Raw genomic sequence first — 56,072 nt, 5'->3', positions numbered from 1 at the left:
TTCATGGCCGGCGTGTGACCCCCGCAGTCCGGCCTTCCCCCATGACGAGAAGGAGATCGCGCGCCATGGATGCTGTGACCCAGGTCCCCGCGCCGGTGAACGAGCCGGTCCACAGCTACGCCCCCGGCAGCCCCGAGCGGGCCCGCCTGGAGGCGAAGCTGAAGGAGCTGGGCGGCCAGGAGCCGATCCAGCTCACCATGACCATCAACGGCGAGCGCCGGATGGGCGGCGGCGAGGAGATCCACGTCGTCCAGCCGCACAACCACGCGGCCCGCCTCGGCACCCTGCGCAACGCCACCCAGGACGACGCCCGCGAGGCGATCGACACCGCGCTGGCCGCGGCCCCGGCCTGGCAGGCGCTCTCCTTCGACTCGCGCGCCGCGATCTTCCTCAAGGCCGCCGACCTGCTGGCCGGCCCCTGGCGCGAGACGCTGGCCGCCGCCACCATGCTCGGCCAGTCCAAGACCGCGCAGCAGGCCGAGATCGACACCCCCTGCGAGCTGGTCGACTTCCTGCGCTTCAACGTGCACTTCGCCCGCCAGATCATCGCCGAGCAGCCGATCTCCTCGGACGGCGTCTGGAACCGCAGCGACCACCGCGCGCTGGAGGGCTTCGTCTACGCGATCACCCCCTTCAACTTCACCGCCATCGCGCTCAACCTCCCGACCGCCCCGGCCCTGATGGGCAACGTGGTGATCTGGAAGCCGTCCCCCACCCAGCAGTTCGCCGCGCACCTGCTGATGCAGCTGCTGGAGGCGGCCGGCCTGCCCAAGGGCGTCATCAACATGGTGACCGGCGACGGCCTGGCGGTCTCCGAGGTCGCGCTGCACCACCGCGATCTGGCCGGCATCCACTTCACCGGCTCCACCGCGACCTTCCAGCACCTGTGGCGCGAGGTCGGCACCAACATCGCCAACTACCGCACCTACCCGCGGATCGTCGGCGAGACCGGCGGCAAGGACTTCCTGGTCGCCCACCCGTCGGCCGACAAGGCCGTGCTGAAGACCGCGATGACCCGCGGCGCCTTCGAGTACCAGGGCCAGAAGTGTTCGGCGCTCTCCCGCGCCTACGTCCCGGCCTCGATCTGGGCCGAGCTCAAGGACGAGTTCCGCGAGGAGGTCGACGGCCTGACCATGGGCGACGTCACCGACCTGTCGAACTTCATGTCGGCCGTCATCGACTCCCGCTCGTTCGCCAAGAACAAGGCCGCGATCGACCGCGCCCAGGCCGACCCCTCGGTCGAGGTGCTGGCCGGTGGCACCTACGACGACTCGGTCGGCTACTTCGTCCGCCCGACCGTGCTGGTCTGCCAGGACCCGGAGTCCGAGTACTTCCGGGACGAGTACTTCGGCCCGATCCTCGCCGTGCACGTCTACGAGGACGAGAAGTACGACGAGATGCTGACCCAGATGGAGTCGGTCTCCGCCTACGCCCTGACCGGCGCGGTCATCGCCCAGGACCGCGAGGCCGTCCAGCACGCGATGCTGAAGCTCCGTCAGGCGGCGGGCAACTTCTACATCAACGACAAGCCCACCGGCGCCGTGGTCGGCCAGCAGCCGTTCGGCGGCGGCCGGGCCTCCGGCACCAACGACAAGGCCGGCGCCAAGCAGAACCTGATGCGCTGGACCTCGACCCGGTCGGTCAAGGAGACCTTCGTCCCGCCGACCGACTACCGCTACCCCCACATGGGCTGACCGATCGTCACTCCCCCCTGAGGGCGGCGGCGGAACCCCACGCCGCCGCCCTCACCCCTCCCCACCTGCTGAACCGTCTCCAGGAGTTCACGATGCTCCGTTCCGCCCTCCTCGCCGCCTCCCGCTCCCCGCAGGTGCGCACCGTGGTCGAGAAGTTCCCGCCCACCCACGCGATAGTCGAGCGCTTCGTCGCCGGCGAGCGCCTCGACCAGGCCGTCACCGCCACCGACGAGCTGATCGCCACCGGCCGCAAGGTCACCCTGGACCACCTGGGCGAGGACACCAAGGACGCGGACCAGGCCGCCGGTACCGCCGAGGCGTACGAGCACCTGCTCGCCGCCCTCAAGGAGACCGGCCTGGCGGCCGACGCCGAGGTCTCCGTCAAGCTCTCCGCCGTCGGCCAGTTCCTCCCGGTGGACGGCGAGAAGATCGCCCTGGAGAACGCCCGCCGGATCTGCGAGGCCGCCGCCGCGGCCGGCACCACGGTGACCCTCGACATGGAGGACCACACCACCACCGACTCCACCCTGGCCATCGCCCGCGAGCTGCGCGCCGACTTCCCGTGGCTGGGCGTCGTCCTCCAGGCGTACCTGCGCCGCACCGAGGCCGACTGCCGCGACCTCTCCTCGGCCGGCTCCCGGGTCCGGATCTGCAAGGGCGCCTACAAGGAGCCCGAGTCGGTCGCCTTCCAGGGCAAGCACGAGGTCGACCTGGCCTACGTCCGGGCCCTCAAGGTCCTGATGGCGGGCGAGGGTTACCCGATGGTCGCCTCGCACGACCCGAACATGATCAAGATCGCCGGCCAGCTGGCCGAGTGGAACGGGCGCAAGCGGGACAGCTTCGAGTACCAGATGCTCTTCGGCATCCGCCCGGAGGAGCAGCTGCGGCTGGCCCAGGGCGGCAACACCATGCGGGTGTACCTGCCGTACGGCGAGGAGTGGTACGGCTATTTCATGCGCCGCCTCGCGGAGCGCCCGGCCAACCTCACCTTCTTCCTCCGCGCGATGGCGACCCGGGGCTGACGGGACGTCACGCTCAGAGGAACAGGCCGGTGTCCAGCTCGAAGCCGAACGGCTCGGGCAGGGCGAGCGGTTTCCCGAAGGAGGCGAGTCGCACCTCGGTGTACTCGTCTCCTTCGGGCTTGGCGAAGATGCTGACCCGCGACTCCTCGCGGTCGACCAGCAGGTACAGCGGGATCTTCGCCCGGGCGTAGCAGTGCCGCTTGGCGATCCGGTCCTGCATCGCCTTCGTCGAGGTGACCTCCGCGACCATCGCCACCCCGCCCGGGTCCATCCACGGCGGGGCGCCCCGGAACAGCCGCCGCTCCAGCGGCGCGAAGGTGGCGTCGGGGATGGCGTGGTCCTTGGGGCACCGACCACCGCTCGAGAGCCGTAGGCCCTTGTTGCCCGAGACCTGCATGCGCACGGTCGCGTGCTGCCCGACCTGGTCGATCAGCAGGCCGATGTAGTCCTCGTGGTCGCCGTCTGCGGGTGGAGTCACGACGATCTCTCCCTCGATGAGCTCAGCTCGGAAGCCCTCGGGGGTGGCCAGGTCCAGGAAGCCCGCGAGGAGGATGTCCGCCTCGGAGGGCCCGGCCTGCACCGGATGCTCTTGTGCCATGGCACTCATGATGCCCCCTTCCAGTGGGTGGTGGCCACGCTATGAGGTGCCGCGTGGCCACCGGAAGGAGAGCGGTTCGAGTCCCTACGATCGAGTGGTTTCGCTCAAGTCGAAATGTCCGATTCCCCGTCAGGGCAACAGCGCAGCCCGGTCAGAGCATGGCTCCGGCCGGCTTCACCATCGCCCGCGCCGTCTTGGCGTTGACGTACTCGCCGATCGCGGTCATCACCCACTCGCCGGAGTACTGGCGGACCAGCTTGCACATCACCACGCCGGTGCTCGGCTCCGACGTGGTGAGGTCGAAGCGGACCAGCTCCTGGCCGGAGCCGGCGTCCAGCAGGCGGCAGTAGGCGTTCTTGACGTCGGTGAACTTCTGGCCGGAGAAGGAGTTGACCACGAAGACCAGGCCGCAGACCTCGGAGGGCAGGCCGTCCAGGTGCACGGTGATGGCCTCGTCGTCGCCGGCCCCCTCGCCGGTCAGGTTGTCGCCGGAGTGGGCGATGGCGCCGTTGAAGATCGAGAGCTTCATGAACCAGGCCGTCTCGACCTTGTTCCGCTGGGCGTCGAAGGCGATGCAGGAGGCGTCCAGGTCGATGTTGCGCCCGCGTCCGGCGGGCTCCCAGCCGAGGCCCATCTTCACGGCGGAGAGGAAGGGCTTGCCGTTCTTCTCCAGCGAGACCGAGCCGCCCTTGGTGAGGCTGACCCGGCCCTTGTCCAGGGTGACCTTGGTGAGCGAGGCCGGGACGGCGGGCGGGGTGACCGGCCGGGGCGGGGCCGGGGCGGCGAAGCCGGCGGACTGCGGGGCTGCGGCCGGCGGCGGGGCGGGGGAGTCGTCCACCGAGACGCCGAAGTCGGTGGCGATGCCGGCCAGCCCGTCGGCGTAGCCCTGGCCGACCGCGCGGACCTTCCAGGCGCCGCCGCGCCGGTAGACCTCGACCACCACCAGGGCGGTCTCCCTGGTCAGCCGGGGCGGGGTGAAGGTGATCAGCACGGCGCCGGTGTCGGCGTCCCGGATGGTCGCGGTGGGCTCGGTGCCGGCGAAGGTGGCGCCCGCGTCGTCCAGGCTGGCCGTGACCACCACCTTCTCGATCCCGGCGGGCAGGGCCCCGGTGTCCACGGTGATCGCGTCGGGGGTGCCGCCGGAGGCCGGACGGTGCGTCACACCGGGGCCGTTCGGGGCGTTGAAGAAGACGAAGTCCGCGTCGGAGCGGACCTTGCCGGCCTCGGTGAGCAGCAGCCCCGAGACGTCCAGCGCCTTGGGGGCCGTCACCTCGACCGTCACCCGGGCCGAGGCGAGCGGCGCGTTGCCGCCCTGGGTCAGGACCGTCGTCACTGGCTGCTCCTTCTCCACGCGCATCCCTGATGCACACTCAACTCCGGCTACTGCGAAGGCCCAGCGTAGCCAAGCTCTCAGCTGAATCCACGAGTCGGCGCGGAAAGCCGCTTGTCCGGTGCCGATCGCTGGGAAAGCATGCAGGACATGCCAGCTCTACAACGTTCCGAGGCACGCACCCGTGCCCGTCTGCTCGCGGTCCACGGCTACACCCTCGACCTCGACCTGACCCGTGGTGAGACGCTCTTCGGCTGCACCACCACCATCCGCTTCGCCTGCGCCGAGCCCGGCGCCGCGACCTTCCTGGACCTGCGGCCGGAGACCCTGCACCGCGTGGTGCTCAACGGCACCGAGCTGGACCCGGCCGCGCTGGCCGACCACCGGCTGCCGCTGGCGGGCCTGCTGGCCGAGAACGAACTGGTGCTGGAGACCGAGCAGCGCTACTCCAGCACCGGCGAGGGCCTGCACCGCTACGTCGACCCGGCCGACGGCGCGGTCTACCTCTACGCCACCTGCGGCCCGGACCTCGCCCCGCTGGTCTTCCCCTGCTTCGACCAGCCCGACCTCAAGGGCGGCATCACGCTGGCCGCCACCGCGCCCGCCGACTGGACGGTGCTGGGCAACGGCACCGGCAAGCAGGTGGCCGAGGGCCGCTGGGAGTTCGAGCCGACCAAGCCGATCTCCACTTACCTGTTCACCGTGGTGGCCGGCCCGCTGCACTCGGTGCACTCCGAGCACGACGGCATCCCGCTCGGCCTGCACGGCCGCCGCTCCCTCGCGGCCGACCTGGACCGCGAGGCCGAGGAGCTGTTCGAGGTCACCCGGCAGTCCTTCGACCGGCTGCACGAGCTGTTCGACGAGCGCTACCCGTTCGGCGGCTACGACCAGGCCTTCGTCCCCGAGTTCAACTGGGGCGCGATGGAGAATCCGGGCTGCGTGGTCTTCGCCGAGCAGATGCTCTTCCACTCCGCCCCCACCGAGGCCGAGCGGACCTTCCGCGCCATGGTGGTGGCGCACGAGATGGCCCACATGTGGTTCGGTGACCTGGTCACCCTGCGCTGGTGGGACGACATCTGGCTGAACGAGTCCTTCGCCGAGTACCTGGGCTTCCGGGTGACCGACGAGGTGACCCGCTTCCGCAGTGCCTGGAGCGGCTTCGCGATCAAGCGCAAGGGCTGGGGCTACGACGCCGACCAGCGCTCCACCACCCACCCGATCGCCGCCGATGGCCTGGAGAGCGTCGCCGAGGCGATGGGCAACTTCGACGGCATCTCCTACGCCAAGGGCGCCGCCGCGCTGCGCCAGCTGGTCGCCTGGCTCGGCGACGAGGCGTTCTTCGCCGGCATCAACGAGCACTTCGCCCGGCACCGCTTCGGCAACGCCGAACTCGCCGAGTTCCTGGACGCGCTGGCCGCCACCAGCGGCCGGGACGTGCGCGGCTGGGCCGAGCGCTGGCTGCGCACCTCCGGCGTGGACACCCTGCGTCTGTCGGTCGCGTACGAGGGCGACACCATCGCCTCGGCCGAGCTGGTGCCGGACGGCAGCCGCCCGCACCTGGTCGGCCTCGGGGTCTTCGACCTGGACGCGGACGGCCGCCCGGTGCTCCGGGAGTCCTTCGGCGTCGAGCTGGAGCCCGGGACCCCGGCCGCGCTGCCGCAGCTGGCCGGGGCGGCCCGCCCCGCGCTGCTGCTGCCCAACCACGGTGACCTCTCCTGGGCCAAGATCCGGCTGGACGAGGACTCCTGGCGGACCGTCGCCGAGAAGCTCTCGCTGTTCGAGGACGAGCTGACCAGGGCGGTGCTCTGGGAGCACGCCCGGGACCTGGTCCGGGACGGCGAGCTGGCGCCCGACGCCTACCTCGACCTGGTCGCCGCGCACCTGCCCGCCGAGACGGTGGACACCATCGTGGAGGCGGTCTTCACCTTCGCCCGCACCAAGCTGCTCGCCTACCTCCCGCCGGCCGGGCGGTCCGCCGCCCAGGCCCGGCTGGCCGGTGCGGCGCAGGAGCTGCTGGCCCGTCAGGACACCGGTCAGGGCCTGCGGCTGGCCGCGCTGCGCGCGGCCGTCGACAACGCGACCGGCGAGGCGGCGGCGGCCGAGCTGCTGGAGTGGCTGGCGGCGGGCAGTGCGGCCGGCACCGAGCTGAGCGCCGAGCTGCGCTGGGCCGCCGTGGTGCGGCTGGCCGCGCTGGGCGTGATCGGCGAGGAGCGGATCGCGGCCGAGCTGGCCGCCGAGCCGAGCGCGACCGCCTCCGAGGGGGCGGCCCGGGCCCGGGCCGCGCTGCCCGGGGCGGAGGCCAAGGAGGCCGCCTGGGCGCTGCTGTTCGCCGAGGACTCCGGGCTGTCGAACGCGCTGCTCACCGCGACCGCCCAGGGCTTCTGGCAGTCCGGTGGCGAGGAGCTGCAACTGCCCTACGTGGAGCGGTACTTCGCGGAGATCCCGGCGGCCGGCGAACGGGGCGACATCGTCTCCCGGGCGCTCGGCTCGGCGCTCTTCCCGATGGGCTGGTCCACCCCGTCCACGGTCGCGCTGGCCGAGTCGGTGCTGGCCGGGGACGGGCTGGCGCTCGGCCTGCGCCGGACGCTGGCCGACCAGTTGGACGACCTGGCGCGGGCGGCCCGCATCCGGGGCTGACGCAGGATCGGCTGACGGCCGGCGACCGGGGCCCGGAGCGGATCATCCGCTCCGGGCCCCGGCCGTCGGTACGCCGACCGCGCTCCGTCAGCGGAAGGTGCCCCGGGCGGTGGTGGCCTCGGAGTGCCGGACGCTGAACGCGGAGGCGGACCAGGTCTCCTCGGCGGGGCGGCCGGCCGTCGGGCTCGCCGAGGGCGAGGGCTCCATCCCGTGCACGGCGAACAGGTAGCGGCCGGGGGCGACGTCCAGGCCGGGCGGCAGCGTGAAGCGGTAGATCACCGTGCCGCGCGCCTGGACCACCGTCACCACCGCTCCGGGCAGCGTGCTCCACGGCAGGGTGCCGGGCAGCGCCTCCGGCCGGGCCAGCTGGAACTCGACCTGGAGCGCGGTGAGCTCCTCACGGACCGTCAGCTCCAGGGTGTGCCGGGTGCCGGCCGACCCGAGCGGACCCCGCTCGGCCACCCCGGCCAGTGGCTCGGCCGCCGGCGGGCTGGTGCCGGGCGCCAACGGCGGAGGCCCGCTCGGCCCGGGCGTACCGGGCTTGGTCCCGCCGGGCGACGGCGACGGCGAGGCCGACGGTGCCGGGGTGAGCGACGGCGCCGGGGTGCCGGAGGCGGCCGGGGCCACGCCGACCGGGCTCGGGCCGGCCGTGCCGCCGAACGTGGCCGACGGCGCCGCGGCGGAGGGGACGTTCACGGGTGCCGGGCGGGTGGCCGGGGCGGACGGAGCGGTGGTGCGGGAGGCCGACGGGGTCGTCCGGGGCCGGGACTGGCCGAGGCCCACCGGGCGGGCCGTCAGCGGGTCGGCGGCGGGCGTGCCGAGCGCCCGGGGGCCGGGCACCACGGCGGACGGACCGGGCTGCGGCCGGTCGGTGCTCCCGGTGTCGGCCGGGACCTCGGCCTCCGGCTCGGTGTCGGGACTGGGCACCGGCGGGCTGGCACCGACGTTGGTCACGCCGGGCAGGCGGCCGACGCTCTGCTGCTCGCTGACCAGCCAGGTGGTGGCCACGCTGATGCCGACCACGGTGGACATCGCCATCGCCGCGCCGGAGAACCGGAAGCCCGGCAGCCGGAACCGCCCGCCGACCGGCTTCGGCCGACCGTGCCGGCCCTGCCGCGCCGGGCCGTCGTACCGGGTGGCGGTCGCCGCCCCGTCCTTCTCGCGGAGCACCGGCCCGCCCCCTTCCCGACCGTCCGAGTTCACCGTGTGACCGACCGTGCTGCCGCTGCGGTACGGCCGGACCGTGATCCGGGTGCGGGCAGAGTGTGCTGAGACTACCAGTGCGGACCTGACGGACCGCCAGACCCGTTCCGACAGTGGCGGATCGGGCCCGTGCCGCGCTGCTCCGTCGGCCGGGCGGCCACGTGGTTGCAACCTCTTTGCAACGGTTGCAAGGGCAGCGGCGCTGCCGCAGGCTGAGCGGAACCCCAGCCGCCTCGGAGAGATCGTCATGCCGCTCGACCCGCTGTCAGCCGCCTCGAACCCGCCGTTCGCCGCCACCCCCACGGGCGACGAGGCGGTCGGACCCGACGTCGTGCCGGGGCCGGTGGAGGAGGTCCTGACGCTGCGGATCGCGCTCGACGAGGACTCGGTGGGCGAGGTGCGCACCCGGTTCCGGTACGACCCGGAACGACCGTACGAGGTGCTGCTCACCTTCCACCTCGGCCGCTCCGACGAGGCGGACTGGGTGTTCTCCCGGGAGCTGCTTCGGGACGGCCTGAACGGGCTGAGCGGACAGGGCGACGTCAAGCTGTGGCCCGCGTACTGCCCCTGTCACGGCGCCACCCTGCACCTGGCCCTCGAATCGCCGCACGGGCAGGCGCTGTTGGAGGCGCCCAAGCCCCGGGTACAGGCCTGGCTGGAGCGGACCTACGCCTCGGTGTCCGCCGAGGCGGAGGCGCTCGCCGGGCCGACGGACAGCCAACTCGCCGCGCTGCTCGACGGGTTCTGAGCCAGCCCGGCCGACGAGCGCCCCTCGCCCGGCAGCCGGAGCGTGCCGCGCAGCAGTCCGGAGCGGAGCTCCCGCACGCCCGGTGCGGAGGAGGTCGGCAGCAGGTCGTACGGGTCGGACGGCCGGAGCACCGAGACCTCGGCCGACGGGGTCAGCCGGTACGGCCGGTGGTCCAGCAGGCCGCCCAGGTGGCGGCGGAGCCGGGAGACCTCGGCGCGCACCGTGACGGTCCGGGCCGGATCGCCGAACAGCGCCTCGGAGAGCCGGGCCGCGCTGAGCCCCTCCCGGTGCACGGCGAGCAGCAGCAGCAGTTCGGCATGGCGCGGGCTGAGCCCGTGCGACCAGCGGCCGACCGCGCCCGCCACGGTGAGCTCGGGCCGGGCCGCCCGGCGCAGGTCCAGGGTGATCAGCGAACCCTCCCCGGGACCGTCCGGCCCCGGGCTGCCGGACGGGCGGATCAGCCACCCGCCGGCCAGCGGCTCCACCGCGCACTCGCCCAGGGTGGGCAGCCAGACCCGGGGCGCCGACCCGAGCCCCTCGGCGGGCAGCCGCAGCCGGGGCACCGGGGGAAGGTCCACGGCGGCGGCCGTCCAGCCCTCGTTGTCCACCACCAGGGCCGGCTGGTCCACCCGGGCCAGCAGCGGGGCGGCCACGGTGCGCAGCCGGTGCAGCGCCTCCAGCTGACGGGCCCTCAACTCGGCCTCGGCCAGCCGGGCCCCGGTGGCGGCCAGCTGGAGCAGGTACGGGGCCATCGACCGGGCCGGCCCACTGAGGTTGACGGCGCCCAGCAGCCGGCCGGTGCGCGGGTCGTGCACCGGGGCCGCCACGCAGGTCCAGCCGTGGTGGCTGCGCAGGTAGTGCTCGGCGGAGTGCACCTGGACCGGGCGGCGGACCCGCAGGGCCAGGCCGATCCCGTTGGTGCCCACCTCGTCCTCGACCCAGCGGGCGCCGGTCTCGAAGCCGATCGAGTCAGCGGTGCGCAGCAGCGGGCGCTCGCCCTCGTGCCAGAGCACGTGGCCGTCGCCGTCGGCGATGGCCAGGATCAGCGGGGTGGTGCTGGTGGGCAGCAGCAGGGTGGCCCGGAGCACCGGGAGGATCTCCGACAGGTGGGTCTCCCGGCGGCGGTGCTCCAGCTCGGCGGGCCCGATCCGGCGGGCCTCGCGGCCCCGGTCGGGGTCCAGGCCGAGGCGGCGCAGCCGGTCCCAGGAGTCGCCGATCTCCGGTCTGGGGACGGTCTCCGGCACCTCGTGCACGGAGGCGGGGGCGGAGGCCATGACCCGGTCGTACTGCCGGGACAGGTCCAGCAGTTCGGGGGCTCGCCGGGGCTGCGGGACCGCTCGACGACTCTCCTGCAACCGGTGCCTCCCCCGTCGGGTCCACAGCGCGTACCGGAGACAGGTTAAGGCCGGGAGCCGGGACGCCGGAGGGGTTGGTCAATTCTTCGGCCCTTGTCGAGCGGTGGTGCCGGTGTCGCGTCCGGCGTCCGGCCCGGTGTCCGGCCCGGCATCGGGATCGGCATCGGGATCGGCACCGAGAGGTGCCGGGAGAGGCGCCGGGCCCGGTGTCCGCAGGGGAACCGGGAGACCGGGCGGAGAGGTGCGCGGGCCCGGGTCCGGCGCGGGGTGCGGGGGCGCACGCCCCCGTCCCCGGAGCGCCCTCCCGGGCCCCTTGTGTGCCTGCGGCCCGGGGGAGAGCATGTGACCCGGTCCCGGCGAACGCCCGGAGCCGGTTCGGTCCACGTGCAGCGCGGCGGAGGGGGAGACCCGTGACGTACCGGTTGGAGATGACCCAGGGGGACTGGCCGGCGGCGGAGTTCGCCAAGGGGGTCGAGGGGCTGCTGGCGGAGAGCATGGTGCTCACCCTGGCCACCGCCGGGCCCGAGCGCGGCCCGCACGCCAACCTCGCGTTCTTCGCCTACGACGAGGACCTGGTGCTCTACTTCGTCAGCGAGCGCTCCACCCGGCACAGCCTCCACCTGACCGAGGAGGCCCGGGCCGCCGCCACCGTCTTCCTGCCGCCGCCGGTCTTCGGCGAGCAACTGCGCGGCATCCAGTTCACCGGCCGGGCCGGCGAGGCGTGGGGCCGCCAGGCCGAGGCCGCCCTCGCCGCCTACCAGGGCCGCTACCCGTCCTTCGCCCAGGATCCGGAGCTCCGGGGACAGTACCTGAGCGGGGGCGGGGCGGCGGCCCTCTACCGGTTCCAGGTCGAGGAGTTGACGGCGGTCGACGAGCCGCGCTTCGGCCGCCGCAACTACCTCTCGGCCCGGGTCCTGCGGTGACCTGACGCCAGGTCAGGCAGGCGGCGGGGCCGGCGTACCGGTGCGCGAGGGTGGGCCGGGGGCAGGCCTGCGGAAGGGCAGTGACCCGGGGGCGCGAGGCACTGCGCGGAGCGGGAGGTGCCCGGCCGTCGACCGCTCCGACGTGGGTCGGTTGCACGTGCCGCGATCCCACGGGCGGAAGGGGCCGGCCGCGCAGTTCCTCGCGCCCCTGTGCCACTGCCTCGTTGCTGCCCTGGCCTGCCCTGTCTGCTCTGCCCTGCCCGGCTCAGCCGCCGGCGGGGTAGCGGATCGGCATCGCCCCGGTGAGGCTCGGCGGGACCACCGCGATGAGCAGGACGGAGAGGCCGTCGGGCCCGGCGTGCAGGGTGGCGCCGGCGTCGAGGGGGCAGACCGCCAGGGTGTGGCGGCGCAGCGGGAGGGTGGAGCCGTCGGGGCTGACGAGCCGTCCGCCGCCGCCGACCACGAACCAGATCTCCTCGGTGCCCTCCCGGCCCCGGGTGTCGATCCGGCTGCCGGGGGCCAGGTCGAGGTGGTCGACCGCTTCCGTCTCGCTGTGGAAGAAGCCGCGCCGGGCCAGCGAGCGCCCGGTGCTCCGGACGGTGTCGCCCCGCAGGGTCCGGGGTGCGTTCCCCGGTCGCGAGATGATCATGCCGCACCCCCGGTGCCGTCCCGGGCGTCGGGCACCGCGAGGCTGGCCGTGAAGAAGCGCAGCAGATGCCCGTCGGCCCGCAGCGTCACGGCGCTGCCCAGCGGCAACGTCACGGCGGTGCCGGGAGCCAGCTCCACTTCCGTGGTGCCGGCCAGGGCCCGGCCGGTGCCGGCCAGCACGTACAGGGTGTGCTCCCGGTCGTCGGAGCGGAACTCCTCCGAGCAGCCCGGCCCCAGGGTGACCAGCCGGGCCTCCCGGAGCGGGCCGCTGAGCAGCGTGGTGAGATCGGCGGAGCCGTCCGCCGCGAGGTCGATGATGCCGGCGGTGCGCATGAGCTGCCTTCCGAGGTGGACCGGATCGCCGGTGAGCGTGGCGGCGACCGGTGGGCTGATGACTTCGATGACGATCCAGTCCAGGTCGGTGGAGCCCGGGTTGTTCAGCCGGTGCCGGGTGCCGACCGGATTGGTGATCAGGGTGCCGGGGCCGACGGTGTGCAGCACGCCGTCCAGCAGCAGCTCGCCCTCGCCGGAGACCACGAAGTAGAGCTCCTCGGTCCGGCTGTGGTGGTGCACGCCGCACTCGGTGGCGGGTGGCAGGGTGGAGATCTCGATCGCCTCCCAGGTGCCGGACAGGCCGCGTCGGCGGGCCAGGCACTTCCAGCGCGCCACGTTCCTGCCGCCGTGCATCGCGTACACGTCGGCGGCTCCGCCGGGTGCGGCGACGATCAGCTCGTCGGAGTACCCGGTGGTCGGGGTGGTCCGGTTCGCCAGCATGCCTGTCCTCCTTCGGACCTCGGGGCGTTCGGTTCGGCGGGCGTTCGGTGCGGCGCCGGTCTCCATGCTGGGCGGCCCGTGGTCCCGGTCGCCTGGGGCCGGTGTCATCAGCCGGTCCCGTTCCCGGCCCGGGTCCGTCCCGCACTCCTGACAAGCACCTGCCGCTGTGCCACCATGGGCGCCGCGCGGACGACCTGACGGAGCGTCAGAGGATCAGCGCGGCACGGCGGCGGACTGACCGACCCGACGGACTGACGGAGTGCCCCACGATGACCTCCTGGACCCTGAGCCCGGACCGGGCGGACTCCTGGGCGGTGCTGGTGGCGGTCGGCCGCTACGACGACCTGCCGGACCTGCCGGAGGCGGTGGCCTCGATGGAGCTGACCGCCGATCACCTGGCCGGGCCGGACGGCTGCTTCGCCCCGGAGCGGGTGGTGCGGCTGGTCGATCCGCGAAGTGCGGACGAGGTGCTGGAGCGGATCGCCGAGGTGGCCGGCCGGGCCCGGTCCGCCCTGCTGCTGCACTACACCGGGCACGGGGTGACCGACGCGAACGGCCGCCTGCAGCTGGCGCTGCCCGGCACCCGGGACGATCCCGAGCGGCTGGCGGGCACCGCGCTCCCCGCCGGTGCGGCGCTGGCCGCCCTCGGCCGGACCGCCGCGCACCGGGTCGCGGTGCTGGACTGCCGCTCCGCCGGGCTCGCCCTGGACGAGCCGGCCGCCGCCGACCTGCACCTGCTGACCGCCGTGGACCGGGACGGCGAGCCGCTGCTCGGCGAGCAGCCGGGGCTGACCCGGTTCGCCGAGGAACTGCTGCGGCTGCTGCGCGAGGGCGTGCCGGACGGGCCCGCCGTCCTGCCGCTGGACCTGATCCACCACCACCTGACCATCGCCCTGGCCCGCCCGCCCCGCCGGGCCCGTCCCCCCGTCCCCGTCCCGGCTGGGGGCGCGGTGCCCGTGGAGTCCTCGACAGCGGCCCCGCTCCCGAGCGGGACCCGTGCCGCCGGCCAGAGCCGGAGTCCGGCCCTGGGCCCGGCCCACGCCCCGGTCGCGGCTCCGGACCGAGCCGCCGTGCCTGCGCCGGAAGCGGCCCTGAGGCCGCTCCCCGATCTGGACCTCGTCTCGGGCCCAGGCCTCGCCTCGGACTCGGGCCTCGACCTGGATCTTGCCTCGGACCCGGGCCTCGCCTTGGATCTCGCCTCGGACCCGGGCCTCGACCCGGATCTCGGGCCGATGCCGGTGCAGCGCGCCGTGGACGGCAGCGGTCACCTCGCGCTGGCCCGCAATCCGGCCCACGGCACCGGTCTCACGGTGGCCGGTCTGCGGGCCCGGGCCGACTTCGCCGCACGCCAGCTCGCCGTCCGGCACCGCCACCAGCCGTGGCACCAGCCGCAGGCCACCGCCCGGCTGGCCGCCGTGGCGGCCGACGCCGCCACCGTGCTCGGCCCGGCCGATCTGCTCACCCTCCACCTGCGCAACACCCACGCCCAGGCGGTCGGTAGCACCGAGGGCCGGGAGGCCGCCCTCGCCCTGCTCCGTCCGCTGGCCGCGCTGGCCGCCGCCATCCTGCCGGCCTGCTCCCCGGTGCTCGCGTCGGTGAAGGACTCCCTGGCCCGGTGGCAGGGCTGACGGGGGGTCAGGGCAGGATGGGTGGCGGGTACCGCCAGCCCCGTTAGCCCCGCCCCGTGCGTCCGAGAGGAACCCCGTGACCTTCCGCACCACCGCCCCGGCCGGTGTCTTCCCCAGCCCTCGCTACAGCCACGTGGTCAGCGCCACCGGTCGCCAGGTGTACGTGGCCGGCCAGGTCCCGTTGGACGAGCAGGGCCGGCTGGTGGGCGAGGGCGACGCGCTGGCCCAGGCCCGGCAGGTCTTCGCCAACATCGGCCGCTGCCTGGCCGCCGCCGGGGCGGGCTTCGCCGATCTGGTGAAGCTCACCGTCTTCGTCACCGACATCGCCCACCTGGCTGCCGTCCGCACGGCCTGGGACGAGCACCTGGACCCCGAGCACGCCCCGGCCTCCTCCGCCGTCCAGGTGGCCGCGCTGATCCGCCCCGAACTCCTGCTGGAGATCGAGGCGTTCGCCGTGGTCCCGGAGTAGCCGTCAGAGGCCGAGCCGCCGCCGCACCTCGGCCAGCGAGCCGCAGAGCACATCCGCCTGCCCGAGCTCCTCGGCCCGGTGCGTGCTGGTCAGCCCGATGACCCGGCAGCCGGCCGCCTTCCCGGCGGCCACCCCGGCCGGGGCGTCCTCGACCACCACGCAGTCGCCCGGGGCGAGGCCCAGCCGGGCGGCGGCCAGCAGGTACCCCTCGGGGTCGGGCTTGGCGCGTTCGACGTCGCTGCCGTAGACCTGGACGGTGGGCAGCGGCAGCCCGGCGGCGGCGAAACGGGGCCGGACCGCGACCGCGTCGCCGGAGGTGACGACCGCCCAGCTCCCGGCCGACAGTGCGGCCAGCAGCGGGGCGGCACCCGCCACGGCCGGGACGGCGTGGCCCTCCTCGGCCAACAGCCGGTCCAGCACCAGCCGTTCGGCCGCCGGGTCGAGGTGCCCGGCCGCGTCCCGGACGGTGTCCTCCGGCCGGCGGCCGAAGGTCAGCGCCCAGACCCGGGCCGGGTCCAGCCCGCGCAGCCCCGACCAGGCGTCCCAGACCCGGCGGTGCGCCTCGGTGGAGTCCAGCAGCACGCCGTCCACGTCGAACAGCACCGCCCGGTGGGGCGTCGTGCTCATCCGAGCTCGTACTCGAAGACGACGCGGTGGGTGCCGTCCTGATCGACGGTCAGCGAGCCGGCGCCGGTGATGCCGGCCAGCGCGCCGGTGCCGCTGCCGGGGACGATCACGAAGAACGGGGAGAGGCGGTCGCTGCCGGTGGTGGTGGCGGAGTGGACGAAGTTGAAGGTGCCCGCGCGGTCGTGCAGCGTGCCCTCGAACGACTCCAGCGCCACGTAGGTCCCGGTGCCCGTGCCGTGGTCGAAGGCGGAGGTGAAGAGCGTCGCGGACCGTCCGGCGGCCTCGCCCTCGAAGAGCTTCTCCATGGTGGCGACCCCGGCCGGTGCTCCCGTGGTGACCTCGAAGGCCGGGGTGATCTCGGCGGGGGTGAAGGACTTCACGGTGAACGTCGCGTCAGCTCTCATGGAGCGGATGCTAGCCAGCCCCACCGACAGGACCCTCGGACCCCGGGGCCGTCGCCGACGTGTCGAGGCGACCGGGGCGCTCACCGGTCTCCGAGGCTCTCCGCTTCGGCGGTGTAGAGCAGGGCGGGGTCGAAGCCCATGCCGGTGAAGTGGCCGGCGAGTTCGAGGGAGAGCACGCCGTGCAGGCGGGTCCAGAAGCCGAGGGCGCGGCGGAGTGCCGACGGCGCGGCCGGGTGCTCCCCGGCCCAGGCCCGGTGCTCGGTCAGGTGGTCGGTCAGGTGCTCGGTCAGGGGTGGGTCGAGCGGTGAGGGCGGCGTGCCGGGCGCCTGTCCGGCGGCGCAGGCGTCGAGCAGGACCGCCATGATCTCGGAGGCGATCCTGGTGGTCTCCTCGGGGGCGTGGTAGCCGGGCACGGGGGTGCCGTAGACCAGGAAGTACCGCTGGGGGTCGGCCAGGGCCCAGCCGCGCAGGGTCCGGGCGAGGCCCGCGAGGTCGGCGCCGGCCCCGGCGGCCTCCCGGAAGGCGTCGGCCAGGCTGCGGTAGGCGTCCTTGACCAGCTCGCCGATCAGTTCGTCCCGGTTGGCGAAGTACCGGTAGAGGGCCGGTCCGCTCATGCCCATCTGCTTGGCGATGGCGTTGAGGGACAGCGCGGGTGCCCCGGCGGCGCCGATCTGCGTCCAGGCGTGCCGCTTGATCTCCTCCTGCACCTGGGCGCGGTACCGCTCCCGCGGGGTTCTGGTCTCCACTGCGCTGCTCCCACCGGTTGCGGATCATCAGGTTGGTTAGAGGTTATCACCATCGCTCTTGACTCTCACTCGGCCGGTGCGTTACAACTTCTAACGAACACGACAGCATCTACGAAAGGCCGTGGGGATCATGGGAAGCGCGCAGCTCGTCGAGGTCGTCCTGCCGGGCGTGGTGGCACCGGAGGGTCTGGAGATCCGCCGGGGGGAGGTCCCGGCGGCCGGCCCGGGGCAGATCGTGATCGCCATGGAGGCGACCGGCGTGTCGTTCGCCGAGCAGCAGATGCGCCGGGGGCGGTACTACGACCAGCCGCCGTTCCCGTTCGTGCCCGGATACGACCTGGTCGGGCGGGTCCTGACGACCGGTCAGGGCGTGGATCCGGCCCTGGCCGGCCGGCGGGTGGCCGCGCTGGTGAAGGTGGGCGGGTGGGCCAGCCACGTGGTGGTCGACGCCAGGGACGCGGTGCAGGTCCCGGACGGGCTCACGGCGGCGGAGGCGGAGACCGCGGTGGTCAACGGGATCACCGCCTGGCAGATGCTGCACCGCAAGGCCCGGGTGCGCGCCGGGCAGACCGTCCTGGTGCACGGTGCGAGCGGCGGCGTGGGCTCCGTCCTGGTCCAGCTGGCCCGGGCGGCGGGTGTGCGGGTGATCGGCACCGCCTCCGCCCGGCACCACGACGCGCTGCGGGAGTTGGGCGTCGTCCCGGTCGACTACCGCGCCGGTGACGTGCCCGCCCGGGTCCGGGAGCTGGCGCCGGGCGGCGTGGACGCCGTCTTCGACCACCTCGGCGGTCGGAGCGTCACCGACTCCTGGCGCCTGCTCGCTCCCGGCGGGACCCTGGTCGCCTACGGAAGCGCCTCCACCCGTGACGACTCCGGCTCCAAGCAGTGGCCCGTCCTGAAGATCCTCGCCCGGGTCTGGCTGTGGAACGGCCTGCCCAACCGGCGCCGCGCCCACTTCTACAACATCTGGGCCGGCCGGGCCCTGGCCACCGACCGCTTCCGCGCCCGGCTGCGGGCCGACCTCACCGAGGTCTTCGCCGCCGTCCGCCGTGGCGACGTCACCGCCCGGATCGCCGCGACCCTGCCGCTCGACCGGGCCGCCGAGGCGTTGCGCCTGGCCGAGTCCGGCACCGTCACCGGCAAGATCGTCCTCACTCCCTGAGGCACCCGCCCGCCCGGCTACTCCGACCCGCCCGGCCACTCCGACCCGTCGGGCCAGCCGCCGCGTGCGGCCACGTCCAGCACCAGGGCCCCGATGTTCCAGGCGTCGTCCTCTCCCCGGTGGTGCCGGCCCTCCAGTGGGAGCCCGGCTAGCTCCAGGGCCTGCGCCATCCCGGGCCGCTTGCGCAGCCCGTACGCCTCGGTGAAGGCCGCCTTGGCGTTCACGTGCCGCTGCCCGAACGGGTACCGCACCCCGGCGGCCCGGCACTGGCGGGTGAACTGGTGCCGGTCGTAGTCGCCCCAACTCGCCCACACCCGCCGCCCGCTGAGGTGCTCGGCGGCCAACAGGCGGCAGGCTTCGGCGAATCCGACTCCGCGGTCCACCTCCGCCTGGGTCAGGCCGGTCAGTTCGGTGCAGAAGGCGCTCACCGTGGAGCGGGCCGGCCGGACCAGGACGCGGTGCCGCTCGGTCCGCCGCCCGGCGGCCAGGTCCACCACCGTCAGCCCGATCTCGATGATCTCGCTCACCGCGCCGGGCGGCGGCTGCCCGTCCCAGCAGGTCGCCTCGACGTCCACCACGTTCAACCACTGCGCGGGATCGCTCATCCGGCGAGCCTAGGTGTCCGGTCCAGGGCGGAAAACTCCTTTTCGACCGCCTGCGGTCGCCTAGGATCGCACCCTTGCACGAACTACGCGCGGGAGGGCGGTCGGTCGTGGTGCGCAGGGTCGTGACGGTGGATCAGTTAGCCGGGGTGGCGGCGGCGGTGTTCGGCCCGCACGGCCGGCTGATCGGTGTCTCGCGGTTGCGCGGCGGTAGCAAGAAGGGTGTCTACCGCCTGCACCGCGAGGACGGCGGCACCGCGATCGCGTACCTCTGGGATGACGCGGAGAGCTACTGGCCCGCCGCAGCCGTCGAGGAGGACCACGCGGACCCGTTCTCGCACGCCTCCGGGATCGACCTCTTCCTGGCCGCCCACCACCGGCTGACCGCCCTCGACGTCCGGGTGCCGCGCCTGCTGCTGGCCGACCGCTCCCGGACCCTGCACCCGGCGGAGCTGGTGGTGGTCGAGGACGTCCCCGGCGAGCACCTCGGCGCGCTGCTCGACCGGGACCCGGCGGCGGCCCGGCCGGTGCTGGCCCGGCTCGCCGGGACGCTAGCCCTGATGCGCCGTCAGAGCGCGCCCGCCTTCGGCAAGGTGGCCCTGGTCGACGGCGGCGGCAGCTCGCGCGGCACCTCCTGCGAGCGGACGGTGCTCGACCGCGCCCTCGCGGACCTGGCCGAGGCCGCCACCCGCGACGAGCGGATGGCCGCCGTCCGCGACCGGGTGGCGGCCCGGCTGCACGACCTGGCCGGCCGGGTCCGCCCGCGCGCCGAGCACGTGCTGGTGCACGGCGAACTCGGCCCGGACCACGTGCTGGTGGACGGCCGGGGCGAGCCGGTCCTGATCGACATCGAGGGCCTGATGTACTTCGACGCCGAGTGGGAGCACGTCTTCCTCCGCCTGCGCTTCGACGAGCACTACCACCACCTCCGGGTGGACGGCCTCGACCAACGGCGCCTGGCCCTCTACGCCTTGGCGATGAGCCTGTCCCTGGTGGCCGGCCCGCTCCGCCTGCTGGACGGCGACTTCCCGGACCGCGCCTTCATGCTCGGCATCGTCGAGCACAACCTGTCCGAGGTGCTGGCCGCGCTGGGGTGAGGGGGACAACCCCACCGTGGGCGGGGTGGCAGGCCGGTGGCCCGGTCCACCGGCCTGCACCGTGGTCCGGTGGCTCCTGGACGGCAAGGCTGGGCACGAACCGATTCCCGGACAGAAGGAACGTTCCGTGCCGAACCCGCAGCCCGTCCGTCGTACCGTCCGCACCGCCACCGTCGGCGTCCTGACCGCCCTCGCCTGCGCCACCGCCGCCGTCGGCAGTGCCTGGGCCATCGTCAACGGCGCCGAATCCGACGCCGGTCACTCCTTCATGGCGACCATCCCGGAGTCCGCCCCGGCGCACGGTCTGCTGGACGGCAACTGCGGGGCGTCGCTGATCGACCGTCAGTGGGTGCTGACGGCGGCCCACTGCCTGGCGGTCGAGGGAGTCGTCCCGGACGGCACCGTCCGGATCGGCAGCGAGCGCCGGAAGGACGGCGGCACGGTCCGGACGATCGACCGCAGCTTCGTCCACCCCGGCTACCGCAACGGCGAGAACCGGGCCGCCAACCAGGACGACCTGGCGCTGATCCGGTTGGACCGGCCGGTCGCCGAACGGCCCGTCAGGATCGCTGACCGGCCGGGCCCGGCCGGCACCCCGACCCTGCTGCTGGGCTTCGGCACCACCGTGTTCGGTGAGTGGCGCTTCCCCGAGCGGCTCCAGGAGTTGGAGACCCGGATCGGCACGGAGGCCGAGTGCGCCCCGGGGTACGCGGGGCCGACCAGGCTCTGCACCGTCTCCGTCAAGCCCGCGGCGATGGCCTGCGCGGGCGACTCCGGTGGCCCGCAGCTCCAGCGGGGCCGCGAGGGGGAGTGGGAGCTGGTCGGCGTCACCTCCGGCCCCGGTGCCCCCGGCGTCCCCTGCGAGGACGGTCCCGGTCTCTACACCAGTGCCCCCGCGTACGCGTCCTGGATCCGCGCCACCTTGGCGGAGCACCCCGCGCCCGCCGCCCCGGCCGAGGGCCGCGCCGCCACCCTCGCGGCCGGCGCCGCCGTCCTGCTGGCCGCCGCCGGCGGTACCGCCCTGGTGCTCCGCCGCCGGAAATCCGGTGCCCCGGCCTGAGGCGGGTCCGTAGGATCACGGCGCATCCGCCTCCACCCGCAGCACGAGGGACGCCCCGCATGCCCATCGAGTTCGACCTGCCCGTCGGCGACGACCCGGAGGCCGCCGCACTGGCGGCGACGCTCACCGAGATCGGGAACGAGCGGTTCCTCCGGGCCGTGGCGGGGGCGCCGGTGGAGTTCCACCACCGCAGCACCGAGGGGCAGGTGGAGTTCTCCGGCCGGGTGCGCGACGAGTACCGGCAGCGGACCTCCAGCCTGCTCTTGCGGGCCGCACACCTCTGCTTCACGGCGCACCTGCCGCTGAGCCTGTCCCCGGACGTGCTCTGGTACGCGCTGGTGCACGAGGTGGCCACCCACGTGCGGCTGCACGCGGACCGGTACCCGGCGGTGTTCGGGCCGGCCCCGGCTGCGCCCGGGGAGCGGTCGCTGATCGAGGTCCGGGACGACTTCGCGCCGGAGGACTGGGAGCGGTCGATCGGGCTGGTGGAGGCGCCGCTGCGGGAGGTGCTCGGGGCGGAGGTGGTGGAGCTGTTCCGCCCGGAGTTCTCCACCACCACCCGGGCGGACGCGGCGGCGGTGCTGGTGGCGCTGATGGACGTGGTGAGCCCGTTCCACCGGTTCCGCTGGATCACGCTCTGCGGCATCCCGCGCATCCGGCTGACGGGCACCGCCGCCGACTGGCGCCTGCTGGCCGACCGGGCCGGGGAGTTGGGCGAGCGCTTCGACGGGCTCCGGGAGTGGACGGCGGCGCTCGGCCCGGTACTGGAGGAGATCGCGGGCACGGCGGCGGGGCAGCCGGTGGACCGGGAGTTCTGGTCCTCCTTCTACAAGTGGCACGCCGGCTCCGGCGGAGACCGGGTGACGGGGTGGGTGAACGCCTTCTTCGCCCACCGCTACACCGACGAAGGGCCCTCTCCCAAGCAGGAGTTCGGCCCCGGCGGCACGCTCGACGAGCTGTTCCCCGCGCACGTCTCCCGGGTGCCGTTCGAGTGGCAGACCCCCGCCGGGACCTTCCCGATGGTCTTCCTCGGCGGCGTGCTGGGCATCGAGCGGGACGGCGAGTGGATCGTGCCCCGGCTCGGCCAGGCGGTGGCCCGGGTGCTGCCCGACGACGAGCCGGGGAACGAACTCCTGCCGGAGGGCTGGACGCTGACGGACCTGCGGCGGCTCTCCGGGGACGACCGGCCGTCGCTGTTCGAGCCGACCGGGACGGTCGACCTGGCGGGCGCTCCGGTCCGGGCCCGGTTGGTGGTCGACGTCGACGAGGTCTACCTGGTGCAGACCGAGGACGGGCTCTGGTACAAGGGCGGGCCGGGCGCGCGGGAGGGTGACGTCGAGTGCTGGTCGCCCGGGTTCGAGGACCCCGGGGCCGCGTTCAGGTACTGAGCCGCGACCCCGGGGCCGGGCGACGGTGCGTCAGAACCGCAGCGCCCAGCCGTTGAACTGGCCTTCGAGGTACTCCCACTGGTCGGTGACCCGCAGGGTCCAGACGCCGTTGGCGGTCTCCGCGGAGGCGTCGGCGCCGAGCACGGCCTTGAAGGTGTTGCCCTGGACGCCGAAGTCTCCGTCGTAGAGGCGGTAGGGGGTGCCGTCGGGGGCGATCAGGTCGATCAGCAGGTCGCTCATGAACTGGTGGGTGAGGTCGACCTCCACGTCCAGCTGGGCCGGGGCCTTCCCGGGCACGCCGGTGACGGTGACGGTGGAGTTCAGCACGCCGGGGTCCGGGATCGGCCGGGCGGTGGTGTTCGCGAAGCGCGGGTGCGGGCCGGTCGGTCGGGGCGGGCCGAGGTAGAGCAGGCGGTCGGGCGAGCCCTCCAGGTCGCTCAGCGACTCGGTGGTCGCGGTGGAGGTCAGTGCGGTGGCCACCTGGGCCGGGGTCGCCGTGCGGTGGTCGGCCAGGTAGAGCGCCGCGGCGCCGGCCGCGTGCGGGGCGGCCATCGAGGTGCCGGAGAGCGTCATCTCGGCCTCGTCCCAGCCGTTGGAGGCGGAGACGATGTCGCTGCCCGGCGCGAAGACGTCCACCAGCGGCCCGTAGTTGGAGTACCAGGCCTTGCTGTCGTCCGGCTCGCTGGCCCCGACGGTGATCCCGGTGGCCACCCGGGCCGGGGAGTGGGTGTCGGCGTCGGAGCCCTGGTTCCCCGCCGCGAGGGTGTAGGTCAGGCCGGAGGCGATGGAGGCCCGGACGGCGGCGTCCAGGGTCTCGTCGGCGTCCCCGCCGAGGCTCATGTTCACCACGGCGGGCTTGACCGCGTTCCTGGTCACCCAGTCCACGCCCGCGATCACCTGCTCGTAGGTCCCGGAGCCGTCGTCGTCCAGCACCCGGACCGACACCACGGACGCCTGCTTGGCCACCCCGTAGGTGGTGCCGACGGCCGTGGCCGCGACGTGCGTGCCGTGGCCGTTGCCGTCGTCGGCGCTGGTGTCCCCGTCGATCACGTCGTAGCCGTACCGGGCCCGGCCGCCGAAGTCCTGGTGCTCGATCATCACGCCGCTGTCGATCACGTAGACCGTCACCCCGCGCCCGCCGGAGTCCGGGGAGACGTAGCGGCCGTCGAGCGGCCGGCGGTGCCGGTCGATCCGGTCCAGGCCCCAGGACGGCGGGTCGGTCTGGGTGGCGTCCGGCCTGACCCGCCGGTCCTGCGCCACGCTCGCCACCACCGGGTCGGCCGCCAGGCGGCGGGCCTGACGGTCGGTGAGCCGGGCGGAGAAGCCGTGCAGCGCGGAGTCGAAGCCGCGGCGCAGCTGACCGCCGTAGCGGTTGGTCAGCGAGGCCCCCGAAGTCGCCTTGAACGCGCTGTCCTTGAGCACCACCAGGTAGCTGCCCGGTACCGCGTCCGCCGCCCCCGCGTGCCGGACGACGCCCTCCCGCTCGGCCGCCAGGGCGGGCGAACCCCCGGCTGCCACCGCCCCCGCCAGCAGCAGCGCGGCCACCGCGCACCGGCCCGTCCTGATCCGTCCGTTCATCCGAACCCCCTCGTCCGGCGCCGGGGACCGATGCCCCCGGCATCCCGAACCAGAGCGTGATGGACAGTCAGATGACTTGCAAGAGAGGGGAGTTGAAATACCCCCACGAGGGTAGGTGTCGATTGTGGTGCTGCCCGGGATCGCGCGACCGGGGAGTCGGGCGCGGCAGGACGGCGGGCGGAGCGGACGGTCAGACGAGGTTGCGGTAGCCGTTCCAGCCGGGGCCGTAGGTGCCGATGTGCTGCATGCCGCCGCCGGCGTTCTGCCAGCGCACGAGTTCGCCGTTGGTGGTGTTCACGGCGACCAGGTCGCCGTAGCCGTCACCGTTGAAGTCACCACCCGTCAGGTCGCGGTAGCCGCCCCAGCCGGGGCCGTAGGTGCCGATGTGCTGCATGCCGCCGCCGGCGTTCTGCCAGCGCACGAGTTCGCCGTTGGTGGTGTTCACGGCGACCAGGTCGCCGTAGCCGTCACCGTTGAAGTCACCACCCGTCAGGCTGCCGTAGCCGCCCCAGCCAGGCCCGAAGTCACCGTCGAAGTTCATCCAGGAGCCGGTGTTCACCCAGCGCACCAGTCGGCCGTCCGAGCTGATGGCGACCAGGTCGCTGCGGCCGTCGCGGTTGTAGTCGACGGCCGTCAGGTCGCGGTAGCCGCCCCAGCCGGGGCCGTAGGTGCCGATGTGCTGCATGCCGCCGCCGGCGTTCTGCCAGCGCACCAGTTCGCCGTTGGTGGTGTTCACGGCGACCAGGTCGCTGTAGCCGTCGCCGTTGAAGTCACCACCCGTCAGGTCGCGGTAGCCGCCCCAGCCGGGGCCGTAGGTGCCGATGTGCTGCATGCCGCCGCCGGCGTTCTGCCAGCGCACCAGTTCGCCGTTGGTGGTGTTCACGGCCACCAGGTCGCCGTAGCCGTCACCGTTGAAGTCGTTCGTAGGGGCCCGCCGGGTGCCCGGGGTGTCGGGGTACCAGTGCGCGGGGCGGGGGTTGGCGGTGAACCAGCTGGTCTGGCGGTTGGCGGCGGCCCAGGAGAAGGCGAAGTGCACGTGGTTGCGGTGGCAGCCGCCGGCGCTCCCGTCGCAGGTGTAGGTCTTCCAACTCTTGTCGGAGTCGTAGAGGTTGATGACCCGTTCGTTCCAGATGACGTAGGCGATGCCCAGGCGGCGGGCCATCGCGTGGGCGTTGCCGTCGGCGTCGGTGGCGAGCATCCAGTCCAGCACCTTCTGCACCCGGGCGGCCTCGGCCGGGACGGAGGCGTTGTTCATCCAGTCGAGCGCCCGGCCCTCCATGTGCTCGTAGCCGCTGCACGCGACGATCCCGCCGTTGGAGCCGCCCATCCGGGATATCAGCACGTCCTTGAACTCGACCACGCCGGGCTTGGCGTAGGCGGAGTCGGTGCAGTTCCGGGCCGCGACGTACGGCTGGTAGCCGTCGATGGCCGGCTCCGCCCCGGCCGGCGCCAGGGCCAGCGTCGAGGTGGTGGCCAATGCCACTGCCAGGGTGGCGAATCGGGCGATGATTCTGTTGCGCATCGGAGTCTCCTGAGGCTCGTTGAGGTGCCTGGTGGGGAACGACACCCACTCTGGCTCCGCCCGGTGCCCGGGACTACCTGCGTCCTCCCAGGTTGTCACGCGACCCGAAGCCCGACTAAGGATGCGGCTGCCGGCCCTGTCGTCCGCCCCGAAGCCCGGGCACCGGGACTACGCGCGAAGGGCGCCGGAGCGGTCCGACCGCTCCGGCGCCCTTCCCCGCAGGAGGGTCCGTCAGTGACTGCCCCGCAGGTTGAGTGCGACCACGCCGACGATGATCAGGGCCAGGCCGAGCCACTGGGCCTTGCCCAGGTGCTCGCCGAAGGCGACCACGCCGATGCCCGCCACGGCGGCGGTGCCGGCGCCGGACCAGACGGCGTAGGCGACCGAGACCGGGATGTGCTTGAGTGCCTTGCCGAGCAGGGCGAAGGAGAGCACGTAGCCGATCCCCACGCCCAGGCTGGGCCACAACCGGCTGAAGCCCTCGGTGAGTTTGAGGCAGCTGGTGGCCGCGACCTCGCTGACGATGGCCAGGGCCAGCAGGAGGTACGGCATCTCAGCGGGCGCCGGTGGCGGTGAGCGAGGCCAGCAGCGGCAGGTCCGCGTGCACCAGGCTGTCCAGCACGGTGACCCGCTCGCGGGCCTCGATCGGCACTGCCGAGGGGACGGCCAGCACCGCGCAGCCCGCCGCGTGGGCGGAGGCCACGCCGGTCGGGGTGTCCTCGACGGCGACGCAGGCGGCCGGGGCCAGGCCGAGGCGGGCGGCGGCGGCCAGGTACGGGTCCGGGGCGGGCTTGGTGCGCGGGGTGTCCTCGGCGGCCAGCACGGTGCGGAACCACTCGGTGCCCAGGGTGGCCAGCACCAGGTCGATCACCCGGCGCGGCGAGGCCGAGACCAGGGCCATCGGGACCTCGGCGGCCCGCAGCCGGCCGAGCAGGGCGAGCGCGCCGGGGCGGGGCACCACCTCGGCGGCCACCCGGGAGGCGAACGCCTCGTCCAGCCGGGCCGTCAGTTCGGCCTCGGTGCTCCGCCCGGGCGCGGTGCGGTGCAGGTGGGCGGCGGTGTGCTCGACGGCCTGGCCGAGCACCTCCGGCAGGTCGGCCTCGGTGAGGGTGAGCCCGACCTCGGCGGCGCACTCGACGGCGGCGTGCCACCAGAGTTCCTCGGTGTCGACCAGGGTGCCGTCCATGTCGAACAGCACGGCGGCGGGTACGGGACTCCCCTCGGGGGACGGTGGATCGGCAGGGGTGGATGCAGGCATGGCGGTACCTTCGGCAGGACGGATCAGGCGGTGCGGCGGTCGACCAGCACCGGGCGGTCGGGCAGCGTGACGTCGGCACTGCCGCCGATCGGGAGGGCCGAGGCGGCCTCCGTGGGCAGGTCGGCCTTGATCTCGGTGCCGTCGGACAACCGTACGGTGATCCGGGTCGCACTGCCGAGGAAGGACGCACCCACCACGACGGCCGCGCCGGTCTTCGAGGCGGTCAGGCCGACGTTCTCCGGCCGGACCAGGACGTCGAGTTCGCCGTCGGCGGGCAGCTCGCCGTCGACCGGGAAGGTCCGGCCGAGCAGCTCCACGGAGGAGCCCGAGCGGGTGCACGGGATGCGGCTCATGGTGCCGACGAACTCGGCGACGAAGGCGGTGGCCGGACGGGCGTACAGCTCGGCGGGCGCCGCGCACTGCTCCAGCTTCCCGGCCCGCAGCACGGCGACCCGGTCGGCCATCGAGAGCGCCTCCTCCTGGTCGTGCGTGACGAACAGCGTGGTGATGCCCAACTCCTGCTGCAGGCGCCGGATCTCGTCCCGGAGGTTGAGCCGGACCTTGGCGTCCAGCGCGGAGAGCGGCTCGTCCAGCAGCAGCACCCGCGGCTGCAGGGCCAGCGCCCGGGCCAGCGCGATGCGCTGCTGCTGGCCGCCGGAGAGCTGGTGCGGGTAGCGGCCGGCGTGCTGCGGCAGGCCGACCAGCTCCAGCAACTCCTGGGCGCGGTTGCGGCGTTCGGCCTTGCCGGTGCCGCGCATCCGCAGGCCGAAGGCGACGTTGTCGGCCGCCGTCAGGTGCGGGAAGAGGCTGTAGGACTGGAACACCATGCCGGCGTCCCGGCGGTGGGCCGGCACCTCGGTGATGTCCTGGCCGTCCACCAGCACCTGGCCCGAGTCGTGGGTCTCGAAGCCGGCCAGGATGCGCAGCGCGGTGGTCTTGCCGCAGCCCGAGGGGCCGAGCAGGGCGAGCAGCTCGCCCGGGTTGATGGTGAGGTCCAGGCCGTCCAGCGCCGTGGTGGGGCCGAAGGCCCGGCGCAGGCCGCGGAACTCGACGGTGGCGCCGGTGGTGACGGCGTCGGTCGTGATGGTGGCGGTGCTCATGGGGGTGGTCTCCAACGTGGTGTCAGGAGGCGGCGGCGGTCTTGGCCCGGCGCTCGCGGCCCGCCGAGGCGAGCAGGAGCAGCAGGACCCAGGTGATCAGCAGGCTCAGGACCGAGACCGCGACCGACATCTGGCCCTGGCTGTTGCCGACGGTGTAGATCCACACCGCGAAGGGCTGGTAGCCGAGGATGGACGAGGCGGTGAACTCGCCCAGCACCAGGGCCAGGGTGAGGAAGGAGGCGTTCAGCAGCGCCCCGCGCAGGTTCGGCAGCACGACCGTGACCACGGCGCGCGGCCAGCTCGCCCCGCAGTTGCGGGCCGCCTCGACCAGGGTGCGCACGTCCACCGCGCGCAGGCCGGCGTCGAGTGCGCGGTAGGCCAGCGGCAGCGACATCAGCACGTACGCGATGACCAGCACCAGCGGGAAGTCCGGGTCCTGGATGAAGACGAAGGTCTGGAAGAACGGCGTCTCCATCAGGTAGTCCGGGCCCCAGCGCAGCACGCCGATCAGACCGGCGGTCAGCGCGACCGGCGGCACCACCAGCGGGAGGGTGCAGACCACTTCGAGCACCGGCCGCAGCTTCGGCGAGCCCAGCCGGACCGCGATCAGCGCGGGCACCAGCAGGAGCAGCAGCACCACCACGGTGACGGCGGCCAGCTCCAGGGTGAGCACCAGGCTCTTGGTGAAGCCCGGGGCGCTCAACAGGCCGGTGTAGGCGGCGAAGTCGATGCCGTGGTTGGTGTCGACGGAGAACCAGACCGAGGCGGCCATCGGCACCAGGAAGTACACGCCGGCCAGCAGCAGCACCAGGCCGCGCCAGACCCGCAGACGGCCCAGTACGTTCTTCGGGGTCAGCTGAGCCACTTCGCACTCCGACGCTGGAGGGGCAGGTAGACGGCCATCACCAGGACGGCGACCAGGATCATGTCCAGGCTGAGCGCCAGCGCCAGGTTGCCCTGGCCGACCAGCACGTTCCCGGACAGCGCGTCCGCGATCGAGCGGCTGATCAGCGGCACGGTGGCGCCGACCATCGCGGCGGCGGTGGCGTACGCGGCGAAGGCGCTGCCGAAGAGCAGCACGAAGCCGCCCAGCAGCGAGGGGAACAGGATCGGCAGCGCGACGTGCCGCCAGTACTGGTACGAGGTGGCGCGGTTGTTCTGCGCGGCCTCCCGCCACTGCACCCGCAGGCCGTCCAGCGCCGGGGTGATGGTGAGCACCATCAGCGGCACCAGGAAGTACAGGTACACGATGGTCAGACCGGTGAACGAGTAGAGCGACCAGCCGTGTTCGGTCAGGTCGAACAGCTCGGTGAGCTCGCCCGCGTTGCCCAGGGTGGCGACGAAGGCGAAGGCCAGCGGCAGGCCGCCGAAGTTGGCCAGCACGCCGGAGGCGGTGAGCACCGCCTCGCGCAGCATCCGGAACCGGGAGGTGACGATCGCCTGGGCGATCGGCAGGCCGATCAGGGTGCCCAGCAGGGCGGTCAGCGCGGAGAGCTTGAGGCTGCTCCACAGGGCGGTCCAGTAGGCGCCCTGGACCGAGTCGGTGAGGTTGGCGGTGGTGAACGCCCCCGCACCGGTCTCGGCGTCGCTGGAGGTGGTGAAGGCGCCGCTGACGATCGCCACGGCCGGCAGGCCGAAGGAGACCAGGAAGAACAGCAGCAGTGGCACGGTGGCCAGCCAGCTGCCGCCGAACCGGCGGAAGCGGGCAACACGCTTGCGGGGGGCGGGGGTTGTGGCGGTGAGGACCCCCACGCCGCCACCGGTCTCGGTGGCGGCGGGGGTCGGCACCGGGGTGGGAGCCGTGGTCATGTCGGTGATCAGCCCGCGATCGCCTTGGTCCAGTTCTCGGTCAGCACCTTCTTGGCCGCCGTGATCTGGTCCTGGGTCGGGAAGGTGGTGAAGGGCTTCTCGACGACCGGCAGCTTGGCAGCGGCGGCGGTGTCGAGGGTGCCGTCCTTCTTCATGGCCTCGAACGCGGCCGGGGTGGCGTAGCCGCCCATGAAGAGGTTCTGGCCCTCCACGCTGAACAGGTACTCCTGCCACAGGCGGGCGGCGGCCGGGTGCGGCGCCCACTTGTTGACGCCCTGGTTGTAGTACTGGGCGTAGGAGCCGTCGACCGGGATGGAGACCTGCCAGTCGATGCCCTTCGGCTTGAACTGGTCGGTGTAGCCCGCGTTCAGGTACGACCAGTCGATCGAGATCGGGGTCTCGCCCTTCTCGATGGTGGCCGGGGTGGACTCGACCGGGTTGAAGTTGCCGGCCTGCTTCAGCTTGCCGAAGAAGTCGATGCCGGGCTGGATGTTGTCCAGCGAACCGCCGTTGGCCAGCGCGGCGGCGTAGAGCCCGCCGAAGGCCGAACCGGACTTGGTCGGGTTGCCGTTCAGCGCGACCTTGCCCTTGTACTCCGGCTTCAGCAGGTCGGCGAAGGTCTTCGGGCAGACCTCGACCTTCTTGGCGTCGCAGCCGATCGAGACGTAGCCGCCGTAGTCGTTCACCGCGGCGCCGTTGGCGTCCTTCATGGTGGCCGGGATCTTCTCGAAGCCGGCCGTCTTGTACGGGGCGAGCAGGCCGTCCTTGACCGCCTGGAGCGCGAAGGCGCTGCCCAGGTCGACCACGTCGGGGGCGCGGTCCTGGCCCTTGCGGGAGGTGATCGCGTTGATCTCGTCCTGGCTGGAGCCGTCCGGGTTCTCCTCCTCGATCTCGATGCCGTACTTGGCCTTGAAACCGTCGAGGATCTTGCCGTAGTTCGCCCAGTCCCGGGGGAGCGTGATGACGTGCAGCTTCCCCTCCTTCTTGGCGGCGGCGACCAGGGCGTCCATGCCGCCGAAGTCGGCCGCCGAGGTGGCGTCCTTGGCCTCCTTGGTGGCACCGCCCTTGGCAGCGGTGTCACCGGACTTGGCGGACGAGCCGGCCGAGCCGCAGGCGGTCAGGGAGAGCGCGGCGGCGGTGAGCACGGCCGCGAGGGCGGCGGCACGGTTGCGGTGCACGATCACGGGTGGATCTCCTGAGGAAGGGGAGTTCACGAGGGGAAGGAGGGGGCGGAGCTGACGCTGCGCCAAGTTGGCCAGCCAACTTGGCTGCCGGGGTAAGTACGCCCGAGTACGGTGACGGGAAGGTGAACGGATGGCCCAGTACAGGGGGCGGCTGCGGGAACGGTCGCGACCGCCCGATGCGGGGTGATCCACAGCGGCTACAGTCGGCTACGTCCGGACGCGGTCAAGCGGTCCAGGACCCAACGCGGGGAAGGACTTTGAGGCACGTGGCACTCGACCAGGACAGCACCGCCGGCTCGCTCTACCGCAAGGTGGCCGCCGACCTGCGGGAGGCGATCACCTCCGGCTCGTACGGCGACGCCGGCCGGCTGCCCGCCGAGGGCGCCCTGGCCGAGCAGTACGGCGTCTCGCGCGGCACCGTCCGGCAGGCCCTCGCCGTGCTGCGCGCCGACGGCCTGGTCACCTCCCGCCGGGGCACCCGCCGGGTGGTGCTCGGCACCGCCCGGGTGCAGAGCTTCTCCGAACTCCTCTCCTTCACCCACTGGGCCCGCTCGATGGGGGAGGAGCCCGGCGGCCGGCTGGAGTCCTTCACCCGGCGGCCCGCCGACGCGGCGGAGCGCGAGCAGCTCCGGTTGGAGCCCGGCTCCGAGGTGTACGTGACGCTCCGGCTGCGCACCCTCTCCGGCACGCCGGTGATGGTCGAGCGGACGGTCTACCCGCCCCGGGTCGGCGAGTTGGTCGCCCAGCTGCCGCCGGACGTGGTCTCCCACACCGAGCCGCTGCGCGAGCACGGCATCCTCTTCACCGACGCCGACCACACCATCGACGTGGTCGCCGCCAACGCGGACGACGCCCGGCTGCTCGGCTGCCGCCGGGGCTCGCCGCTGCTCCGCGAGAAGCGCCGCACCACCGACCCGACCGGCACCCCGGTGGAGTGGTCCCAGGACCGCTACCTGCCGGGCACGGTGGCCTTCAGCATCCACAACTCGCTGGCCTCGTCGGCGCTCTCCCGGCACACCCGGCAGAACGACTGAGCGGCGCCGGCCCGGCGCGCGAGGTCCGGTGGGGCATGCGCCCGGGGGTGCGGCAGCACGTGCCACCGGCTGACGGCGGCTCAGGTGCCGGTGGGCCGTCGGCTGTCCTCGCACCCACGCGCGGAGCCGCACCTCGGCAGAGCCCCGCGTCCCCGGGTGCTCGCCCCGGCGCCCGCTCCTGCGGTGGGTCCGACCCTGGCCCGGTGCGGGCCCGAGCGGTTGCCCGCAGTTCGTCCGCCGGCCGCCCTCCGTGTGGTCTGATGGCCCGGTGATCGACGAACGCTCTCTCGATGCCCTGCTCCCCCTGGTCGAGGAGGCGGTCCGGGAGGCCGCCGCCACCGAGATCATGCCCCGCTTCCGGCACCTCGCCCCCGAGGAGGTGGACGAGAAGAAGGGTCCGTACGACCTGGTCACCGCCGCCGACCGGAAGGCCGAGGAGTACCTGACCGGGGCACTGACCGCGATCCTGCCCGGCTCGGCGGTGGTCGGCGAGGAGGGCGTGCACGCCGATCCGTCGCGGTACGCCGCGCTGGCCGGCGACGCCCCGGTGTGGATCGTCGACCCGGTGGACGGCACCCGCCCGTTCGTCCACGGGCAGACCGGCTTCTGCACCCTGGTGGCGCTGGCCCATCGGGGCGAGATCCTCGCCTCCTGGACCTACGCCCCCGCGCTGGAGCAGCTCGCCACCGCCGTGCGCGGCGGCGGCGCCTGGCAGGACGGCGAGCGGCTGCGCACCCGGACCGCCTCGCCGGACGGGGAGTTGGAGGTCTCCTCCTCGCACCACGAGTACACCAGCCCGGAGCGCCGCCGGGCGCTGCTCGGGCTGCGGGTGCCCGGGGTGCGGCTCCGGGGGTCGGCCGGGTCCGCGGGGCTGGAGTACCTGGCGCTGGCCCGGGGCGAGTTCGACGCCACCGCCTACGACTGGGAGAACGCCTGGGACCATGCGGCCGGGCTCCTGCTGGTCACCGAGGCGGGCGGCGCCCAGACCACCGTGACCGGCGAACCGTTCCGCCTGGCGGGCGGGAACGCGCTGCCGTTCACGGCAGCCCGGGACGCGGCCACCGCCGAGCGGATCCGCCGCCTGCTCGCCGGGGGCTGACGGCAGCCGGCCGGCCGGGGAGCAGGCCGGCTCGCTCCGGCCTCCCCGGCGGTCTTCCCGGTCCGACCGGCCGCCTCCGTCTCCCCGGCCCGCTCCGGCCGCCCGGGGCCTGACGGCCACCTGCCTCCCGGCCCGGGAGCGTCCCGGCCTGCTCCGGTTCCGCCGGTCCGCCCTGGGGCCCCGGGCTCCTCTCCGTCCGCTCGGGCCCCCGGCTCCCCTTGACGCCGGGTCAGCCCATCAGTCGGGCCAGCAGCGGTCGGAAGTGCTCGAACGGCGGGGTGGCGGCGTCGGCGTGCTTGGCCTCCTCGTCCCAGCGCCGCACCGTCACGGCGTCCACCGCACCCGGTCGGGCGGCGAACGCGGCGGCCTGCTCCTCCGTCATCGGCCCGCCCTGCACCTGGAGGGTGAACTCCGAGGCGGCGGAGAGCCGTTCGCGGTAGCCGGGCTCGGCGGTGCAGAGGTAGCGCTTGGCGGCCACGTGCAGCCGGACCGGCTCGGTGACCTCGGGGCCGAACCACTGGGCCAGCCAGTCGGCGCCGGTGGAGCTGTGGCGGTTGTCCTTCCCGGCCATCAGCTCCAGCCCGGTGCCGTCGAAGTGGCCCACGTCGTGCAGCAGGGCGGCGGCCACCAGGTGGTCGGGGGCGCCGGCCGCTTCGGCCAACGCGCCCGCCTGGAGCATGTGTTCGGCCATGGTGACCTCCTCACCCAGGTACTCGGCGGCGCCCTCGCCGCCGAACAGCTCGGCGATCCGGTCCAGCGCGGCCTCCTGCCGGTGCAGCACCGCCAGCGTGGAGGCGAGCGAGTCCAGATCGGCGTAGCAGCCCTGGAGGTGGCGGGCGCCGTCCGCTTCGAAGGCCGTCCGGGCGTGCAGCAGGCGGGTGTTGTCGAAGATCAGGCAGTCGCCCGGGCCGAGCCGGAAGTCCAGCTGGAGCTCCGGCCGCAGGGTGATCGCGGCGAACCGGCGGTAGGCGGTGTAGAAGGCGTCCAGCTCCGGGGCGGAGAGCCCGCGCAGGGTGGAGATCGAGCGGTTGTTGAACCGCACCTCGCGGACCCGGCCCAGCGGGTCGGTGCCGATCAGCGGACGGTCGGCCCGCAGCTCGGTGCGGCGGTCGCGGAAGACGAACGGCACCGGGGTGCGGGTGAGCACCGCGAAGTCCGCCGGGTGCTCCGCGCGCAGCAGTGCCGCCGCCCGGAAGCCGTCCACCAGGCCGGAGTCGCCACCCTCGGCCTCGTTCCGCAGGCAGTGCAGCAGTTGCAGGGTGGGGACCGGGTCGCGGTAGGGGTTGTCGGTGTGCGGGGTGATGGCCGCGTTGGTGAAGGCCAGGTTGTTCGGGTCCGGCTCGACCCGGACGTCGAACAGCTCGCCGTAGTTGGTCTCCCGGACGTAGCCGAAGCTGCGGGCCACCTCCAGCACCTGGCGCTCCACCACCGGCACCCCGCGCAGCAGAGCGAAGCCGAACCGCCGGACCGCGCCCAGGACGGCCGCCCGCTCGGCCGGTTCGGCCAGGTAGGCGGCCCAGTCGGCCTCCGGCGGGCCGGCCGCGAAGTCGGCGGCGGCCCAGAGCGGCTTGCCGAGCTCGCTCCGCCCGTCGTCCTCCGCCCCGTCCGGCACGCCGGCCGCCTCCGCGAAGCCGGCCGGGTAGTGCGAGAGGTGGCCGTCCGACCACTCGACCTCCCGCCGTCCGTGCTCCTCCTCGGACTCCCGGCGGATCGTCAGCTCCTCGGGCAGCTCGCCGATCTGGAACAGCTTCTGGCCGGTGCGCGGATCGCGGCAGTCGGCGCAGGGGCAGTTGTCGCGGAGCCAGTACAGGGACGTTTCCATCTCACCCTCCGGGTCAAGTTGTACAGACAACTCTGGCCGCGTTCGGTGATCTCCGGGCGTCCGGCAGCTGGCCGTCCGGCGAACGGCGCCGGACGTGCCGGGGCCCCCGCCCGCGTGGCACGGACGGGGGCCCCGGACGGTGTGTCAGGCGCGGTAGGAGGCCCAGGCGTTGGACATCCGGGTGACCTGGCCCGGGGTGAACTGGGTCATGCAGGAGTCGTAGGTGTAGTCCATGAAGTTCTTGATCGGGTCCAGGCCCGGCTTGCTCGCGCAGGAGTCCCGGCCGGTCGGGCACTCGTACGCCGCGCTGGCCTCGGCCGGGGTGTCGCTGACCGAGTCGCCCGCGCCGTTACAGCCGCCCTGGAAGGTGTGGTAGAGCCCGAGCCAGTGGCCGACCTCGTGGGTCGCGGTGTCGCCCTCGTTGTAGTTGGTGGCCGAGCCGCCCGGCAGTGAGGCGTCCAGCATCACCACGCCGTCGTCCTTCGGGTTCGAGCTGTAGGAGCTCGGGAAGGTGGCCCAGCCCAGCAGGCTCTGACCGAGCTTGGCGGTGTAGATGTTCAGCGCGTTGGCGCCGCCCTTGCGCAGCGAGGTCTTCATCGACTTCTCGGCCGACGAGCCCGGGGTGATCCCGTTGTACCAGGCGGACTTGTCGGTGTAGTCGGTGGCGACCAGCTGGAACTTGAACGGGGTCGCGGTGTTGCCGCTGCCCTGGCCGCCGTAGGCCGCGTTCAGCACCGCGATCTGGTTGTTGATCGCCGTCGCGCTGAGCTTGCCGGTGGTCCCGGCGTGCACCACGTGGAAGTAGACCGGGATGGTGGTGGCGGCCAGCGAGCTGCTGCCCGCCAGCAGGTTCTGCCCGTTGGCACTGCTCTGCAGGTGGGAGACCCGGGCCGCCAGGTCGGCGTCCATCGCCTTGACCTGGGCCGCCGACAGCGCGTTCGGCTCGTCGACGTGGCCGGCCGCCCCCTTGGGCAGCCGCGCCGAGGCGCTCCCGCCGTCCGGGGACGTACACGCGGCGGCCTCCGGGGCGGCGGCCAGGGCCCCGAACGAACCGGGCGCGGCGAACTGACCGGCGGTCAGCAGCCCAGCCAGCGCGGCGACGCCGAGCACCCGGCTGGAGGCGTGGGAGAGGGAACGGACCGGAAGACGCATCTGCTGCTCCTGGTGACCTGTGGGGGTACGGCGGTGAGGGGCTGCCGTGCAGGAGAGGCTACGCAGACTCGACGTGAACGTGTCAGACCTCTTCCGGCCGTAAATGTTCCTGACAGGTCATCAGTTTTCCGTGGATCTTCCCAGCTCGCGAGCGGACCGCCGCCGTTCGTAACCCGACGGCAATCCGCCACCCTGTCCGAAAACCGTCGGTCAGGCCTGCCGGGCCGCCAGGAGTTCGACGGCTCCCAGGTGGAGATCGGGCCGGACGCCCGAGTGCAGGCCGGCCGGGCAGACGGTGACCAGCCGGGCCTGCGGGCCGTCCGGGGACTCGGCGTCCGGGGTCCGCCGGCCGGTGATCACCGGACTGCTGTTCTCGTCCCGCGGCTCCGGCCGGCCCGATCCGTGCGAACGCGTCGCCCCAGGCGGACGGCGGTGCGGCGAAGAGGGCGCCGGCCTCCGGCAGCCGGACCCGTGGCGTGGCCGGATCGGTGGTCGGGAGCCATGGGGGCGACCTCGGGGTTCAGGCAACACGCATCGGCGTACCGTACGTCCATGCGTGTTGCCTTGAATGCCCTCGTGGTGACGGTCAGTCAGCGATCGCCTCGGTCCAGGCCTTCTCGGCGGCCTCCAGGACGCCGTCGCCGCCCGGGGCCGCCTCGGCCAGGGCGGTGAGGACGTCGAGCACCGTCTCCAGGGAGGCGTGCGGGCCGTAGTGGTTGACCCGGAGCATGGTGGTGGCGAGGGCGCCGCCGCCGGACTGGACGGGGAGGGTGCGGCCGAGGGCGGTGGCCAGGGTGGTGGCGTCCTGGGTGGGCTGGGTGAGCAGGGTGGTGGCGACCGGGGCGGCGGCGCGGGCGTCGGTGACGTAGGGGAGCAGGGTGCCGAGGGCCAGCACGCCGGCCCGGAGGGCTGCGGCGGCGGCGCGGTGGCGGGCGATGGTGGCGGTCAGGGTGTCGGCCTCGATCCGGTCCAGGCACGCCTCCAGCGCGAGCATCTCCAACTGGGCCGGTGCGTGCGGGAGTACGGAGCGCCCGGCGTCCGTCCAGCGCTCCTTCCAGTCCAGCAGCGAGAGGTAGGAGCGGCGCGGCGCGGCCGGGTTGGCGGTGATCCGCTCCCAGGCCCGGTCGCTGACCGAGACGGCGGAGACCCCGGCCGGACCGCCCATCGCCTTCTGGCCGCCGATCACGCAGAGGTCGACGCCCCAGGCGTCGGTCTCCAGCGGTTCGGCCGCCACCGAGGCGACGGCGTCCAGCATCAGCAGCGCGCCGTGCTCGCGGACCACGTCGGCGATCTCGGCCACCGGGTTGGTGTTCCCGGTGGCCGCCTCGGCGTGCACCAGCGAGACGAAGTCGATCTCCGGGTGGGCTGCCAGCGCCTCGCCGACCTGCGCGGCCGACACCGCTCCGGTGAACGGCACCGCCAGGTCGACCACCTCGGCGCCGCAGCTGCGCAGCCAGCCGCCGAAGGTCTGCCCGTACGGACCGGTGACCACGTTCAGCGCGGTGGAGCCGGGCCGCACCGCGCTGCGGATCGCCGCCTCCAGCGGGAGCAGCGCCTCGCCCTGCGTCACGATCACGTCGGCCCGGGTGTGCAGCAGTGCCGCCACCCGGTCCTCGATCGCGGCGAACCGGGCGGCGCCGAGCGGCGGGAGGTCGAGGAAGGGGCTGACGGGGCGGTCGGAGCTCACGGGCCGGCCTTTCGGTGGAGGGCGCTTCGTGGACAGTCTGCCCCCTTCGTTCCCTCGGCAGCCCGGGTGCCCGTCGGTAGAGTGCGGTCATGAGCGATGGCGCGGTGCTGCACGTCAAGGGGCGGGTGCTGGTCGGCCCGGAGGACGTCCGGGACGAACTCTGGGTGGTGGACGGCCGGGTGACGTACCGCCGGCCCGCCGGCGAGACCCGCACCGTGCGCGGCTGGGTGCTCCCCGGCCTGGTGGACGCGCACTGCCACGTCGGCCTGGACGCGCACGGCGCGGTGGACGCGGAGACCAGCGAGCGCCAGGCGGTCACCGACCGGGACGCCGGCACCCTGCTGATCCGGGACGCCGGGTCGGCCGCCGACACCCGGTGGATCGACGACCGGGAGGATCTGCCGAGGATCATCCGGGCCGGCCGGCATATCGCCCGGACGAAGCGTTACATCCGCAACTACGCGCACGAGGTCGAGCCGGGTGACCTGGCCGCCTACGTCCGGGCCGAGGCCCGGCGCGGGGACGGCTGGGTCAAGCTGGTCGGCGACTGGATCGACCGCGAGCGCGGCGACCTGGCCGCCTGCTGGCCGGGGGACGCACTGCGGGAGGCGATCGCGGCGGCGCACCAGGAGGGCGCCCGGGTCACCGCGCACTGCTTCGCGGCCGAGTCGCTGCCGGACCTGCTGGCGGCCGGGATCGACTGCGTCGAGCACGCCACCGGCCTGACCGAGGAGTTGATCCCGGTCTTCGCCGAACGCGGCGTGGCGATCGTGCCGACGCTGGTGAACATCGCCACCTTCCCCAAGCTGGCGGCCGGCGGCGAGAGCAAGTTCCCCGCCTGGTCGGCGCACATGCGCCGGCTGCACGAGCGCCGCTACGACACGGTCGGCGCCGCACACGACGCGGGCGTCCCGATCTACGTCGGCACCGACGCGGGCGGCTCGATCCCGCACGGCCTGGTGGCCGACGAGGTGGCCGAGCTGACCAGGGCCGGGCTGACGCCGGTCGAGGCGCTCTCCGCCACCACCTGGGGCGCCCGCGCGTGGCTCGGCCGTCCCGGTCTGACCGAGGGGGCGCCGGCCGACCTGGTGGTCTACGACGCCGATCCCCGGGCGGACGTCCGGGTGCTGGCGGACCCTCAGCTGGTGGTGCTGCGCGGGCGGATCGTGCGCCGATGACCGTCCGCCCGTACGGATAGGCTGGGCCGTATGGGTGCACGTCCGTTGAACGAGATCGTCGAACCTGGCTGGGCCAGGGCGTTGGAGCCGGTGGCCGGCCGGGTGGCCGAGATGGGGGGATTCCTGCGCGGCGAGCTGGCCGCCGGGCGGACCTACCTGCCGGCCGGGCCGGACGTGCTGCGGGCGTTCCAACAGCCCTTCGACGCCGTCCGGGTGCTGATCGTCGGTCAGGACCCGTACCCCACGCCGGGCCACGCGGTGGGGCTGAGCTTCTCGGTGGCGCCGCACGTGCGGCCGATCCCGGGCAGCCTGATCAACATCTACCAGGAGTACGGCCGCGACCTGGGCTTCCCGCCGCCGGCCAACGGCGACCTGACCCCGTGGACCCAGCAGGGCGTGCTGCTGCTCAACCGCGCGCTCACCACCGCTCCCGGCAAGCCCGCCGCGCACCGGGGCAAGGGGTGGGAGGAGGTCACCGAGCAGGCCATCCGTGCGCTGGTCGCCCGGGGCGGCCCGCTGGTCGCCATCCTCTGGGGCCGCGACGCCCGCAACCTCCGCCCGCTGCTGGGCACCGTCCCCGCCGTCGAGTCGGCCCACCCCAGCCCGATGTCCGCCGACCGCGGCTTCTTCGGCTCCCGCCCGTTCAGCCGGGCCAATCAGATGCTCGCCGAGCAGGGCGCTGCCCCGGTCGACTGGCGCCTCCCGTAGGAGCACCGCGGGCGCATTCCGGGTAGACAACCCGATCGAGTGAACTGACCGACAGTGTTACTGATGTGACGGATTGTTCGGACCAGACTGGGCGGCTCGTCCAGTCCGGCCAACTCCACAGGGGTCCTGTTCGTCATGCCCGTGCACAGCACCGTTCTCCGCGCCGCCGCCGCCACCGCCCTCGTCGTCGCCCTGGCGACACCCGCCCGCGCCGCCGAGCCGTCCGTCGGCAAGGCCTCCGCCGTCACGGCCGAACTCGACCTGGACGTGAGCGTGTTGGGCCGCACGGCCGCCGTGCCGGTGGACATCTCGCTGAACAAGGTGCAGGCCCCGGCCAGCAAGGACGGGTCGGTGCTCACCACCACCGTCGCGGGGGTGGACCAGGGGCGGCCGGTCGAACTGGTCCGGGCCGAGGTCGGCCGCTCCACCACCCGGGCGGATGCGGACGGCGCCTCCGCCCGGGTGCAGCTGACCAAGGCCGACCTGGGGGCGCCCGGCCTGGTCGGGGCGCCGCTGCTGGTGGTCGAGGCGCTCACCGCCGAGGTCACCTGCCCGGTCGACGGGCCGCCCACCGCGAAGGTGGACTCCCCGGCGAAGCTGACGGTGCTGGGCAAGCCGGTCACCCTCTCGGTGAGCGGCCCGACCCGGGTGAACCTGGACGGCGTCGGCACGGTGGAGGTCGGCTTCTCCAAGCGCACCACCACGACCAGCACCGCCGCGGCCTCCGCGCTGGAGGTGCAACTGGACCTCAATCCGCTCCAGTTGAACGTCGCCAAGGTCACCGGGAAGATCACCGTCGCCTCGGTCAGCTGCGAGAAGCCCGCCCCGCGCCCGTCCGCGAGCCCGACCCCGGTGGCCTCGCCGACCCCCGCTGCCTCGCCGAGCCCCGAACCGAGCAAGGCGAACCGTGCCGTCCCCGCCGTGGCCAATCCGACCCCGAGCCCGAGCAAGGCAGCCGCCGAGCAGCTCGCCTCCACCGGCAGCAGTGGCACCGGCGTCCTGCTCGGTGCGGCCGGCGCCCTGCTGGTGGTCGGCCTCGGCGCCCTGCGGCTGACCCGGCGCCGGAGGGCCCACGCCAGGAAGCGCTGAATGCGCCCTTCTGACGGATTCGACCCCTCTGAGCGGCCCACATTCCGGACCTGACACTCTCGGACGGTGCCGGTGCCGCTGCGGACGGTTGGTTCACATGGGCGTTACATAGGAGGAACAACCGGGAAACGGCGGCTTGCGACGCTACGCGGGCACCCACCACCCAAGCAGTGAGGTTCACCGCAATGGCGATCAAGGCCGAGTACATCTGGATCGACGGCACCAAGCCGACCGCGAAGCTCCGTTCCAAGACTCGCGTCCTGCCGAACGCGGACAAGATCCCCACCTGGGGCTTCGACGGTTCCTCGACCAACCAGGCCGAGGGTCACGCCTCGGACCGCGTGCTCGACCCGGTGAAGGTCGTCAAGGACCCGATCCGCGGCGGTGACAACATCCTGGTGCTCTGCGAGGTGCTGGAGACCAACGGCACCGCCCACGAGTCCAACACCCGCGCCGCGCTGCGCGAGGCCGCCGAGAAGTACGCGGCCCAGGAGTCCATCTTCGGCATCGAGCAGGAGTACACCTTCTTCAAGGGCTCCCGCCCGCTCGGCTTCCCGGAGGGCGGCTTCCCGGCCCCGCAGGGCGGCTACTACTGCGGCGTCGGCGCCGAGGAGGTCTTCGGCCGCGAGATCGTCGAGCTGCACCTCGACCGCTGCCTGGACGCCGGCCTGGCGATCTGCGGCATCAACGCCGAGGTCATGCCCGGCCAGTGGGAGTTCCAGATCGGCCCCGTCGACGCGCTGACCGTCTCGGACGACATGTGGATCGCCCGCTACCTGCTCTACCGCACCGCCGAGGAGTTCGGCATCGACGCCACCCTGGACGCCAAGCCGGCCCGTGGTGACTGGAACGGCGCGGGTGCCCACACCAACTTCTCCACCAAGGCGATGCGCGAGGGCTACGACGCCATCATCACCGCCTGCGAGTCGCTCGGCGCCTCCCAGGAGATCGTCCTGGAGCACGTGAACCAGTACGGCGACGACATCCAGTCCCGCCTGACCGGCAAGCACGAGACCGCCCCGTGGAACGTGTACTCCTACGGCGTCTCCGACCGTGGCGCCTCGGTCCGCATCCCGTGGCAGGTCGAGGTCGACCAGAAGGGCTACATCGAGGACCGTCGCCCGAACGCGAACGTCGACCCGTACGTGGTGACCCGCCTCCTGATCAACACCTGCTGCGCCGCCCTGGAGAAGGCCGGCCAGGTCTGATCCGGTCGCGCCGCCCCGCGGTGCACGGCTGACGAAACGTCACCGCAGGCCCGCCCGCCCCGTGAGGGGAGGGCGGGCCTGCGGCCGTTCCTGCCATCCTTGCGGGCATGGACGACTTCACCCCCGACCAGCTCGCGCGCGGCCGGGCGCTGCGCCGGGCCCAACTGCCCTGGGCGCTCGGCTCCCGCGCGGTCGGCCTGCTGCTCCCGCTCGCCCTCGGCCTGACCCCGGCCGGGGCCGGGCTGGTCTCCTGGGCCGGCGGGCTGTTCGGCGGCTCGCGGACGGCCGAGGTGCTGGCCGGAGTGGCCGTGCTGGTGCTGCTCGGGCAACTGGCCGGGCTGCCGTTCGGGGCCCGGCTGCGGGAGATCCGGCGCGGATACGGGCTGGTCACCCAGGGCTGGGGCGGCTGGGCGGTGGACCAGCTGCGCGGACTGGCCCTCAGCCTGCTGCTCGGACTGCCGCTCGGTTACGGGCTGTACGTGCTCACCGACCGCTCCCCGGACGGCTGGTGGCTGCCCGCGGCCGGGCTGGCGGCGGTCCTGGTGGTGCTGCTGTCGTTCCTCTTCCCGCTGGTGGTGGAGCCGTTGTTCAATCGGTTCACGCCGCTGTCGGAGGGTGAACTCCGCACCGCGCTCCTGGACTTGGCCCGGCGGGACGGCATCCGGGTGCGCGAGGTGCTGGTCGCCGACGCCTCCCGGCGGACCACCGCGCTGAACGCCTACGTCTCCGGCTTCGGCGCCACCCGGCGGATCGTCTGCTACGACACCCTGCTCACCACCGCCGACCCGCGCGAGACCGAGCTGGTGGTCGCCCACGAGCTCGGCCATGTGAAGCACCGGGACGTGCTCACCGGCACCGTGCTGGGCGCCCTCGGCACCGCGCTGGCGGTCGCCGTGCTCGGCCTGCTGGCCTGTTGGCCGCCGCTGCTCTCGGCGGCCGGGGCCTCCTCGGCGGCCGACCCGCGCTCGCTCTTCCTGCTGGCCGCCCTGGGCGCCCTGCTCTCCACGGCGGCCGGGCCGGTGCAGTGCGCCGCCAGTCGCCGGATCGAGCGCAGGGCCGACCGGCACGCGCTCGAACTCACCGGCGACCCGGAGCAGTTCATCGCCATGCAGCGCCGCCTCGCGGTGACCAACGTGGCCGACGTGGACCCGCCGCGCTGGGTGGTGCTGCTGTTCGCCACCCACCCCACCACCGCCGCCCGGATTGCCGCCGCCCGGTCCTGGGCGGCGGCGTAGGGGCGCTCTCCCCGTCCGGGGCGGTCCCCTGCCCTGGACAGGGCGGGCCGGGCCGGGCCGGGCGAAGGACAGGCCGGGGCGGCGGAGAAGGTGCGCGAGCCGGGCGGTCGCCGCCGGAGCGTGCCGTCGCCCGGCCCGGTCGAGCCGCCGGCGTCCATCGACGACGCCCACCCGCGCGGTGGAGGCCCGTGGTGGTCGCCGCCGGTCCCCGACCGAGGGGAGCGTCCGCCGGGGACGCCCCGGGTCAGCGCAGGTCCACCGAGCGGATCGGGGTGGCGTTCAGCAGCGAGGCCAACTGGCCGTCGCCCTCAGAGATGGCGTGCGCGGTGCAGTTGGCCAAGGCCCGGCCGCCCGGCAGGTCCTGGGCCAGGAATCCGGCCATCGCCAGGCCCTGCTGGGTGCCCAGCTTGCCGACCTCCTCGCAGGAGGTGTCCAGCGCGGTCTGCAGCGCCTCCCCGCCGTGCGGACCGGCGGCCTCCGCGGCGGTGGGGGCGAAGGCCAGCGCGGCCAGGGTGGCGGCGGTCACAGCGGTCGCGGCCTTACGGATCATCAGAGGTACCTCTCGGGAACGGATCGCGGTCGCCCCCGATCATCCTGCCCGCCGACCCCCGGTACCCCCGAAGTCCGGTCCTCCGGGCCGGACTTCGCCGTCAGGGGTGACGGGGTCTCACCCGTACGGGCGATCCCCGGCCGCCCCGGCCGACCGCTCCGCTTGACCGGTCGGCCCTCCGCAATGACGATTCCGACCCATGGACGAACGGACTCCACTGCTGCTGCTCGACGTGGACGGCCCGCTCAGCCCGTACACCGCCGACCCCGCCCGGCTGCCCGAGGGCTACCGTCCGTACTCCGTACGCCCGGCCGCCGCCCGGTTGCCCCGGACGGTGCACCTGCACCCGGCGCACGGCCCCGCGCTGCTCGCGCTGCCGTACCGGCCGGTCTGGTGCAGCAGTTGGGGTGAGGAGGCGAACCGGTGGATCTCGCCGCTGCTCGGGCTGCCCCCGCTCCCGTGGGTGGACTGGCCGTCGGCGCACGGCGGTGATCCGGACGGGTTGCACTGGAAGACCCGCCGACTGGTCGCGTGGGCGGCCGGGCAGCCGTTCGCCTGGGTGGACGACGAGCTGGAGCCGCAGGACGCCGAATGGATCGCCGCGCACCACCCCGGGCCCGCGCTGACGGTACGGGTGGACCACCGGTACGGGCTCACCGGGGCGCACCTCGGGCTGCTCGCGGAGTGGGCCGGAGAGCTGCGCGGCGGGGCTGAGTAGGGTGGACGGGACAGAGTGTCGGGACAGCAGTAGGAGCAGACGTGAGTGAGCCGGCCGCCAGTGCCCTCCAGCAGGAGATCGCCCGGGACCTCGAAGTGGCCGAGGTGTTCGAGGCCGAGGCGGAGATCGAGCGGCGGGTGGCCTTCCTGGCCGAGCGGCTGACCTCCACCGGGCTGCGGTCGCTGGTGCTGGGCATCAGCGGCGGGGTGGACTCGACCACGGCCGGCCGGCTCTGCCAGCTCGCGGTGGAGCGGGCTCGGGCGGCCGGGCACCAGGCGGTCTTCCACGCCATGCGGCTGCCGTACGGCGTGCAGGCGGACGAGAAGGACGCCCAGCTGGCGCTCTCCTTCATCCGGGCCGACGAGGTGCTCACGGTGGACGTGAAGCCCGCCAGCGACGCCATGCTGGCCGCCGTGCTGGCCTCCGGCACCGGCTTCCGGGACGAGCACCACCAGGACTTCCTGCTGGGCAACGTGAAGGCCCGTCAGCGCATGATCGCCCAGTACGCGGTGGCCGGCGCGCACGACGGCCTCGTCGTCGGCACCGACCACGCGGCCGAGGCGGTCTCCGGCTTCTTCACCAAGTTCGGCGACGGCGCGGCCGACCTGGTGCCGCTGACCGGCCTGACCAAGCGCCGGGTGCGCGCCGTCGCGGACGCCCTCGGGGCCCCGGCCGAGCTGGTGTGGAAGGTGCCCACCGCCGACCTGGAGAACCTCGCCCCGGGCAAGGCCGACGAGGACGCGCTCGGCGTCACCTACGACGAGATCGACGACTTCCTGGAGGGCAAGCCGGTCGCCGCCGCCTCCTTCGAGAAGATCGTCAACCGCTACCGGCTGACCGACCACAAGCGGAAGCTCCCGATCGCCCCCTGAAGATCCGTGCACGTCAGGTCCCTTGACGGGTCGTCCGTCCGCCCGTGACCCTGTTGACCTTCGCCACGACACGGGGGACGACGCACATGCCGGTCAACAGCCTCGCCAAGGGTGCCAACGCCACGCTCACCGGCCCGGAGGTGACCGTCACGGTCGCCCCGGGCACGGTGGCCGTGGACGTCTCGGCCCTCCTGGTGGACGAGCAGGGCAAGGTCAGGACCGACGAGGACCTGGTCTTCTTCAACAACCCCCGCCGCGACGGGGTGAGCCTGGCGGGGGCCGCGATCACCGCCTCGCTCACCGCCCTGCCGGCCGACGTGGCCTCCGTGGTGGTGGTCGCCAGCGTGGACGTCGACCTGCCCGGCACCACCTTCCGGCCGGAGAGCACGCCGTCGGTGCTGATCCGGGACGGTGCGGCCGAGTTGGAGTTCGTGCCGCCGGGGATGGAGGACGGCGAGACGATCCTGGTGCTGGCCGAGCTGTACCGGCGCGGCACGCTCTGGAAGGCCCGTGCGGTCGGCCAGGGCTACGCGGGCGGGCTGGCCGCGCTGGCCACCGACTACGGCGTGAGCGTCGCCGAGGAGCCGACTCCCGGGCCTCCCGCGTACACCCCGCCCGCTGCCGCGCCCACCCACCCGGCTGCGCCCGCGTACGGCGCACCCGCACCTGCTGCTGCGCCCGCGTACCCGGCCGCGCCTACGTACCCGGCTCCGCCCGCGTACACCGCCCCGCCCGCGTACGCGGCTCCGCCCACCGGTCCGGCCCCCGTGCCCGGCGCCGCGATGAGCTTCGAGAAGGTCGCGGCCGTCGCACCGGCACTGCTGACGAAGTACCAGAGCGCCGGGGCCTCCCTGCACAAGCGCGGGCTGACCGGCCAGCGGGCCGCCGTCTACCTGGTGCTGGACTACTCCGGCAGCATGAGCAGCTTCTACGACCGCGGTGACGTCCAGGTCTTCGCGGAGCAGGTGCTCGGTCTGGCGGCCAACCTGGACGACGACGGCACCGTCCCGCTGGTGCTGTTCTCCCACAAGATCGCCAAGACAACGGAGCTCGAACTGGCCGGTCACCAGGGCCAGATCGACCGGGTCCGGCAGGGCGTCTCGATGGGCGGCACCTCCTACGCCCCGGCGATCAAGGAGGTGGCGAAGCTGCACGAGCGCCGGGCCCCCGGCACCCCGGCCCTGGTGATCTTCCAGACCGACGGCGACCCCTCGGACGGCGGCGCGACCCGCAAGGCGCTGAAGACGGCCTCCAAGCAGCCGCTGTTCTGGAAGTTCGTCGGCTTCGGCCGCCGCGAACAGCTGGGCTTCCTGGCCCGGTTGGACGACCTGGACGGCCGCACGGTCGACAACGCCGACTTCTTCGCGGCCGGTGACGACCCGCGCGCCTGGCAGGAAGGCGCGCTCTACGACGCCCTGTTGGAGGAGTACCCGCGCTGGCTGGCCGAGGCCCGGACGCTGGGGATCGTGCGCTGAAAGGGAGTTGAGTAGGAGTACTCAGGACGGGCGGCCGACCGGTGCGGCAGAGTCGGGTACGACCCTTGCCGCACCGCGAACCGGAGCCCGCCGTGAGACGCCCCGTCCTGCCCGCCCTCGCCGTCGCCGCCCTGCTGCTCACCACGGCCGCCTGCGGCAGCCGCCCGGCCCCGGGCACCGGCGGCACCGCCGCACCGGCCCCGGCGCAGAGCCAGGCTCCGTCCTCGCCGTCGGCCTCGCCATCCGCCTCCGCGGCGGCCCAGGACGCCGCCGCGCAGCGGCTGAAGGACGCGGTGGCCGCGCACGACGCGAAGTTCCCCGAGGTGGCCCGGCGCTGCGCCGCCGCGGCCGACACCGTCCCCGCGCCGAAGGCCTCGGGGACCATGGGCGGTGGTCCGGCGGAGAACCCCAAGTACGCCGAGAACCACGCCTTCAAGTCGACCGTGCCGCTGACCGAGAAGGCCCGCTGCCGGGGCGAGGGCCACGCGGCCCGGCTGGCCGCGGCGGCACTGCCGAAGGACGGGGCGGCAGCCGGGGCGGCCTCGGTGCTGGCCACCCTGGACTCGCTCGGGTACCCGAAGGAGAACGTCGAGCTGCGGGTCGACACCGCCCCGGGGCTGGCGGCGGTCCTGGTGCCCGGGGTCGGGCCGTGCGTGACGGTCCGGTTCGGACCGAAGCCGACCACCGAGGTGCACGGGGTGTACCAGGAGGGCGGCTGCGTCGAGCCCCGGGGCGGCCACTGACCGTCCGACCCGGGGAGGTCGCTGATGCTCCGTCAGGGCAGGAGTGCCGCCAGCGCGGCCAGGAAGGCGTCGGTGGTCGCCTCGTCCCGGACCGCGATCCGCAGCCAGTCCGGTCCGAGGCCCGGGAAGGTGTCACCCCGGCGGACCGCGAAGCCGGCCGCCCGCAGGCGCTCGCGCAGCGCGGCGGCGCCGGGCGTGTGCACCAGGACGAAGGAGGCGGCCGGCTCGCCGTGCACCGTGACGGCCGGGAGCTCCGCCAGCCGGGCCAGCAAGTGGGCGCGCCGGACCGCGAGGGTGTGGGCGGCGGCGTCCGCCTCGGCCAGGGCGGCCGGGGTGCTGCACGCCTCGGCGGCGGCCAGCGCGGGGGTGGAGACCGGCCAGAGCGGTTGGGCGGCGGCCAGCCGGGCGATCAGCGGGGCCGGGCCGAGCACGTAGCCGATCCGCAGCCCGGCCAGGCCCCAGGTCTTGGTCAGGCTGCGCAGCACCACCACCTCGCCGGGCAGGTCGTGCGGGCCGGCCAGGCTCTCGCGCTCGCCCGGCACGGTGTCGACGAACGCCTCGTCCACCACCAGGGTCCGGCCGGGGCGGGCCAGGGCGGCCAGGGTGGCGGCGGGGTGCAGCACGGAGGTGGGGTTGGTCGGGTTGCCGACCACCACCAGGTCCGCCTCTTCGGGGACCGCGCCGGGCGCCAGCCGGAAGCCGTCGGCGGGGGAGAGCAGCACCCGGTGGACGGGGTGCCCGGCGTCCCGCAGGGCCGCCTCCGGCTCGGTGAACTGCGGGTGCACCACCACGGCGTGACGGGGCGCCAGCACCCTCGCCAGCAGCACGAAGGCCTCGGCCGCCCCGGAGGTCAGCAGCACCTCCCCGACCGGCCGCCCGTGCCGCGCGGCGACGGCGGCCCTGGCCCGGCTCCCCTCGGGGTACGCGGCCAACTCGCCCAGCGTCGCCGCCAGGTGCGCCCGCAGCCACTCGGGCGGGGTCCCGGTCCGGACGTTCACCGCCAGGTCGACCAGCCCGGCGGCCCGCACCTCGGCGTCCCCGTGGTGCCGCAGGTCCGGCTCGACCGCACCGCTCTCGCCGTCCGCGCCGTCTGCGACGGCCACCGTGGCGCGGGGCGACCGGCGCTTGGCGGAGAGCAGGCGGGCACCCGGGCCTGCGGCCGGCAGCGCGGCGTCCCCGTGGTGCCGCAGGTCCGCGTCGGCCGCACTGCTCTCGCGGTCCGCGCGACCCGCCCCGCTCTCGCTGTCCGTCCGGTCCGTGCGGCTCTTGCCGCGCACCCCGCTCTCGCCGTCCGTCCGGTCCGCGCCGCTCCTGCCGCGCACCCCGCTCTCGCCGTCCGCGCCGTCTGCGACGGCCACCGTGGCGCGGGGCGACCGGCGCTTGGCGGAGAGCAGGCGGGCACCTGGGCCGGCGGCCAGCAGCGCGGCGGCCTCGGCCACGCTGGGGGTGCCGGTCGCGGCGGCCACCGCCTCGGAGGGGTGCGGCACCGGGACGGCGGCCAGCGCGGCGGCGGGGTAGCCGGTCAGCGGGACGGACAGGACCTCGGCGGCGGCTCGCAGACCGGCCTCGGTGGTCTTCGCGCTGACGGTGGCCAGCCCGGCGACGTCCGCGCGCTCCCGGCCGAGCGCGGCGAGGGCGGTGTCGATCAGGGCCAGCACCTCGGTGCCGTCCACCCCGCTGCTGCCGCCGACACCGATGACCAGGGAGGGCTGCTGCACGGGGGTTGCTCCGGACTCCTGACGACCAATGAACCGCCGAAATCCCACCACGCCCGGCCGGAACCGGTCAATCGACCGTGGCGACCGTCACCTCGGGCCGGTGGTGCACCGGGAAGTTGACCGAGTTGGCGATGAAGCAGGCCTTGTTGGCGTCGGCGTGCAGGGCGATCGCCCGCTCCACCATGTCCGGCTCGGTCACCACCACCCGGGGCCGCAGCTCCGCCTCGGTGAACCGGCCGTCCCCGGCCCCCTCGACCATGGTGCCGACCGGCTCGTCCACGTAGGCGGTCACCACCACCTTGTTCACCGCGCACAGGTGCAGGTAGGAGAGCAGGTGGCACTGGGAGAGCGCGGCCAGCAGCAGCTGCTCCGGGTTCCACCGGGCCGGGTCGCCCCGGAACAGCGGGTCGGAGCTGCCGACGATGGTCGGCAGGCCCTCGGCCGCCACCTCGTGGGAGCGCTCGTAGGCGCGGTAGTTCGCCGTGCCGGCGCCGGTGTTCCCGGTCCAGGTGACGGCGAGGGTGTAGGTGTGCTGACGGCTCATCGACGACTCCGGGGGTTGGGACGGAGGGTGGGCGGGGGCACTCCGGGGTGACCGTTCGGGCACCCGAACTCTGGCAGACCGACCGCCCCGCCGCCGAGGTCTGGACCACCGGAGGGCGGTCGGTGCATCAGTTCGGCTCTGTGGAACGGCAGTTCAGAGGGGGTGTGACGGTCGGTGGTTCATCGGATCGCCATGGTGGTTTCACCCACCGATATGCGGTACGACTAATATCCATCCGTCAGAGTCCTGTCAGATTCGACCAGTTGCGTACGACTGGTGTCATATCCGAAGGAGCATGCCCTGCGCACGCGCGCGTCCAGACGGATCATCACGGGCCGGCTGTCGCTCCGCGCGACCCTGCTCGTGCTGGCGGTCATCCCCGGTATGGCGCTGGCCGCCCTGTGGGCCGTCAGCAGCGGACAGCTCCTCTTCGACTTCCAGCGCCAGGCCGCCCAGGGCCTGCTCGCGCAGGAGGCCGGCCAGCCGTCCAACATCGTGTACTACAACCTCCAGGAGGAGCGGCGCCTGAGCGCCGACGTCCTGGCCACCCACAGCGGGGTCAGTGAGGCGCTGCGCGCCCAGCGGGCCAAGACCGACCAGGCGATCGCCGACTTCCAGAAGCTCTCCGGGGTCTCCGCCGACGACGCCCCGGTCGAGGTCCGGGAGGCCGTCCGGCAGGCCCGCCAGGCGATCAACCAACTGCCCGCCCAGCGGGCCCTGGTGGACAGCGGCAGCGAGCAGCAGCAGGCGGTGGTCTACGGCTACTACACCGACCTGATCGCGGTGGACCTCAAGCTGTTCTCCGCGCTCAGCCACGTGGACAACGGCCGGATCACCACCATCTCCCAGCCGCTGGTGGACCTGTTCTGGGCCAAGGAGATGATCTCCCGCTCGGACGCCCTGCTGGCCCGGGGCTGGCCGAGCGGCTCGCTCGCCCCCGACGACCACCTCCAGCTGCGGCAGGCCATCGCCGAGCAGACCTTCCAGTTCAACACCCAGGTCGCGCCCTACCTGCCGGCCGACGAGGTCGTGATGTGGCAGAAGATCGCCACCGGCCAGGCGTGGCAGGGCAAGGCCAGGGCCGAGCAGGACCTGCTGAAGCCGGTCGCCCCCGGCCGGGACGGCCGGATCCCGCTCGGCACCGACAAGGACGCCTGGCGCCAGTCGGTCGACGCCCTCACCCCGCAGCTGGTCGCGTTGCTGGAGCACCACACCGGGCTGGTGGTCGAGGAGGGCAAGGGCAGCATCATGAGCCTCGGCCTGCGGCTGCTGCTCACCACAGTGATCGGCCTGTTCGCGGTGGTCGTGGTCGCGGTCACCAGCTGGCGGCTCACCCGCAACCTGCGCCGCCGGATCGGCTGGCTCCAGGAACGCGCCGTGGAGCTGGAGAACGACCTGCCCGCCGTGGTCGAGCGGCTCGGCAACGGCGAGCAGATCGACCCCGAGGAGCAGGCCAGGGCGATCGAGCCCGACCCGTGGGCCCGTACCGAGGACGAGCTGGCCCAGCTGGGCCAGGCCTTCAACCTGGCCCGGGCCAGCGCCATCCAGGCCGCCGTCGCCCAGGCCGACCAGCACCGGGGCTTCGAGCGGCTGCTCCAGCGGATCGCCCGCCGCACCCAGCTGCTGATCGGTCAGCAGCTGAAGAAGCTGGACGAGTTGGAGCGCCGGCACGAGGACCCGGAGATCCTGGAGGGCCTCTTCGACCTGGACCACCTCACCGCCCGCCTGCGCCGGTACGAGGAGAACCTGGTGATCCTGGCCGGCGGCACCCCGCACCGGCGCTGGCGCAAGCCCGTCCCGCTGCTGGACGTGATGCGCGCCGCCCAGGGTGAGGTGCAGGACTACCGCCGGGTGGTCATCGACCTGGACGGCAGCCCGTGGCTCTCCGAGCGCGCGGTCGGCCCGGTAGCCCACGTGCTGGCCGAGCTGATCGAGAACGCGCTCTCCTTCTCCCGTCCGCCGAACCCGGTGGAGCTGCGGGCCGGCAAGGTCAGCCGGGGCGTGGCGATCGAGGTCGAGGACCGCGGCCTCGGCATGGACGAGGAACAGATCGACGAGGCCAACCGCCTGATGACCCGTCCGCCCCGGACCGACGTGCTGGCCCGTGGCGACGACATCCGGCTCGGCTTCTACGTGGTGGCCCGGCTCGCCGACCAGCACGGCCTGCGGATCGAGTTCCGGCAGTCCGCCTTCGGCGGCACCCGGGTCGTGGTGCTGGTCCCGGACGAGCTGATCGTCCCGGACCCGACGCTCCGTCCGGTCGCCCCCGCACCGCAGCAGGGCAGCGGCCTGCCGACCCGCTCGCGCGGCCAGGCGCTGGCCGGGGTGACCGCCATCGGCACCGCCGCCGGGGCGCCCGGTGCCCCGCCCGTGCCCTCCGAGGAGGCCCCGTACGTGCCCTACGAGGATCCGTACCCCTCCATCGAACCGCTCCCGCAGCACGGCGGCCCTGCCGAGGCCCACCCGGAGGAGCCGCTGACGGTCCGTCACGACCGGCCGTTCCCGGCACTGCCGGCGCCGTACGCGGCCGAGCAGCACCCGGCCGAGCAGCCCCGGTGGCCCGAGGCCCACCAGCCGGATCCGTACCAGCCCCACCAGGCCGAGCCGTACCAGCCGGCCGCCCACCAGCCGTACCGGCCCGAGCAGCCCTACGGGGCGGAGCAGCCGTACCGGCCCGAGCAGCCGTACCAGCCGGAGCAGCCGTACCGGCCGGAGCCGCCGCGCACCGAACCGGTGGCCGCCGACGCCTGGGCCGGCCTCCCGCCCGCCCCGGCCCTCCCCGCCCTGCCGGGCGCGGAGCCGCCGCTGCCGCGCCGGATCCGCCAGGCCAGCCTGGTGGACGAGCTGCGGATCGACCCGGACGGCCCGCCGGCCGCCCCCGCGCCGCCCCGTTGGGACGAGAACCCGCTGTTCCGACCGGCCCCCCGACGGGCCGGAGCAGCGATCGGTGCCTTCCAGCGGCGCTCCAGGGAGGCGCGCTCCGGCGACACCCCGGTGGAGCCGGACACCTGGAACCCCACCTCCAACCCGACGAGAGAAGACCGGTCATGACGACGCGTACAACCGCCACCCACCAGGACCTCGACTGGCTGCTGGACGGCCTGGTGGACCAGGTGGCCGGGACGAGGCACGCCGTCCTGCTCTCCGACGACGGCCTGGTGGTCAGTCACGCCCGCACCATCGACCGCTCCGACGCCGAGCGGCTGGCGGCCATCGCCACCGGACAGCAGAGCCTGGCCCGGGGTGTCGGCCAGCTGTTCGCCGGCGGTCCGGTGCACCAGGTGATCGTGGAGCTGGCCGAGCTCTGGCTGTTCGTCATCGCGGCCGGCCAGGGCACCCACCTGGCCGTGGTCGCCTCCCAGGAGGTGGACGCCGAGGTGATGTCGCTGGCCATGCACAACCTGGTGCAGCAGGTCGGCCAGAAGCTCAGCACCCCGCAGCGCGGTGACTTCGACGCGTTCGCCGCCCGGGGCGGGCAGCGCGGGTGAGCCCGGAGGACTGGGACGCGCCGGACTGGGACGAGGAGGACGGCGCGGACGGCGCGGACAGCATGGTGCGCCCGTACACCATCACGGCCGGCCGCACCGCGCCCGAGCGGGACGACCTGACCCTGATCACCCTGCTCACCAGCGTGCCGGAGTCCGCCGAGGCCCGCGGCGGCTCCGGCCGGCCCGGCCGGCTCCAGCCGGAGCACCGGCTGATCCTGGCCCGCTGCCGGCGGCCCGCCGCGGTGGCCGAGGTCGCCGCCGACCTGAACCTGCCGGTCTCGGTGACCAAGATCCTGCTCGGCGACCTGGTCGAGCAGGGCCTGCTGACCGCCCGCGCCCCGATCTCGGTGGCGCGGGCCGCCGGGGGCGCCGATCGCGGCCTGCTGGCCGCCGTACGCGAGGGACTGAGGAGGCTCTGAGATGACCACCACCCAGGCGGGTGCCAACGCCGTCAAGATCCTGATCGCCGGCGGCTTCGGCGTCGGCAAGACCACCATGGTGGGCGCGGTCAGCGAGGTCGCCCCGCTGCGCACCGAGGAGTACCTGACCACCGCCAGCGTCGGCGTGGACGACCTGGCCGGGGTCGACCAGAAGGACACCACCACCGTCGCGCTGGACTTCGGCCGGATCACCGTCAGCCCCGAGCTGGTGGTCTACCTGTTCGGCACCCCGGGCCAGGAACGCTTCTGGTTCATGTGGAACGACCTGGTGAACGGCGCGCTCGGCGGCGTGGTGATCGCCGACACCCGCCGACTGGAGACCAGCTTCGCCTCGATCGACTTCTTCGAGAGCCGGGGCATCCCCTTCGTGGTGGCGATCAACTGCTTCCACGGCGTCAACACCCGTACCCCCGACGAGATCCGGGCCGCACTCGACCTCGACCGGCACGTCCCGATGCTGGTCGGCGACATCCGCGAGCGGCCGTTCGGCCGGGACGTGCTGCTCGCCCTGGTCGACCACCTGATGGCCCTCCCGGTCGGCTGACCGACCCCTTCCCCCAGCCCCCGAACTTCCCCCGGAGACACCCCATGGCACAACCCCTGCGCGTCCTGGTCCACGGCGGCGGCATCGGCGGCCTGAGCCTCGCGATCGCCCTGGCCCGGCGCGGCCACACCGTCGAGGTCGCCGAGCTGCGCGACCGCCTCGACGCCCTCGGTGTCGGCATCATCCAGCCCTCCAACGCACTGCACGTGATGCGCGAACTCGGCGTGCTGGACGACTGCCTGAAGGCCGGCTTCGAGTGGGAGGTGCTGACCATCTGCGACCCGGCCGGCGCCACCCTGGCGAAGATCCCGCAGCCCCGGATGGACGACGCCCCGGCCAACAACGGCATACCCCGCCCGGCGCTCGCCGAGGTGCTCGGCCGGGCCGCCGCCGAGGCCGGCGCGGTGGTCCGCTTCTCCACCACCATCGCCGCCCTCACCGACGACGGCGACGGCGTGGACGTCACCCTCTCCGACGGCAGCGCCGGCCGCTTCGACCTGGTGGTCGGCTTCGACGGCATCGGCTCCCCGCTGCGCACCCGCCTCTACGGCGACCGCCACCGCCCCGAGTACACCGGCTTCGCCAACTGGCGGGTCACCGTGCCCCGGCAGCCCGAGGTGCAGGGTGTGGTGATGAGCACCGGGAACCAGGCGGCCAAGGCGCTGCTCACCCCGATCACCGGCGAACTGATGTACCTGGGAGCCGTGTTCGCCGAGGCCGAGGACTTCCGCCCGGACCCGGAGCGGGCCCACGAGCAGCTCGCCGAGCGGCTCTCCGGCTTCGCCGGCCCGGTCGCCGAGGCGCTCACCCACGTCACCGACCCGGCCGCCGTGGTCTACTCGCGGATCTCCCAGGTGACGGTGGAGGAGCCCTGGCACGTCGGCCGGGTGGTGCTGGCCGGCGACGCCGCGCACGCCTCCACCCCGCACCTGGCCCAGGGCGCCGCGATGGCCGTCGAGGACGCCCTGGTGCTCGCCCAGGAGCTGGACGCCGCCGAGTCGGTGCCCGCCGCCCTGGCCGCCTGGGAGGCCCGCCGCCGGCCGCGTGCGATGTTCGTCCAGTCGCTGTCGCGGGCGGTGCTCAAGCAGGAGACCGGCACCCCCACCACGCCGGAGGAGGACGAGCTCCTCAAGATCGGCATCCCGGGCGCCGCGCACGTGCTGGTGAAGCCCTACTGATCCGCCGTCAGGGGGCTGTCGGGCGGATAACCGCTGGACAGCCCCCTGGTGCTGGGCGACCATCCGTGCGTGACAGAACGATCGGAACCCTGGTATTCCGCCCCCGACGCCCCGCTCCAGGTCAGCCTGGTGAAGGTGCCCCGCCCCGTGATGGGCCTGCTGATGGCAGGTGACCTGCCCGGCGCCGTGGCCGAGTCGGGGCTGCCGCTGGCCGAGTACGCCGCGAGCGAGATGATGCGGGGCACCTGGCGGCGCCGCTACCACCAGATCGCCGACGACCCCACCAGTGCCGACTGGGTGACCCGCACGGTGCTCTCGGGCGACGTCCCGATCGGCGCGGCCGGCTTCCACGGCCCGCCGGACGAACGCGGCATGGTCGAGGTCGGCTACGGCGTCGACCCGGCCCACCGCCGCCGGGGCTACGCCAAGGCGATCCTGGCCGCGATGATCCGGCAGGCCGAGGCCGAGCCCTCGGTCACCGTCGTCCGCGCCACCATCAGCCCCGACAACGAGGCCTCCCTGGCCACCGTCGCCGCCTTCGGCTTCGTCCACGTCGGCGAACAGTGGGACGACGAGGACGGCCTGGAGCTCATCTACGAACTCCCGCTCGCCTGACGTCTGACGCTCCGCGCCGGGGCTGCCCGCAGGGCAGTCAGGGGCGCGGGGAACTGCGCGAAGGGGAACGCAACGACCGTGTGCCGGGTGCGGACACTCACGTGCAAGTGAATCCCCGTACCCGGCAGGCGGGTTGGTGCTTGCCGCCCGGCGCCTCGGGCTGCTCGCAGGGCAGTCAGGGGCGCGGGGAACTGCGCGAAGGGGAACGCAACGACCGTGTGCCGGGGACGGACGCTCACGTGCAAGTGAATCCCCGTACCCGGCAGGCGGGTTGGTGCTTGCCGCTCGGCGCCGGGGCTGCCTGCAGGGCGGTCAGGGGCGCGGGGAACTGCGCGAAGGGGAACGCAACGACCGTGTGCCGGGGACGGACGCTCACGTGCAAGTGAATCCCCGTACCCGGCAGGCGGGA

General features: G+C 73.9%; 53 protein-coding genes and 1 pseudogene. 28 read left to right on the top strand and 26 right to left on the bottom strand.

Going from position 1 to position 56,072, the window contains the following annotated elements; translation table 11 throughout:
* Positions 1-65: 65 nt before the first annotated feature.
* Together pruA and ACIRBX_RS27800 are read left to right on the top strand one after the other, a co-directional pair.
* Complete coding sequence (gene pruA / locus ACIRBX_RS27805) at positions 66-1,694, top strand: L-glutamate gamma-semialdehyde dehydrogenase (protein WP_402300624.1); 1,629 nt, start codon at positions 66-68, stop codon at positions 1,692-1,694.
* Positions 1,695-1,786: 92 nt separating this feature from the next.
* Entirely contained in the window at positions 1,787-2,716 is a 930-nt protein-coding gene (locus ACIRBX_RS27800; protein ID WP_402300622.1) for a proline dehydrogenase family protein, read from the top strand.
* Positions 2,717-2,729: 13 nt separating this feature from the next.
* Here ACIRBX_RS27800 and ACIRBX_RS27795 read toward each other — a convergent pair whose 3' ends face one another.
* Positions 2,730-3,323, bottom strand: a complete 594-nt coding sequence (locus ACIRBX_RS27795; RefSeq protein WP_402300619.1) for a Uma2 family endonuclease — start codon at positions 3,321-3,323, stop codon at positions 2,730-2,732.
* Between the two features lie 142 nt (positions 3,324-3,465).
* Positions 3,466-4,635, bottom strand: a complete 1,170-nt coding sequence (locus tag ACIRBX_RS27790; RefSeq protein ID WP_402300801.1) for a TerD family protein — start codon at positions 4,633-4,635, stop codon at positions 3,466-3,468.
* A 159-nt stretch (positions 4,636-4,794) separates the two neighbouring features.
* Here ACIRBX_RS27790 and pepN point away from each other — a divergent pair, with 159 nt between their 5' ends.
* Positions 4,795-7,281, top strand: a complete 2,487-nt coding sequence (pepN, locus tag ACIRBX_RS27785) for an aminopeptidase N (RefSeq protein WP_402300617.1) — start codon at positions 4,795-4,797, stop codon at positions 7,279-7,281.
* Positions 7,282-7,368: 87 nt separating this feature from the next.
* Here the strand turns inward: pepN and ACIRBX_RS27780 are convergent, their stop codons facing one another.
* Positions 7,369-8,451: a hypothetical protein gene (locus tag ACIRBX_RS27780; RefSeq protein WP_402300616.1), complete on the bottom strand. Its 1,083-nt coding sequence runs from the start codon at positions 8,449-8,451 to the stop codon at positions 7,369-7,371.
* 280 nt (positions 8,452-8,731) lie between these two features.
* Between ACIRBX_RS27780 and ACIRBX_RS27775 the strand changes: the two genes are divergently transcribed.
* Positions 8,732-9,232 (top strand): SsgA family sporulation/cell division regulator, encoded by a 501-nt coding sequence (locus tag ACIRBX_RS27775; RefSeq protein ID WP_402300615.1) that lies wholly within the window; start codon positions 8,732-8,734, stop codon positions 9,230-9,232.
* Here the strand turns inward: ACIRBX_RS27775 and ACIRBX_RS27770 are convergent.
* Entirely contained in the window at positions 9,151-10,587 is a 1,437-nt protein-coding gene (locus ACIRBX_RS27770; protein ID WP_402300613.1) for a GAF domain-containing protein, read from the bottom strand. The genes ACIRBX_RS27775 and ACIRBX_RS27770 overlap by 82 nt on opposite strands.
* 410 nt (positions 10,588-10,997) lie before the next feature.
* Between ACIRBX_RS27770 and ACIRBX_RS27765 the strand changes: the two genes are divergently transcribed.
* Entirely contained in the window at positions 10,998-11,510 is a 513-nt protein-coding gene (locus ACIRBX_RS27765; RefSeq protein WP_402300612.1) for a pyridoxamine 5'-phosphate oxidase family protein, read from the top strand.
* A gap of 265 nt (positions 11,511-11,775) precedes the next feature.
* Here the strand turns inward: ACIRBX_RS27765 and ACIRBX_RS27760 are convergent, their stop codons facing one another.
* Together ACIRBX_RS27760 and ACIRBX_RS27755 are read right to left on the bottom strand one after the other, a co-directional pair.
* Positions 11,776-12,159, bottom strand: coding sequence for a hypothetical protein (locus ACIRBX_RS27760; RefSeq protein WP_402300610.1), 384 nt, complete (start codon positions 12,157-12,159; stop codon positions 11,776-11,778).
* Entirely contained in the window at positions 12,156-12,932 is a 777-nt protein-coding gene (locus ACIRBX_RS27755) for a cupin domain-containing protein (protein WP_402300608.1), read from the bottom strand. Before ACIRBX_RS27755 ends, ACIRBX_RS27760 begins: the two co-directional genes overlap by 4 nt.
* Positions 12,933-13,201: 269 nt before the next feature.
* Between ACIRBX_RS27755 and ACIRBX_RS27750 the strand changes: the two genes are divergently transcribed.
* Together ACIRBX_RS27750 and ACIRBX_RS27745 are read left to right on the top strand one after the other, a co-directional pair.
* Positions 13,202-14,560 (top strand): hypothetical protein, encoded by a 1,359-nt coding sequence (locus ACIRBX_RS27750; protein WP_402300606.1) that lies wholly within the window; start codon positions 13,202-13,204, stop codon positions 14,558-14,560.
* 76 nt (positions 14,561-14,636) lie between these two features.
* Positions 14,637-15,029: a RidA family protein gene (locus ACIRBX_RS27745; RefSeq protein WP_402300604.1), complete on the top strand. Its 393-nt coding sequence runs from the start codon at positions 14,637-14,639 to the stop codon at positions 15,027-15,029.
* A 3-nt stretch (positions 15,030-15,032) separates the two neighbouring features.
* Here the strand turns inward: ACIRBX_RS27745 and ACIRBX_RS27740 are convergent, their stop codons facing one another.
* From ACIRBX_RS27740 to ACIRBX_RS27730, 3 genes are all read right to left on the bottom strand, one after another.
* Entirely contained in the window at positions 15,033-15,656 is a 624-nt protein-coding gene (locus ACIRBX_RS27740; protein WP_402300602.1) for an HAD-IA family hydrolase, read from the bottom strand.
* Positions 15,653-16,060: a DUF3224 domain-containing protein gene (locus tag ACIRBX_RS27735; RefSeq protein ID WP_402300601.1), complete on the bottom strand. Its 408-nt coding sequence runs from the start codon at positions 16,058-16,060 to the stop codon at positions 15,653-15,655. Before ACIRBX_RS27735 ends, ACIRBX_RS27740 begins: the two co-directional genes overlap by 4 nt.
* Before the next feature lie 80 nt (positions 16,061-16,140).
* Positions 16,141-16,806: a TetR/AcrR family transcriptional regulator gene (locus tag ACIRBX_RS27730; protein ID WP_402300599.1), complete on the bottom strand. Its 666-nt coding sequence runs from the start codon at positions 16,804-16,806 to the stop codon at positions 16,141-16,143.
* A gap of 130 nt (positions 16,807-16,936) precedes the next feature.
* On the opposite strand from ACIRBX_RS27730, the gene ACIRBX_RS27725 reads away from it, so the two are divergent.
* Positions 16,937-17,968 carry a medium chain dehydrogenase/reductase family protein gene (locus tag ACIRBX_RS27725; RefSeq protein ID WP_402300596.1) on the top strand — a complete coding sequence of 344 codons (1,032 nt, stop codon included), beginning with the start codon at positions 16,937-16,939 and terminating at the stop codon, positions 17,966-17,968.
* Positions 17,969-17,985: 17 nt separating this feature from the next.
* On the opposite strand, the gene ACIRBX_RS27720 is transcribed toward ACIRBX_RS27725, so the two are convergent.
* Entirely contained in the window at positions 17,986-18,573 is a 588-nt protein-coding gene (locus ACIRBX_RS27720; protein WP_402300594.1) for an exonuclease domain-containing protein, read from the bottom strand.
* Positions 18,574-18,695: 122 nt separating this feature from the next.
* Between ACIRBX_RS27720 and ACIRBX_RS27715 the strand changes: the two genes are divergently transcribed.
* The 3 genes from ACIRBX_RS27715 to ACIRBX_RS27705 all read left to right on the top strand — a co-directional run bounded on the left by ACIRBX_RS27715 (position 18,696) and on the right by ACIRBX_RS27705 (position 22,115).
* A complete protein-coding gene (locus tag ACIRBX_RS27715; RefSeq protein WP_402300591.1) occupies positions 18,696-19,667 on the top strand; it encodes a phosphotransferase family protein in 972 nt (323 codons plus the stop codon).
* A gap of 127 nt (positions 19,668-19,794) precedes the next feature.
* Positions 19,795-20,727 carry a S1 family peptidase gene (locus ACIRBX_RS27710; protein WP_402300589.1) on the top strand — a complete coding sequence of 311 codons (933 nt, stop codon included), beginning with the start codon at positions 19,795-19,797 and terminating at the stop codon, positions 20,725-20,727.
* A 59-nt stretch (positions 20,728-20,786) separates the two neighbouring features.
* Positions 20,787-22,115 (top strand): DUF4419 domain-containing protein, encoded by a 1,329-nt coding sequence (locus tag ACIRBX_RS27705; protein WP_402300587.1) that lies wholly within the window; start codon positions 20,787-20,789, stop codon positions 22,113-22,115.
* A gap of 30 nt (positions 22,116-22,145) precedes the next feature.
* On the opposite strand, the gene ACIRBX_RS27700 is transcribed toward ACIRBX_RS27705, so the two are convergent.
* The 8 genes from ACIRBX_RS27700 to ACIRBX_RS27665 form a co-directional block, all read right to left on the bottom strand.
* Positions 22,146-23,693, bottom strand: coding sequence for a S8 family peptidase (locus ACIRBX_RS27700; protein WP_402300585.1), 1,548 nt, complete (start codon positions 23,691-23,693; stop codon positions 22,146-22,148).
* A gap of 190 nt (positions 23,694-23,883) precedes the next feature.
* A complete protein-coding gene (locus ACIRBX_RS27695) occupies positions 23,884-25,215 on the bottom strand; it encodes an FG-GAP-like repeat-containing protein (RefSeq protein WP_402300583.1) in 1,332 nt (443 codons plus the stop codon).
* A 231-nt stretch (positions 25,216-25,446) separates the two neighbouring features.
* On the bottom strand, positions 25,447-25,767 hold the full coding sequence (locus ACIRBX_RS27690) for a DMT family transporter (RefSeq protein ID WP_402300581.1): 321 nt from the start codon (positions 25,765-25,767) through the stop codon (positions 25,447-25,449).
* A 1-nt stretch (position 25,768) separates the two neighbouring features.
* Positions 25,769-26,473, bottom strand: coding sequence for an HAD family hydrolase (locus ACIRBX_RS27685; RefSeq protein ID WP_402300579.1), 705 nt, complete (start codon positions 26,471-26,473; stop codon positions 25,769-25,771).
* A gap of 23 nt (positions 26,474-26,496) precedes the next feature.
* On the bottom strand, positions 26,497-27,573 hold the full coding sequence (locus tag ACIRBX_RS27680; protein WP_402300577.1) for an ABC transporter ATP-binding protein: 1,077 nt from the start codon (positions 27,571-27,573) through the stop codon (positions 26,497-26,499).
* Positions 27,574-27,595: 22 nt separating this feature from the next.
* Positions 27,596-28,411: an ABC transporter permease gene (locus tag ACIRBX_RS27675; protein ID WP_402300798.1), complete on the bottom strand. Its 816-nt coding sequence runs from the start codon at positions 28,409-28,411 to the stop codon at positions 27,596-27,598.
* 14 nt (positions 28,412-28,425) lie between these two features.
* A complete protein-coding gene (locus ACIRBX_RS27670) occupies positions 28,426-29,382 on the bottom strand; it encodes an ABC transporter permease (RefSeq protein WP_402300574.1) in 957 nt (318 codons plus the stop codon).
* An 8-nt stretch (positions 29,383-29,390) separates the two neighbouring features.
* Entirely contained in the window at positions 29,391-30,566 is a 1,176-nt protein-coding gene (locus ACIRBX_RS27665; RefSeq protein WP_402300572.1) for an ABC transporter substrate-binding protein, read from the bottom strand.
* 266 nt (positions 30,567-30,832) lie between these two features.
* On the opposite strand from ACIRBX_RS27665, the gene ACIRBX_RS27660 reads away from it, so the two are divergent.
* On the top strand, positions 30,833-31,600 hold the full coding sequence (locus tag ACIRBX_RS27660) for a GntR family transcriptional regulator (protein WP_402300571.1): 768 nt from the start codon (positions 30,833-30,835) through the stop codon (positions 31,598-31,600).
* 271 nt (positions 31,601-31,871) lie between these two features.
* On the top strand, positions 31,872-32,699 hold the full coding sequence (locus ACIRBX_RS27655; protein WP_402300795.1) for an inositol monophosphatase family protein: 828 nt from the start codon (positions 31,872-31,874) through the stop codon (positions 32,697-32,699).
* Between the two features lie 229 nt (positions 32,700-32,928).
* Here ACIRBX_RS27655 and ACIRBX_RS27650 read toward each other — a convergent pair whose 3' ends face one another.
* The 5 genes and pseudogenes from ACIRBX_RS27650 to ACIRBX_RS27630 form a co-directional block, all read right to left on the bottom strand.
* Complete coding sequence (locus tag ACIRBX_RS27650) at positions 32,929-33,378, bottom strand: HD domain-containing protein (protein WP_402300793.1); 450 nt, start codon at positions 33,376-33,378, stop codon at positions 32,929-32,931.
* Positions 33,379-33,525: 147 nt separating this feature from the next.
* Positions 33,526-34,557: pseudogene (locus tag ACIRBX_RS27645) on the bottom strand (TauD/TfdA family dioxygenase); the annotation flags it as partial.
* A gap of 108 nt (positions 34,558-34,665) precedes the next feature.
* Positions 34,666-35,673: a zinc metalloprotease gene (locus ACIRBX_RS27640; protein ID WP_402300569.1), complete on the bottom strand. Its 1,008-nt coding sequence runs from the start codon at positions 35,671-35,673 to the stop codon at positions 34,666-34,668.
* 210 nt (positions 35,674-35,883) lie between these two features.
* On the bottom strand, positions 35,884-36,033 hold the full coding sequence (locus tag ACIRBX_RS27635) for a hypothetical protein (RefSeq protein ID WP_402300568.1): 150 nt from the start codon (positions 36,031-36,033) through the stop codon (positions 35,884-35,886).
* Between the two features lie 226 nt (positions 36,034-36,259).
* Entirely contained in the window at positions 36,260-37,360 is a 1,101-nt protein-coding gene (locus ACIRBX_RS27630) for a pyridoxal-phosphate-dependent aminotransferase family protein (protein WP_402300566.1), read from the bottom strand.
* Between the two features lie 89 nt (positions 37,361-37,449).
* Between ACIRBX_RS27630 and ACIRBX_RS27625 the strand changes: the two genes are divergently transcribed.
* From ACIRBX_RS27625 to ACIRBX_RS27605, 5 genes are all read left to right on the top strand, one after another.
* A complete protein-coding gene (locus ACIRBX_RS27625; protein WP_402300565.1) occupies positions 37,450-38,538 on the top strand; it encodes an amidohydrolase family protein in 1,089 nt (362 codons plus the stop codon).
* A gap of 30 nt (positions 38,539-38,568) precedes the next feature.
* Positions 38,569-39,246, top strand: coding sequence for a uracil-DNA glycosylase (locus ACIRBX_RS27620; RefSeq protein ID WP_402300564.1), 678 nt, complete (start codon positions 38,569-38,571; stop codon positions 39,244-39,246).
* 141 nt (positions 39,247-39,387) lie between these two features.
* On the top strand, positions 39,388-40,335 hold the full coding sequence (locus ACIRBX_RS27615; RefSeq protein WP_402300562.1) for an SCO1860 family LAETG-anchored protein: 948 nt from the start codon (positions 39,388-39,390) through the stop codon (positions 40,333-40,335).
* A gap of 185 nt (positions 40,336-40,520) precedes the next feature.
* Positions 40,521-41,543, top strand: coding sequence for a glutamine synthetase (gene glnII, locus ACIRBX_RS27610; protein WP_402300791.1), 1,023 nt, complete (start codon positions 40,521-40,523; stop codon positions 41,541-41,543).
* 95 nt (positions 41,544-41,638) lie between these two features.
* On the top strand, positions 41,639-42,778 hold the full coding sequence (locus ACIRBX_RS27605) for a M48 family metallopeptidase (protein ID WP_402300788.1): 1,140 nt from the start codon (positions 41,639-41,641) through the stop codon (positions 42,776-42,778).
* A gap of 244 nt (positions 42,779-43,022) precedes the next feature.
* Here the strand turns inward: ACIRBX_RS27605 and ACIRBX_RS27600 are convergent, their stop codons facing one another.
* Positions 43,023-43,328, bottom strand: a complete 306-nt coding sequence (locus ACIRBX_RS27600) for a hypothetical protein (protein WP_402300560.1) — start codon at positions 43,326-43,328, stop codon at positions 43,023-43,025.
* 199 nt (positions 43,329-43,527) lie between these two features.
* Between ACIRBX_RS27600 and ACIRBX_RS27595 the strand changes: the two genes are divergently transcribed.
* The 4 genes from ACIRBX_RS27595 to ACIRBX_RS27580 all read left to right on the top strand — a co-directional run bounded on the left by ACIRBX_RS27595 (position 43,528) and on the right by ACIRBX_RS27580 (position 47,136).
* On the top strand, positions 43,528-44,046 hold the full coding sequence (locus ACIRBX_RS27595) for a hypothetical protein (protein ID WP_402300558.1): 519 nt from the start codon (positions 43,528-43,530) through the stop codon (positions 44,044-44,046).
* Between the two features lie 41 nt (positions 44,047-44,087).
* Positions 44,088-44,918: an ammonia-dependent NAD(+) synthetase gene (nadE, locus tag ACIRBX_RS27590; protein ID WP_402300556.1), complete on the top strand. Its 831-nt coding sequence runs from the start codon at positions 44,088-44,090 to the stop codon at positions 44,916-44,918.
* Positions 44,919-45,004: 86 nt separating this feature from the next.
* Complete coding sequence (locus ACIRBX_RS27585; protein WP_402300555.1) at positions 45,005-46,393, top strand: VWA domain-containing protein; 1,389 nt, start codon at positions 45,005-45,007, stop codon at positions 46,391-46,393.
* A gap of 92 nt (positions 46,394-46,485) precedes the next feature.
* Positions 46,486-47,136, top strand: a complete 651-nt coding sequence (locus tag ACIRBX_RS27580) for a hypothetical protein (protein WP_402300553.1) — start codon at positions 46,486-46,488, stop codon at positions 47,134-47,136.
* 32 nt (positions 47,137-47,168) lie between these two features.
* On the opposite strand, the gene cobC is transcribed toward ACIRBX_RS27580, so the two are convergent.
* Together cobC and ACIRBX_RS27570 are read right to left on the bottom strand one after the other, a co-directional pair.
* On the bottom strand, positions 47,169-48,854 hold the full coding sequence (gene cobC / locus ACIRBX_RS27575; RefSeq protein WP_402300551.1) for an Rv2231c family pyridoxal phosphate-dependent protein CobC: 1,686 nt from the start codon (positions 48,852-48,854) through the stop codon (positions 47,169-47,171).
* Positions 48,855-48,921: 67 nt separating this feature from the next.
* Positions 48,922-49,398, bottom strand: a complete 477-nt coding sequence (locus ACIRBX_RS27570; protein WP_402300549.1) for an OsmC family protein — start codon at positions 49,396-49,398, stop codon at positions 48,922-48,924.
* A 276-nt stretch (positions 49,399-49,674) separates the two neighbouring features.
* Between ACIRBX_RS27570 and ACIRBX_RS27565 the strand changes: the two genes are divergently transcribed.
* The 6 genes from ACIRBX_RS27565 (at position 49,675) to ACIRBX_RS27540 (ending at position 55,663) form a co-directional block, all read left to right on the top strand.
* Positions 49,675-52,449, top strand: a complete 2,775-nt coding sequence (locus ACIRBX_RS27565) for a nitrate- and nitrite sensing domain-containing protein (protein WP_402300547.1) — start codon at positions 49,675-49,677, stop codon at positions 52,447-52,449.
* Positions 52,446-52,886, top strand: coding sequence for a roadblock/LC7 domain-containing protein (locus tag ACIRBX_RS27560; RefSeq protein WP_402300546.1), 441 nt, complete (start codon positions 52,446-52,448; stop codon positions 52,884-52,886). The genes ACIRBX_RS27565 and ACIRBX_RS27560 overlap by 4 nt, the downstream gene beginning before the upstream one ends.
* Positions 52,887-52,948: 62 nt before the next feature.
* Positions 52,949-53,305, top strand: a complete 357-nt coding sequence (locus ACIRBX_RS27555; protein WP_402300785.1) for a DUF742 domain-containing protein — start codon at positions 52,949-52,951, stop codon at positions 53,303-53,305.
* 1 nt (position 53,306) lies between these two features.
* Entirely contained in the window at positions 53,307-53,870 is a 564-nt protein-coding gene (locus tag ACIRBX_RS27550; protein WP_402300544.1) for a GTP-binding protein, read from the top strand.
* A gap of 44 nt (positions 53,871-53,914) precedes the next feature.
* Positions 53,915-55,048 (top strand): FAD-dependent monooxygenase, encoded by a 1,134-nt coding sequence (locus ACIRBX_RS27545; RefSeq protein WP_402300542.1) that lies wholly within the window; start codon positions 53,915-53,917, stop codon positions 55,046-55,048.
* A gap of 69 nt (positions 55,049-55,117) precedes the next feature.
* On the top strand, positions 55,118-55,663 hold the full coding sequence (locus ACIRBX_RS27540) for a GNAT family N-acetyltransferase (protein ID WP_402300541.1): 546 nt from the start codon (positions 55,118-55,120) through the stop codon (positions 55,661-55,663).
* The last annotated feature ends 409 nt before the right edge of the window (positions 55,664-56,072 follow it).

Origin of the sequence: Kitasatospora sp. NPDC096147, from assembly GCF_044763225.1 — a bacterium.
GTDB lineage: Bacteria > Actinomycetota > Actinomycetes > Streptomycetales > Streptomycetaceae > Kitasatospora.
Note: the sequence above shows the minus strand (reverse complement) of the source record. Positions and strands in the feature narration are given on the sequence as shown.

Coding starts and splice junctions, on each gene's coding strand:
- pruA (WP_402300624.1), top strand. CDS start 66: ATGGATGCTGTGACCCAGGTCCCCGCGCCGGTGAACGAGCCGGTCCAC.
- ACIRBX_RS27800 (WP_402300622.1), top strand. CDS start 1,787: ATGCTCCGTTCCGCCCTCCTCGCCGCCTCCCGCTCCCCGCAGGTGCGC.
- ACIRBX_RS27795 (WP_402300619.1), bottom strand. CDS start 3,323: ATGAGTGCCATGGCACAAGAGCATCCGGTGCAGGCCGGGCCCTCCGAG.
- pepN (WP_402300617.1), top strand. CDS start 4,795: ATGCCAGCTCTACAACGTTCCGAGGCACGCACCCGTGCCCGTCTGCTC.
- ACIRBX_RS27775 (WP_402300615.1), top strand. CDS start 8,732: ATGCCGCTCGACCCGCTGTCAGCCGCCTCGAACCCGCCGTTCGCCGCC.
- ACIRBX_RS27760 (WP_402300610.1), bottom strand. CDS start 12,159: ATGATCATCTCGCGACCGGGGAACGCACCCCGGACCCTGCGGGGCGAC.
- ACIRBX_RS27755 (WP_402300608.1), bottom strand. CDS start 12,932: ATGCTGGCGAACCGGACCACCCCGACCACCGGGTACTCCGACGAGCTG.
- ACIRBX_RS27750 (WP_402300606.1), top strand. CDS start 13,202: ATGACCTCCTGGACCCTGAGCCCGGACCGGGCGGACTCCTGGGCGGTG.
- ACIRBX_RS27740 (WP_402300602.1), bottom strand. CDS start 15,656: ATGAGCACGACGCCCCACCGGGCGGTGCTGTTCGACGTGGACGGCGTG.
- ACIRBX_RS27735 (WP_402300601.1), bottom strand. CDS start 16,060: ATGAGAGCTGACGCGACGTTCACCGTGAAGTCCTTCACCCCCGCCGAG.
- ACIRBX_RS27725 (WP_402300596.1), top strand. CDS start 16,937: ATGGGAAGCGCGCAGCTCGTCGAGGTCGTCCTGCCGGGCGTGGTGGCA.
- ACIRBX_RS27720 (WP_402300594.1), bottom strand. CDS start 18,573: ATGAGCGATCCCGCGCAGTGGTTGAACGTGGTGGACGTCGAGGCGACC.
- ACIRBX_RS27705 (WP_402300587.1), top strand. CDS start 20,787: ATGCCCATCGAGTTCGACCTGCCCGTCGGCGACGACCCGGAGGCCGCC.
- ACIRBX_RS27700 (WP_402300585.1), bottom strand. CDS start 23,693: ATGAACGGACGGATCAGGACGGGCCGGTGCGCGGTGGCCGCGCTGCTG.
- ACIRBX_RS27695 (WP_402300583.1), bottom strand. CDS start 25,215: ATGCGCAACAGAATCATCGCCCGATTCGCCACCCTGGCAGTGGCATTG.
- ACIRBX_RS27690 (WP_402300581.1), bottom strand. CDS start 25,767: ATGCCGTACCTCCTGCTGGCCCTGGCCATCGTCAGCGAGGTCGCGGCC.
- ACIRBX_RS27685 (WP_402300579.1), bottom strand. CDS start 26,473: ATGCCTGCATCCACCCCTGCCGATCCACCGTCCCCCGAGGGGAGTCCC.
- ACIRBX_RS27680 (WP_402300577.1), bottom strand. CDS start 27,573: ATGAGCACCGCCACCATCACGACCGACGCCGTCACCACCGGCGCCACC.
- ACIRBX_RS27670 (WP_402300574.1), bottom strand. CDS start 29,382: ATGACCACGGCTCCCACCCCGGTGCCGACCCCCGCCGCCACCGAGACC.
- ACIRBX_RS27650 (WP_402300793.1), bottom strand. CDS start 33,378: ATGCTCCAGGCGGGCGCGTTGGCCGAAGCGGCCGGCGCCCCCGACCAC.
- ACIRBX_RS27640 (WP_402300569.1), bottom strand. CDS start 35,673: ATGCGTCTTCCGGTCCGTTCCCTCTCCCACGCCTCCAGCCGGGTGCTC.
- ACIRBX_RS27625 (WP_402300565.1), top strand. CDS start 37,450: ATGAGCGATGGCGCGGTGCTGCACGTCAAGGGGCGGGTGCTGGTCGGC.
- ACIRBX_RS27620 (WP_402300564.1), top strand. CDS start 38,569: ATGGGTGCACGTCCGTTGAACGAGATCGTCGAACCTGGCTGGGCCAGG.
- glnII (WP_402300791.1), top strand. CDS start 40,521: ATGGCGATCAAGGCCGAGTACATCTGGATCGACGGCACCAAGCCGACC.
- ACIRBX_RS27600 (WP_402300560.1), bottom strand. CDS start 43,328: ATGATCCGTAAGGCCGCGACCGCTGTGACCGCCGCCACCCTGGCCGCG.
- ACIRBX_RS27595 (WP_402300558.1), top strand. CDS start 43,528: ATGGACGAACGGACTCCACTGCTGCTGCTCGACGTGGACGGCCCGCTC.
- ACIRBX_RS27585 (WP_402300555.1), top strand. CDS start 45,005: ATGCCGGTCAACAGCCTCGCCAAGGGTGCCAACGCCACGCTCACCGGC.
- ACIRBX_RS27570 (WP_402300549.1), bottom strand. CDS start 49,398: ATGAGCCGTCAGCACACCTACACCCTCGCCGTCACCTGGACCGGGAAC.
- ACIRBX_RS27560 (WP_402300546.1), top strand. CDS start 52,446: ATGACGACGCGTACAACCGCCACCCACCAGGACCTCGACTGGCTGCTG.
- ACIRBX_RS27555 (WP_402300785.1), top strand. CDS start 52,949: ATGGTGCGCCCGTACACCATCACGGCCGGCCGCACCGCGCCCGAGCGG.
- ACIRBX_RS27550 (WP_402300544.1), top strand. CDS start 53,307: ATGACCACCACCCAGGCGGGTGCCAACGCCGTCAAGATCCTGATCGCC.
- ACIRBX_RS27545 (WP_402300542.1), top strand. CDS start 53,915: ATGGCACAACCCCTGCGCGTCCTGGTCCACGGCGGCGGCATCGGCGGC.